Annotated in this window: 47 protein-coding genes and 4 tRNA genes; 25 read left to right on the top strand and 26 right to left on the bottom strand. The window is 67.5% G+C overall.

The window, feature by feature from the left end; genetic code table 11:
* The first annotated feature begins 997 nt into the window (after positions 1–997).
* Both NF4_RS37015 and NF4_RS28515 read left to right on the top strand, forming a co-directional pair.
* The gene (locus tag NF4_RS37015) at positions 998–1,171 is read left to right on the top strand and encodes a CsbD family protein (protein WP_084533553.1); all 174 of its coding nucleotides are present in this window, start codon (positions 998–1,000) and stop codon (positions 1,169–1,171) included.
* A 65-nt stretch (positions 1,172–1,236) separates the two neighbouring features.
* The gene (locus NF4_RS28515; protein WP_063130467.1) at positions 1,237–2,076 is read left to right on the top strand and encodes a DUF1206 domain-containing protein; all 840 of its coding nucleotides are present in this window, start codon (positions 1,237–1,239) and stop codon (positions 2,074–2,076) included.
* An 805-nt stretch (positions 2,077–2,881) separates the two neighbouring features.
* Here the strand turns inward: NF4_RS28515 and NF4_RS39550 are convergent.
* The 13 genes from NF4_RS39550 to NF4_RS28460 all read right to left on the bottom strand — a co-directional run bounded on the left by NF4_RS39550 (position 2,882) and on the right by NF4_RS28460 (position 10,934).
* On the bottom strand, positions 2,882–3,253 hold the full coding sequence (locus NF4_RS39550; protein WP_063130466.1) for a hypothetical protein: 372 nt from the start codon (positions 3,251–3,253) through the stop codon (positions 2,882–2,884).
* A gap of 61 nt (positions 3,254–3,314) precedes the next feature.
* On the bottom strand, positions 3,315–3,536 hold the full coding sequence (locus tag NF4_RS38850; RefSeq protein WP_198165511.1) for a hypothetical protein: 222 nt from the start codon (positions 3,534–3,536) through the stop codon (positions 3,315–3,317).
* Positions 3,537–3,614: 78 nt separating this feature from the next.
* Complete coding sequence (locus tag NF4_RS38165; protein ID WP_157120654.1) at positions 3,615–3,788, bottom strand: hypothetical protein; 174 nt, start codon at positions 3,786–3,788, stop codon at positions 3,615–3,617.
* The gene (locus NF4_RS38160) at positions 3,785–3,946 is read right to left on the bottom strand and encodes a hypothetical protein (protein WP_157120653.1); all 162 of its coding nucleotides are present in this window, start codon (positions 3,944–3,946) and stop codon (positions 3,785–3,787) included. The genes NF4_RS38165 and NF4_RS38160 overlap by 4 nt, the downstream gene beginning before the upstream one ends.
* Before the next feature lie 496 nt (positions 3,947–4,442).
* On the bottom strand, positions 4,443–4,805 hold the full coding sequence (locus NF4_RS28500; protein WP_157120652.1) for a hypothetical protein: 363 nt from the start codon (positions 4,803–4,805) through the stop codon (positions 4,443–4,445).
* A gap of 82 nt (positions 4,806–4,887) precedes the next feature.
* A complete protein-coding gene (locus NF4_RS28495; protein ID WP_063130463.1) occupies positions 4,888–5,148 on the bottom strand; it encodes a hypothetical protein in 261 nt (86 codons plus the stop codon).
* Positions 5,149–5,535: 387 nt separating this feature from the next.
* Positions 5,536–7,317 carry a hypothetical protein gene (locus NF4_RS28490; RefSeq protein WP_063130462.1) on the bottom strand — a complete coding sequence of 594 codons (1,782 nt, stop codon included), beginning with the start codon at positions 7,315–7,317 and terminating at the stop codon, positions 5,536–5,538.
* Positions 7,314–7,625, bottom strand: a complete 312-nt coding sequence (locus NF4_RS28485; protein WP_063130461.1) for a hypothetical protein — start codon at positions 7,623–7,625, stop codon at positions 7,314–7,316. Before NF4_RS28485 ends, NF4_RS28490 begins: the two co-directional genes overlap by 4 nt.
* Before the next feature lie 265 nt (positions 7,626–7,890).
* Complete coding sequence (locus NF4_RS28480; RefSeq protein WP_232330687.1) at positions 7,891–8,133, bottom strand: helix-turn-helix domain-containing protein; 243 nt, start codon at positions 8,131–8,133, stop codon at positions 7,891–7,893.
* A gap of 329 nt (positions 8,134–8,462) precedes the next feature.
* Positions 8,463–9,323 (bottom strand): acyl-[acyl-carrier-protein] thioesterase, encoded by an 861-nt coding sequence (locus NF4_RS28475; RefSeq protein ID WP_439956777.1) that lies wholly within the window; start codon positions 9,321–9,323, stop codon positions 8,463–8,465.
* 97 nt (positions 9,324–9,420) lie between these two features.
* Positions 9,421–9,654, bottom strand: a complete 234-nt coding sequence (locus NF4_RS28470) for a hypothetical protein (RefSeq protein WP_063130458.1) — start codon at positions 9,652–9,654, stop codon at positions 9,421–9,423.
* Between the two features lie 605 nt (positions 9,655–10,259).
* Complete coding sequence (locus NF4_RS39540) at positions 10,260–10,529, bottom strand: hypothetical protein (RefSeq protein WP_157120650.1); 270 nt, start codon at positions 10,527–10,529, stop codon at positions 10,260–10,262.
* A gap of 323 nt (positions 10,530–10,852) precedes the next feature.
* Positions 10,853–10,934: transfer RNA gene (locus NF4_RS28460), tRNA-Leu, on the bottom strand.
* 388 nt (positions 10,935–11,322) lie between these two features.
* On the opposite strand from NF4_RS28460, the gene NF4_RS28455 reads away from it, so the two are divergent.
* Together NF4_RS28455 and acpS are read left to right on the top strand one after the other, a co-directional pair.
* Positions 11,323–20,682: a type I polyketide synthase gene (locus NF4_RS28455; RefSeq protein WP_063130456.1), complete on the top strand. Its 9,360-nt coding sequence runs from the start codon at positions 11,323–11,325 to the stop codon at positions 20,680–20,682.
* Positions 20,683–20,693: 11 nt separating this feature from the next.
* Positions 20,694–21,131, top strand: a complete 438-nt coding sequence (gene acpS, locus NF4_RS28450) for a holo-ACP synthase AcpS (protein ID WP_030525523.1) — start codon at positions 20,694–20,696, stop codon at positions 21,129–21,131.
* A gap of 64 nt (positions 21,132–21,195) precedes the next feature.
* Here the strand turns inward: acpS and NF4_RS28445 are convergent, their stop codons facing one another.
* The 3 genes from NF4_RS28445 to NF4_RS28435 form a co-directional block, all read right to left on the bottom strand.
* Entirely contained in the window at positions 21,196–21,816 is a 621-nt protein-coding gene (locus tag NF4_RS28445) for a TetR/AcrR family transcriptional regulator (RefSeq protein WP_051715520.1), read from the bottom strand.
* 223 nt (positions 21,817–22,039) lie between these two features.
* The gene (locus tag NF4_RS28440) at positions 22,040–22,771 is read right to left on the bottom strand and encodes an ABC transporter permease (RefSeq protein WP_063130517.1); all 732 of its coding nucleotides are present in this window, start codon (positions 22,769–22,771) and stop codon (positions 22,040–22,042) included.
* Positions 22,772–22,841: 70 nt separating this feature from the next.
* Complete coding sequence (locus tag NF4_RS28435; protein ID WP_063130455.1) at positions 22,842–23,792, bottom strand: ATP-binding cassette domain-containing protein; 951 nt, start codon at positions 23,790–23,792, stop codon at positions 22,842–22,844.
* Between the two features lie 188 nt (positions 23,793–23,980).
* On the opposite strand from NF4_RS28435, the gene NF4_RS28430 reads away from it, so the two are divergent.
* Complete coding sequence (locus tag NF4_RS28430) at positions 23,981–24,784, top strand: TetR/AcrR family transcriptional regulator (protein WP_232330686.1); 804 nt, start codon at positions 23,981–23,983, stop codon at positions 24,782–24,784.
* 30 nt (positions 24,785–24,814) lie between these two features.
* Here the strand turns inward: NF4_RS28430 and bcp are convergent, their stop codons facing one another.
* Positions 24,815–25,288: a thioredoxin-dependent thiol peroxidase gene (gene bcp, locus NF4_RS28425; protein WP_063130454.1), complete on the bottom strand. Its 474-nt coding sequence runs from the start codon at positions 25,286–25,288 to the stop codon at positions 24,815–24,817.
* A gap of 270 nt (positions 25,289–25,558) precedes the next feature.
* Here bcp and NF4_RS28420 point away from each other — a divergent pair, with 270 nt between their 5' ends.
* Complete coding sequence (locus NF4_RS28420; RefSeq protein ID WP_063130515.1) at positions 25,559–25,780, top strand: DUF3618 domain-containing protein; 222 nt, start codon at positions 25,559–25,561, stop codon at positions 25,778–25,780.
* 79 nt (positions 25,781–25,859) lie between these two features.
* On the opposite strand, the gene NF4_RS28415 is transcribed toward NF4_RS28420, so the two are convergent.
* Positions 25,860–26,165: an excalibur calcium-binding domain-containing protein gene (locus NF4_RS28415; RefSeq protein WP_039823171.1), complete on the bottom strand. Its 306-nt coding sequence runs from the start codon at positions 26,163–26,165 to the stop codon at positions 25,860–25,862.
* Between the two features lie 315 nt (positions 26,166–26,480).
* On the opposite strand from NF4_RS28415, the gene NF4_RS28410 reads away from it, so the two are divergent.
* The gene (locus NF4_RS28410; protein WP_232330685.1) at positions 26,481–28,601 is read left to right on the top strand and encodes an acyltransferase family protein; all 2,121 of its coding nucleotides are present in this window, start codon (positions 26,481–26,483) and stop codon (positions 28,599–28,601) included.
* 104 nt (positions 28,602–28,705) lie between these two features.
* Here the strand turns inward: NF4_RS28410 and NF4_RS28405 are convergent, their stop codons facing one another.
* Positions 28,706–29,017: a hypothetical protein gene (locus NF4_RS28405; RefSeq protein ID WP_063130453.1), complete on the bottom strand. Its 312-nt coding sequence runs from the start codon at positions 29,015–29,017 to the stop codon at positions 28,706–28,708.
* Between the two features lie 436 nt (positions 29,018–29,453).
* Positions 29,454–30,092, bottom strand: coding sequence for a transglycosylase SLT domain-containing protein (locus tag NF4_RS28400; protein WP_063130513.1), 639 nt, complete (start codon positions 30,090–30,092; stop codon positions 29,454–29,456).
* A gap of 736 nt (positions 30,093–30,828) precedes the next feature.
* Here NF4_RS28400 and NF4_RS28395 point away from each other — a divergent pair.
* The 4 genes from NF4_RS28395 to NF4_RS28380 all read left to right on the top strand — a co-directional run bounded on the left by NF4_RS28395 (position 30,829) and on the right by NF4_RS28380 (position 35,608).
* The gene (locus tag NF4_RS28395; protein WP_063130452.1) at positions 30,829–32,868 is read left to right on the top strand and encodes an NADPH-dependent 2,4-dienoyl-CoA reductase; all 2,040 of its coding nucleotides are present in this window, start codon (positions 30,829–30,831) and stop codon (positions 32,866–32,868) included.
* A gap of 83 nt (positions 32,869–32,951) precedes the next feature.
* Positions 32,952–33,779 carry an ABC transporter permease gene (locus NF4_RS28390; protein WP_063130512.1) on the top strand — a complete coding sequence of 276 codons (828 nt, stop codon included), beginning with the start codon at positions 32,952–32,954 and terminating at the stop codon, positions 33,777–33,779.
* Complete coding sequence (locus NF4_RS28385; protein ID WP_232330684.1) at positions 33,772–34,620, top strand: ABC transporter permease; 849 nt, start codon at positions 33,772–33,774, stop codon at positions 34,618–34,620. The genes NF4_RS28390 and NF4_RS28385 overlap by 8 nt, the downstream gene beginning before the upstream one ends.
* Before the next feature lies 1 nt (position 34,621).
* Complete coding sequence (locus NF4_RS28380; protein WP_063130451.1) at positions 34,622–35,608, top strand: ABC transporter ATP-binding protein; 987 nt, start codon at positions 34,622–34,624, stop codon at positions 35,606–35,608.
* 55 nt (positions 35,609–35,663) lie between these two features.
* Here NF4_RS28380 and NF4_RS28375 read toward each other — a convergent pair whose 3' ends face one another.
* Positions 35,664–36,869, bottom strand: coding sequence for a L,D-transpeptidase (locus NF4_RS28375; RefSeq protein WP_063130450.1), 1,206 nt, complete (start codon positions 36,867–36,869; stop codon positions 35,664–35,666).
* A gap of 304 nt (positions 36,870–37,173) precedes the next feature.
* On the opposite strand from NF4_RS28375, the gene NF4_RS28370 reads away from it, so the two are divergent.
* Both NF4_RS28370 and NF4_RS28365 read left to right on the top strand, forming a co-directional pair.
* A tRNA-Lys gene (locus NF4_RS28370) sits at positions 37,174–37,246 on the top strand.
* A gap of 177 nt (positions 37,247–37,423) precedes the next feature.
* The gene (locus tag NF4_RS28365; protein ID WP_063130449.1) at positions 37,424–38,761 is read left to right on the top strand and encodes an MFS transporter; all 1,338 of its coding nucleotides are present in this window, start codon (positions 37,424–37,426) and stop codon (positions 38,759–38,761) included.
* A gap of 21 nt (positions 38,762–38,782) precedes the next feature.
* Here the strand turns inward: NF4_RS28365 and NF4_RS28360 are convergent, their stop codons facing one another.
* Positions 38,783–39,391, bottom strand: a complete 609-nt coding sequence (locus NF4_RS28360) for a TetR family transcriptional regulator (protein ID WP_063130510.1) — start codon at positions 39,389–39,391, stop codon at positions 38,783–38,785.
* A gap of 176 nt (positions 39,392–39,567) precedes the next feature.
* Between NF4_RS28360 and NF4_RS28355 the strand changes: the two genes are divergently transcribed.
* The 6 genes from NF4_RS28355 (at position 39,568) to NF4_RS28330 (ending at position 44,589) form a co-directional block, all read left to right on the top strand.
* Positions 39,568–40,626: a ferredoxin reductase gene (locus NF4_RS28355; RefSeq protein WP_084533547.1), complete on the top strand. Its 1,059-nt coding sequence runs from the start codon at positions 39,568–39,570 to the stop codon at positions 40,624–40,626.
* Positions 40,627–40,651: 25 nt separating this feature from the next.
* A complete protein-coding gene (locus NF4_RS28350; RefSeq protein WP_063130447.1) occupies positions 40,652–41,836 on the top strand; it encodes a fatty acid desaturase family protein in 1,185 nt (394 codons plus the stop codon).
* The gene (locus tag NF4_RS39535) at positions 41,836–42,171 is read left to right on the top strand and encodes a hypothetical protein (protein ID WP_063130446.1); all 336 of its coding nucleotides are present in this window, start codon (positions 41,836–41,838) and stop codon (positions 42,169–42,171) included. The genes NF4_RS28350 and NF4_RS39535 overlap by 1 nt, the downstream gene beginning before the upstream one ends.
* Positions 42,172–42,238: 67 nt before the next feature.
* Positions 42,239–42,556 carry a hypothetical protein gene (locus NF4_RS28340; RefSeq protein ID WP_063130445.1) on the top strand — a complete coding sequence of 106 codons (318 nt, stop codon included), beginning with the start codon at positions 42,239–42,241 and terminating at the stop codon, positions 42,554–42,556.
* Positions 42,557–42,665: 109 nt separating this feature from the next.
* A complete protein-coding gene (locus NF4_RS28335) occupies positions 42,666–43,715 on the top strand; it encodes a mechanosensitive ion channel family protein (protein ID WP_063130444.1) in 1,050 nt (349 codons plus the stop codon).
* A 166-nt stretch (positions 43,716–43,881) separates the two neighbouring features.
* Positions 43,882–44,589, top strand: coding sequence for a DUF4389 domain-containing protein (locus NF4_RS28330; protein ID WP_063130443.1), 708 nt, complete (start codon positions 43,882–43,884; stop codon positions 44,587–44,589).
* Between the two features lie 58 nt (positions 44,590–44,647).
* Here NF4_RS28330 and NF4_RS28325 read toward each other — a convergent pair.
* The 4 genes from NF4_RS28325 to NF4_RS28310 all read right to left on the bottom strand — a co-directional run bounded on the left by NF4_RS28325 (position 44,648) and on the right by NF4_RS28310 (position 46,599).
* Positions 44,648–44,720, bottom strand: a tRNA-His gene (locus NF4_RS28325).
* Positions 44,721–44,807: 87 nt separating this feature from the next.
* The gene (gene orn / locus NF4_RS28320; RefSeq protein WP_063130509.1) at positions 44,808–45,449 is read right to left on the bottom strand and encodes an oligoribonuclease; all 642 of its coding nucleotides are present in this window, start codon (positions 45,447–45,449) and stop codon (positions 44,808–44,810) included.
* Positions 45,450–45,531: 82 nt separating this feature from the next.
* Positions 45,532–46,335 (bottom strand): mycolate reductase, encoded by an 804-nt coding sequence (gene cmrA / locus NF4_RS28315; RefSeq protein WP_063130442.1) that lies wholly within the window; start codon positions 46,333–46,335, stop codon positions 45,532–45,534.
* Positions 46,336–46,525: 190 nt separating this feature from the next.
* Positions 46,526–46,599, bottom strand: a tRNA-Arg gene (locus tag NF4_RS28310).
* A 135-nt stretch (positions 46,600–46,734) separates the two neighbouring features.
* Here NF4_RS28310 and NF4_RS28305 point away from each other — a divergent pair.
* From NF4_RS28305 to NF4_RS28280, 6 genes are all read left to right on the top strand, one after another.
* Positions 46,735–48,774 (top strand): bifunctional copper resistance protein CopD/cytochrome c oxidase assembly protein, encoded by a 2,040-nt coding sequence (locus NF4_RS28305; protein ID WP_063130441.1) that lies wholly within the window; start codon positions 46,735–46,737, stop codon positions 48,772–48,774.
* Complete coding sequence (locus tag NF4_RS28300; protein WP_063130440.1) at positions 48,775–49,743, top strand: threonine/serine dehydratase; 969 nt, start codon at positions 48,775–48,777, stop codon at positions 49,741–49,743.
* 297 nt (positions 49,744–50,040) lie between these two features.
* Positions 50,041–52,821 (top strand): helix-turn-helix transcriptional regulator, encoded by a 2,781-nt coding sequence (locus tag NF4_RS28295; protein WP_198165507.1) that lies wholly within the window; start codon positions 50,041–50,043, stop codon positions 52,819–52,821.
* A 138-nt stretch (positions 52,822–52,959) separates the two neighbouring features.
* Positions 52,960–53,460 carry a single-stranded DNA-binding protein gene (locus NF4_RS28290; RefSeq protein ID WP_063130438.1) on the top strand — a complete coding sequence of 167 codons (501 nt, stop codon included), beginning with the start codon at positions 52,960–52,962 and terminating at the stop codon, positions 53,458–53,460.
* A gap of 35 nt (positions 53,461–53,495) precedes the next feature.
* Positions 53,496–55,172, top strand: coding sequence for an energy-dependent translational throttle protein EttA (gene ettA, locus NF4_RS28285; protein ID WP_063130437.1), 1,677 nt, complete (start codon positions 53,496–53,498; stop codon positions 55,170–55,172).
* A 95-nt stretch (positions 55,173–55,267) separates the two neighbouring features.
* A partial coding sequence (locus tag NF4_RS28280) for an NAD-glutamate dehydrogenase domain-containing protein (protein WP_198165506.1) occupies positions 55,268–57,671 on the top strand: 2,404 nt, incomplete at its 3' end.

Raw genomic sequence — 57,671 nt, 5'->3', positions numbered from 1 at the left:
ACGGTGTAAGGCTCTGGTTGCTTTCGGCCCCATGGATCGGGACGATGCCGCTGAGCAGCGTTGCGGGCATCACCGCGGAACTCCGGTGACGATGGCCAGCCCGGCCAGATCCCGGACCTGTCTGCCTGCGCGCGCCGCAAGGAGGTGAAGACCGCCGTACCGAACATGACGAGCGGCACCAGTGCTGCCGACCGCATGCAGCGCAGGCTGCGGCGAGGATCAGTGCGATCACACCCAGCTGCACGACCGCTCGAAACGCCACCTTGGCACTCAACAGTCGCTTACTACAGTGATTGTTCCGATCGGAGCAGTGCTGGAAGGCACGCGCGCCTTTCCGAATCGGAACATTTCCGGCCAGGTGCAAGGGCTGAGAGCTCTGCGCGGCCGGGGCATGGGGATCCAGCTGACCGCCACGTTGAAGCAGGTGCCCGCCGAGGACGGGGATCGATGGTCGTATCTACCTCGACAGACTTCTCATCGGGAGTCCGCGCGACTTGCAGGACCCTCTCGACCTCGAGTCGATAGCGGCAATGTTCGGGTTGCACCGCTGGCTGTCGAGGCTGCGCGGCAGGGCGTCAGCTTGCCGAGTTCGAGCGGTACGGCGACACACTGTTCGTTGTGCTGCGCCCGGCCGGGTACGGCGATGACGATGAAAGGGGTCGAGTTCGGCGAGGCGAACATGGGTAGCCCATTCGAAGCTCGATGAGTGTCGCATTTCCTCTGCCGCAGTCGAATTGGTCTGGCCCGAGGACGCCCCGCAGATATCGAACGCGACGATTCCGGCTGCCTCGAACTGCTGTTCGTCGGGGAGAGCGGCAAACGGGAAGGGCTGTGGTGGTGCACAGCTCTATGTCGTAGACATACACCGTTGACACCGGCGGGTTCGGGGCGTTGACTTGGTGTCACACAGTGGCCGTCGGCGGCTGTCATGGCCATGATTTCGGACGCGTTGCCTGGTCGTCGGCGGCTGAAGGCTCGAGGAAGAAGTGTCAGTGTCATGAGTATCAGCAAGAAGATCGCTCATTCCGCCGGGGCCACCAAGGGCAGAATGAAGAAGGTGTTCGGTCGAGTCACCCGTAACCGAACCCTCGAGACGGAAGGCCGCGCCGGTCAAGCCAAAGGAAACCTGAAACAGTCCGGCGCCAAGATCAAAGACGCCTTCAAGCGCTAGCTTCCGGGTGTAACCAACCGTCGCGGACCATCACAACGGGTTCCACCACAAGCAGGGCGATCACCATGCCGGACGACACCGAGTTCTCGGCGTCCTACGACAACTCGGCCACTGCCGTGGCTCGGGTGGCTCAGAACAGTATCTTCGAGCGTTTCGCGCGCGCAGGGTTCGTCATGAGCGGCATCGTGCATCTGCTCATCGGCTACATCGCTGTCCGGATCGCTCTCGGTGGCGCCGGGGGCACCGCCGACCAGTCCGGGGCTATGACGGAGCTGGCTGCCAAGCCCGGCGGTGTCGTCGCACTGGGGGTGGGAGTTGTCGCGTTCTCGCTGATGGCACTGTGGCGGCTGGCCGAAGCGGCACTGGGCAGCTCGTCCGGACCCGACGCCGACAGCACGAAGTCCGAGGTTGTGAATCGCGTCAAGGCATTCTCCTTGGCGGCGGTGTATCTCGCCTTCGCGTTCACTGCGTTCGGATTCGCCCGCGGTGGTGGCGGGTCCAGTAGTGAGCAGAGCACGGGGATCACTGCTCGCATGATGCACACGACCGCGGGCACAGTCGCTCTGGTCGCCACCGGGCTGATCATCATCGCGATCGGTGGCTATCACGTCTTCAAAGGCGCGACCCAGAGCTTTCTGCCGGATCTGAAGGGCACCACCAGCACTCTGGTGCGGCGGCTGGGCACGGTCGGATACGTGGCGAAAGGGCTGGCCATCGCCGCCATCGGAGCGTTGGTGATCCTCGCGGTCGTCCGGTCCGAACCCGATGAAGCCAGCGGTCTCGACGGAGCATTCAAAACACTCGGGGCGCAACCGTTCGGAGCGGTCTTGCTGGTAGCTGCGGGCTCGGGGATCATCACCTACGGCTTCTACAGTTTCGCCATGGCGCGATACACCAAGATGTAGGCGCCCGATGTCATCAGTTCGCCTTCCGTCTCGACCACACACTGGTTCCGTTACCGGCCGGACGAGAAACAGATCGGTCCGGCACATCATGTCGCTACCGGACGCGGTGGGCCGTGCTCGGCACATGTGTGCGGGACTGACGTGGACTCTGGTGTCAGCCTATTTGCTCGCCGAGCTCGTCACTGCTACCGCATGGAAGACGGCCTATGGTTTCCGCCACGACACCATCAGCGATCTCGGTGTCACTACCTGCACCCCGAACGCGTGTTCACCCCTGCATCTGGTCATGAACGCGACGTTCGTCGTGCTCGGATCGCTGACCGTCGTCGGAGCGGTCGGACTCCTCGACTGCATTCCCCACGGACCCCGCCAATGGTCGATCGTGGTCTTAGCTGTCGTCATCGGTGCGAGCACCGCGGCAACCGGGGTGTTTCCCTCCGATGACGGCATCGTCGTGCACGCACTGGCGGTGACGCCGGCCCTCGTATCCCGCCACATCGTGCTGATCTTGCTGACCATCTGGCTGTGGAGAAACTGGCGTATGGCCGCGATCTGGTCGGGGCTCTGCGCTGCTGCTGGGCTGACCGGGACGGTGTTGCTGATGATCGGGCTTCCAGGTCGGCGTGACCGAACGACTCGGGTTCTACCCGCTCCCGGCGTGGATGGCTGTTACCGGGGCCGCCATCGTGCTCACGACTGTTCGCACCGCGATGCCATGGCGACGAACCTTGCGGTGGACCGGTCGTCCTCGATATGTGACTGTTGGCGAAGGCCGATAGGGCGGCCTCGGGCCGGTCGGTCCGGATTACTCGGGTGCGTGACCCGACTTCGTGTCCGGATCGACCTTGTCCGCGCGTTCCCATTCCTTGTCCAGGTCGGCTCGCGAATCCGCGGCATCGCTGCGATGCACGTGTGCCTGCTGGGCAAGCTGCTCGGACTGCGCGGTCTTGGCCTCGGCTTCGGCCTTGGCGGCGCGGCTGCGGGCGGCGATCTCGTCGGTCCGCGCCTCTCGCTGACCGACCTCGAACTCCTGTTCCGTCGCGCGGGCGCGGATACCCTCGGCCTCGACCCGCTGGTGTGCACGCTGTTTGCGCATCAACACCAAGGCGCCGGCCACGAGCGCGATGACGACAACAACCGCGACGACGATGATCACAATCACACTGGTGGTGCTCATCCTGCTACTCCTCGCACCCCCCTTGATTCTAACGCCACCAACAGCCCCGACCACCGACAGTTCACGTTGGCGCGGGGATGCGGTCGTGTGACGTTCGAGCGTTGTGTTTCGCGGTGAGCGACGCGGCAGCAAGAGTTACGTCGGTCAGGGTTTCGAGGGCGAGTCGGTTCTGGTCGAATGGCTCGATGAGCCAGGACCGTAACCCGTCGTCCGGGCCGGGGAGGGCGATCACGCAACCGGGTACGGTCCGTTTGGCCTGATAGGCGAAAAGGGGGTCGAACAAGGGGACATCGTGGTCGGCGGTGGTTGTCGCGAGGAAAGTCCACGATCTGCTGTAGCTGCTGACGATGGTTGGGGGTGTTCAGGCCACGACGCCGGAGCTCGGCGTGGACGCGTTCACGAGTGCCGGTGGGGTGCGAACGGCACCTACCCGTCCGGCCCGGATCCAGATTCGCCTGTTGTTGATCGTGGGATCGAGCCCGCAGGTGCGGTAGCGATGGGCAAATTCGAGAATGCTCAGGTCTGTGTCGATCATTGTGGCCGGGTTCCTTTGCCGGTGTTCGCGGTTGCTTGCTGAGGAGTGGCTGTGGCGGTGGTCAGGCCGGGCCAGCCGATGCCCGGCCACGACGCGGGGAGGATGATCAACCCGTCAAGGACCAGCCGGATGCCATGCTCGGTGCCGTTGAAGCTCATCGTGGCCGTGGTGCAGGGGTCCAATACGCGCACGCCCATGCCTCTGCGACCCGGGCAATAACGCCGCCATACGAGTCGGTGCCGCGGGGTACACCGCCTGCGGGCAGTCCGCCCACTGACCAGGCGTCACCACGAGCGCCAACGGCCGCCTGCGCTGGTCAGCGGCCAGATGCAGTTTCTTGGTGAATCCACCGCGGGAACGTCCGAGGCCGTGATCAGCGGGTTCATCGTCGAAACCACCCGCCGGTTCGACCTGCCGGCCCGGGTCACGGCGGGCCCCGGCAGCGTGCTGATGGGCTCGGGCGATCGTGGAATCCACACTCACTGTCCACTCGATGCCGCCGATCGCGGACGCGCAGTTCGGCTGATGCGGTGGGTGTTCAGAAATCGTGTTGCCGCGACAGCAGGGGCCGGCAGGAGGACCCTGGAAAATGACATGCACCCCATCTCGGTGGGTTGCGCGACCGAGAGGGGGTGCGGGGGCAGGTCGGTTGGGTTATGCGGGGTTGCCGTAGCTCTTGATTTTTTCCAGGGGGTAGGCGGCCATGACCGCGACCGCTAGGCCGTAGACCGTCAGGAGGAGGAGAGCTGGTGTGGGCAGTTGCCGTTCGGGGTCGGCGAGGATGTAGGTGAGGTAGCCGATGGGCGGCAGGCAGAGCACGGCTGCTGCGCTGGCCCACAGGGCTACCATCTTGTTGACCTTCTTGCGGCGGTCGGGGTCGGTGAGCATGTGGTCGGGGAGGTCTTCTCCGTAGCCTTCGGATCTGCTCGTGGCCAGCCCGCGGTAGCCTTTCGCGGCTACGTAGCAGCAGGCAAGGAAGATTATTGCGAATATGAGCGCCATTATCAGTGGACGCACATCTGCCCCCGTTCTTTTCGATTGCTGAATAATTGTGCGGGGAGGTTGGGTAACCTCCCCGCACAATTCATTTGATCTTATCTCACTCGAGCGGGGTGTACTTGATGACCGCTGCGACGACCATGGCGATTGCCTGCTTCTTCAGCGGGCCCGGCAGTGCTTTCCAGACCAGTCCTACACCGGCGCCGCCGAAGCAGCCGACGACGGCGTTGACGACGTAGTCGGGTTGGTCGCCGCCGTTGGCGATGTCCCGCAGGACATCGACGCCGACGCTGGCCAGTGCTCCCTGCGCGCAGGAGACGACGGCGGCACTGAGCAGGGCAGCGGGGACGTTGGTGTGCATAGGCCGGTTCGCTGCCTGGAACTGGGTGGCAGCTTGTGGGGCCGCGACGGCGACTCCTGTGCTCGCGGCTGCACCGGCGGCTGCGGCCAGTACAATGCATACTGCAGCGATCGGCTTATGGATTGCCTTCATGGTTTTCCTTTTCCCTTTGGTTGTGAACTGCATAAAGAAGCTGGTGACACAGCTTCCCCGGCGGGTGAGGAGTTGGCGCTCTTCGCCCGCTTTCTCATTTTCTTGCGGATATCGACCTTTCTTTTCGGAGTGTCCGGTCGCATGAGTAATCAGATCGCTGATCCACTGTGGCGGACCGGTGGGAGGTTCAAGGCGCGACGAACCTACGATTTTTCAGGTCCGTCGTTTTCCGGATTCGAGGTGGAGGGCGGGGGCTTAAGGATGGTTTCCCGTGCTGTGCGCTGCGGCCGGAGTCGGCTGCGGGGGGTGGTCATCTTTCGCGGGCCGGGTGGCCGGGGTGGTGATAAGCCCCCGCAGGCTTCCATAGGAGGTGGTATCCGTGGCGGTGGGGGTGGCCGCCACGGTGGGGTGTGTCGGATCCGGGACCGGTGTGCCGGTGTTCGGGGCAACGGTGGCCGTGGTGTCGGTGTCCGTTGATTCCTCGGAAGCGTTTTCGGGGCCGATGGAGTTGCTGGCCTGGGAGTTCAGGTATTCCTCCAGCGTCGTATCGTCGTCATCCTTGCCGGTGTCCACGCTGTCGGAGGGGTCGTCGCCGGTGTCGGGGGCCGGCGAGTCCGGAGTGGTGTCGTTTTCCTCTTCGAGCAGGTCGGTGTCGTCGGTGCCGAGGTCAGGAGCGCTGGGCTGGTTGTCGGCAGCATCGATGATGGCCGCGGTCGCTTCGCCGGTCGCGGTGATGATCTCGTCGAGGTTGCCGGCGAGACTGCCTACCGCGGTGATCATGTCGGGGATCGAGCCGGTGATGGTGCCGATCGCGGTCACCATGCCGGTGATATCGGCGGGTGTCCACACGCCCGGAGTGCCGGTCGCCGCTGGTGGAGTGGCCGCCGAGTCATCCAAGCCCAGGTCCGCGCCATCCAGGCCCGGATACGAGTCGTCTCCGATCTCCGAGCCTGCCAGGCCCACGCCGTCCTCGTCTCCAGCAGTCCGGGGAGAGTCGGTGTTCGTCGGGTCCTCGGTCACGGCGGGGACGCCGGTATTCGTAGCGGCGCCGAGGCCCGCGGTGTCACTGATCTCGGCCGCCGCCGGGGTGGTGGTGAGAGCGAGGCTGGACGGTGTACCCGGATCTTCGGTGTTTTCCGAGGATGTCCGGGCGGGATTCTGTCCGGCAGCCGGGTCTTCGTTGTCGTCGGCGGTGACCGCTTGGGGCAAACCTGCCGCGGTCACGTAGGCGGGCTGGCCGGCGGTGAGAGCCGTGTCGGCCGACGGTGCACCGCCAGGTGACACGAACGCGGTGGGCTCGATGGCTTCGATCGCGGTGAGCAGCTGGTCGTAGGCGCTGGTCACTGTGGTGTGGGTATCGGAGCACAAGGTCGTGAACCGGGCGGTCTTGGCGTCGATCTCGCTGACGAAGACCTCGTCAAGCCAGCTGCGGCACGTCGCTTCCGGATCCGCGCCCTCCATGTGGTAGCCGGGGAGCTCGGTACGCAGCCGGTCCTGCACTGTGTCGCTGGTATCGCCCTGGCCGCGAGCGATGTCGATGATCCAGTCGACTTGCTGCGGGGTCTTGCCTGCTGCGGTCTCGGCGTTGAACTCGGTCTTCGCCGTGTCGGCTTTGTGGCGTACCGCGTTTTCGATCTGGGTGACCGCGGTGCCGGCGGCAGTGTTCACCGCATGCAGGGTGTCGACGTTGGTGCCGATCCTGAGTCCGGCGTCGGCGAGGAACTGGCGGGCGTTGTCAGCGGCAGGGGAGCCGCTCCAGTGGTTGGGCAGGTCCCCGAATCGTGCGGACTGGGTGGCGGCCTGGTCACCGAGCCGGCCTTCCAGTTCTTCGGCCAGGATCGTAGCGATGCCACGCAGGGATTCCAGGTCTGTGCCGCGCTGCTGGTCGTACTGCGCGGCCAAGGCGAAGTGGTCACCACCTGCGGGGTCGTGACCGGTCCATTCGCGATAGCGCGGAAGGAAGACCTCGAAGTACTGCAGACCCACGGCACCGGTGTCCAGGATGGCATCGACGCTGTCGGGGACTGTGGTTCTCATTCGAACGCCCCCGCCACCGCACCGAGGTTGACCGCGGTCGACTGATCGACTCCGGTGCAGCTGCCCGCACTGGCCTGCAGGGCCGACCCGCAGTCGTGAACGCAATTGGCCCAGCAGAACAAGACACGACGCAGCCCTTCCAACCCGGTGGTCAGGCGTTCGCCGGCCGACTGATAGGTGCGGCCCGCGGCGGTTGTCTCGAATCCGCGCACCGCGTCCGCAATACGCAGAGCGGCGTCGTTGACTGTTCCCGCGGAACCGTGCAGGTCTCCGGCGATGCCCTGCACCGCCGCAACATCCATCAACATCTGAGCCTCCCGTGGTAGCGGCCGTGCGCCGCCGTTTCGCCGACCCGGCGAACCCCCAGTCCTCGAGCGTCTACGCCTCGACTCCTGCTTTGTTACTGGCTTTGACGGCACCTCGACGGGATCGGTTCCCGCGCTTCGGAAAAGTTTTCTGGGAGAGCTGAAACCACTGGATAACGGCTTCTACCGGCAACTCGTCGACCGGTCTCGGAAGCGCCTCGGAAGGTGGATCAACGGTGCCACCGCAGGGCCACGTTCCAGCGAGAGGTCACCGCGCCGCGGGAGCGCGCAGGTAGTTGTAGATGGTCTGGCGGGTGACGCCGAATTCGGCGGCCAGCACCGATTTCGATTCCCCGGCCGCGGCCCGCTCGCACAGCTGGGCGATCTGTTCCGTGCTCAGGGTAGGTGCACGGCCGGTGTAGGCGCCGCGGGCTTTGGCGGCGGCGGTGCCTTCGAGCCAGAGAACCGCCGGCACAGACCGGGCGCCGTGGAACCCGAAAGAAAGGAACACCTCACGATGACACCCGAGATCACCAGCCAACAAAAGGATTCAGCCTGTCTGCTTAGCGTGACTTTTCTCCCGGATGCTCCTCAACCCCCGACTCCCTCCACACCGGTCGCTGTCTCGGGTAGGGAACCGGCCACCGACCGATATCGTCGCATCGGACACCGACAGCCCGTCATCACCGCTGGTCCAGGCAACTTCGTTGTTTTCCGCGCGATTACTGTCGGGACCCCGACACGCCCTGATCCCTTCCAAGCCAAGGGAGTCAAGGTCATCCCTCTCCACCGCACCGCCCCACACGGAACCGACACGCGGCGACTTTCAGGGGCAAGTAGCTAGCGCGGGGTGACGCGGGCGACCACGCGGGACTCCGTACCGACGGCGAACCAGAGATCGAGCGACAAGCCCGTCCGGCGGGAGACGAGCCAGAGGTCGTCACCGGAGCGCACCGGCTTCGTGTACTCGATGACAGTACGGTACGAGCCGGATTGCAATTCGGCGTGACCGGCGAGAACCTCCTCGACAGCACTCAGATACACCGCATTGTTCACATGGTGGAGCAGGTCTATGTCAGCGACCCGGAGAGGGAACGGACGACTCTGGACGCCGGGCTCGTCAGCGGGCGGCATCGGGTCGGTGAGCGCGGCCTTCCAGCGCAGACGGTGCTCGGTCGTCATGGCCAGCATCGGGGCCATGAAACGTTCGCTCATTCGGGCCGGAACGCCGGATTCGGTACCGAAATGGATCAGGAAGGCCTCGGTCTCTATCAATCCGCCTCGGCTTCCACACACCTGGACGCGCATGTTGCACCAGCGGTTGGACAAGGCCGAACACCAGCGGCGCAGGGTGAGCTGTTCACCGATTTCGATGGGTTTGAGCACGTCGATCACCGTCCGGCGAACCACCCACCCGAGATGGGCTTCGCCGTCCTCGACGGCAGCAAGATGCTCGAACCCGATGTCCTGCAGGTAGCGGGCGACACCATCGAGCCGCAGGCGCTGGTCAGGAGCAGTGTCGGCAACACGGACCGGCCACCCGGTCTCGAACAGAGTTCCCTCGCTCGGAGGCTCCGGCAACACACTGGGAATGACCATGAATGAATGATGCCAAATATTTGCTACTGAGAGCGTTGGGGCGCGCCGATTCAAATATCGGCAGTCATAAATAAGATGATTCGATAGCCGGAAATACGCCACAACATCAGAGGAAGCGGCACCGCCGTCGGAGACCGATGCAGTGCTCCTCAATCCCACCGCGGCGCGACGACGAAGCCTCGGGGACCGGGACGTACGGTCAGGTCCGCAGCGCCGCTTCGGTATCCAGCAGCGCGGCGACCTCCGACCAGCCGTCCTCGGAAACGATCCCGAAATGGGAGTAGGGCAATCGGCGCGAGGTGATCCGCGCACCGGCGGCGCGCCAGCCCGACAGCTGGGCGGCGACCCGCTCGGCATCGTCCTCGCCACCGGGATCGGCCGCGTACAGCGCCATCGGCCCGGCATAACTCGGTGCCTCGGAGACGGTGACCATACGCAGCAGTTCACCGGCCGCGCCCCGGATGAGCGCCGCGAGATCCGGGGCGTCGTCGGCATATCAACGCGCACCGGGCGCTATTGGAACTGCTGCGAGGCAACGGGAAAATAGAACCAGGGTTCCCTCGGCTCGCAGCCCGATCCCGGGTGAGATCCGGGCGGGTGCTCGGGTCGAGCCGGAACCGGCCGTCGGGGTGGACATCGGACCAGAACAACGGCAACCCCCGGGTTCCGGTAGCAACCAGGGCGTAGGACTGATGAGGTCACGTATTCAACTGTCGACCCACGCATGCCGTGTCCATAAATCAATCGGATACCGAACATTTCGCCAAAGCGGCATCCGGCGCGACCGGCCCAAAATTCAGCTGGCCGGCCCGGCCGGCGTGGCGGAACGCAGGCTGTCAGGAGGCGGGCTGGACGGTCTATGCTCCGAATGTATGTTCGATGATTGGCCTGATGGGGATCACCCATCTCGGCGAACGTCGGCACGGATATGGCGGGAGTCACTAGGTCTGCAGGTGAAAGGCCCATCTGAGTGAGCAGCAGGCGCGCGGCGGCAATTGTGTCGCTCGTAGCGGCAACCGTATTCGGAACAACCATGGGTCACCGGTCCAGCAGGGCAAGTTGGGCGGCCAGGACCCTGCCCGTCGTGGATGGCGGATGAATCAGGAGTTGTTCGCGACTGCGGCGTCCGGCCGGCGGGACACGCTGGCCGATGAGGAGGCCGACTCGGCGTCGTTGCCGGAACGGGATGCGGAAATAGCGGTCAGCGGTGACTTGGACCGGCCCGTCGGCGGCCTTGCCTACGACCAGGAGGTCATCCAGTGGCTGTATCTCCAGGCGTGTTCCCGGCAGCCAGTCGAGTGCGGTCATCACGTATCGGTCCAGGACTCTGCCGGCCTCGCCGAGCGTTGATATGCCGTACAGGACGTCGTTGGGGATCGGGCTGGTCCCGGCGCCTTCGGTAGTGGGCCGCGAATCAGCTGTTCCAGTGGCGCCTGCGGGGGAATCAGTGGGGGGATCACCGTCGACCCCAATCGTGCCCCGTGCAGGGCCCGGCAGGGTTGGGGATGGTCGATCCTGGCAGATCTGCCAGGAGTTCTTGCAGGTGGGTGTGCATTTCCCAGGTCACCTCCGTGTGTTCGAGTGCGCTCGAACACACGGCACGCAAATGCGGCAAATCTGACGTGAATCTGTGCGCGAGGGGGGACTTGAACCCCCACGTCCGTGGACACCAGAACCTAAATCTGGCGCGTCTGCCAATTTCGCCACTCGCGCTTGGTGGTACGACCGTCCAAACTCTACCGGTCCGTCGGCGGATCGCGAAGACGTGGGTGGGTGTTTTGTACTCGCCGGTAACCCCACCAGGGATTATAACGATTCGGTAACCGGCAATATGAGGAGTGCTCACGTTTCGCGGGGGTAAGGACCGGCCCTCACCAGCGGGTTCAAACATGAGGGAGGTTCATGTTTGCGTCGATTCTGGTACATGGGTGCACGAATACTCCTCGGTAGCCGACGCACGGGCAGGTAAACGTGAGGATTCCCTCATGATTTTGTGCCATTCTCGCTGAGAGCAGGCCGATGGGCGTGGACCGCCCGCGTGCGGACTGGGAGCCGGGGAAGTCTCCGAAGACATGTCGCCACGAGAGAAAGTCGAAGCGTCTTGACGATCAACGAGAGCACTGCGTCCGGGGCCGGACACCGGGTGGACGCCGCCGCAGGCAGGACCGTGACCGAGACGAATCGCACGCCGTTGCTGGACCGGTTGCGTGAAGGAACCCCGTACGCGCTCGCCTTCGGTGGGCAGGGCGCCAGCTGGCTGGGCGAACTGGCCGAGATCGGCCGTGACGCCGCCCTGGAACCCGAACTCACCGCACTGGTCAACGAGGCGGCCGCGCTGCTGGGTCCGGTCGCGGACCAGTTGCTGGTGGTGCGTCCGGTGGGATTCGACCCCGTCGCCTGGATGCTGGAGGACGACCTCGCCGACGATGACACCGACACCTCGGACGCGCCGCCGGAGCGGGTGCTGCGTTCGGCCGCGGTATCGATGCCGGGTGTACTGCTGACCCAGCTCGCCGCGCTGCGGGCACTGCGGCTGCAGGGACTGGACCCGGCCGAGATCACACCGGTCGCGGTGGTCGGCCACTCGCAGGGCCTGCTGGCGGCCGCCGCGGTGCGGGCCGCCGGGGAGCAGGACGCGGAGATCCTCGCCATCGCCCAGCTGGTCGGCGCGGCGGCCGGACTGGTCGCGCGGCGGCGCGGCCTGATGCCGGTGGGGGAGCGGTCCTCGATGGTCGCCGTCTCCAATGTCGACCCCGACGAACTGCGGGCAGTGCTCGCCGAGGTCTCCGCGGGTGTGGACCCGATGGCGGCCGCGGTGCTGTCGATCCGCAACGGCCGGCGCCGCGTGGTGCTGTCCGGTACTCCCGATGAGCTGCGCCGGGTGCAGCAGCGCTGCGCGCAACTGCACGCCGAACAGGACCGTGAGCGGTCGGCCAAACAGCGTGGCGGTGCGGTCTTCGCGCCGGTCTTCGAGGACCTCGACGTCGACGTCGCATTCCACCATCCGGCCCTCGCCGACACCGTCGAACTGGTCGCCGGCTGGGCCGGGCAGTGCGGACTCGATACCGAACTCGCCGGCGAGCTGGCCCGCGACATCCTGGTCGAGCCGGTCGACTGGGTCGCGACCGTGGACGAAGTGGTCGGCACCGGCGCCGAATGGATTCTGGACCTCGGCCCCGGCGACCTGCTCTCCCGTGTCAGCGGTGGTTCGCTGAAGGGCAGCGGTGTCGGCATGATCGCCGCGGCCACCCGGGCCGGTCAGCGCAACCTGCTGACCCCGGGTGCCACGCCGGAGGTCGCGCAGCCGTGGACCGCGTTCGCGCCGCGCCCGGTGCGACTGCCGAACGGGCGCATCGTGGTGGAGACCGCGTTCACCAAGCTCACCGGGCGTTCGCCCATCCTGCTGGCGGGTATGACCCCGACCACGGTGGACGCGAAGATCGTCGCGGCCGCGGCCAACGCCGGGCACTGGGCGGAACTGGCCGGCGGCGGCCAGGTGACCGAGCAGATCTTCGCCGACCGGGTGGCGGAGCTGCAGGAACTGCTGCACCCGGGACGGCAGGTGCAGTTCAACTCGCTGTTTCTGGATCCGTACCTGTGGAAGCTGCAACTGGGCGGTAAACGGCTGGTTCAGCGGTCCCGCGCGGCGGGTGCTCCGTTCGACGGTGTGATTGTGACCGCCGGTATCCCGGAGCTCGAGGAAGCCGTCGCGCTGATCGAGGAACTGACCGAGGCGGGGATCAGTCACGTCGCCTTCAAACCTGGCACGGTTGCGCAGATCCGCGCGGTGCTCCGGATCGCCGATGCCGTGCCGGACTACCCGGTGATCATGCACATCGAGGGCGGTAAGGCCGGTGGGCACCACTCCTGGGAGGACCTGGACGATCTCCTCCTCGAAACCTATGCCGAACTGCGTGCCCACGGAAACGTCGTGGTTTGTGTCGGCGGTGGCATCGGGACCCCGGAGCGGGCCACCGAATACCTGACCGGCGCCTGGTCGGCGCCGCACGGCTACCCGGCCATGCCGCTGGACGGTGTGCTGGTGGGTACCGCGGCGATGGCGACGCTGGAGGCCACCACCGCGCCCGAGGTGAAACAGCTGCTGGTCGATACCCCCGGCACCCCGGATTGGGTGGGCGCGGGCACCGCGAGCGGCGGGATGGCCTCGGGCCGCAGCCAGCTCGGCGCCGATATCCACGAGATCGACAATGCCGCCTCGCGCACCGGTCGCCTGCTCGACGAGGTGGCCGGGGACGCCGAGGCGGTGGCGCAGCGCCGCACCGAGATCATCGAGGCGCTGAACGCGACCGCCAAGCCCTACTTCGGCGATATCGCGGCCATGACCTACCTCGCCTGGCTCGAACGCTACGTGGACCTGGCGATCGGGCAGGAGCGCCGCCAGGACTTCGACTGCGGCACCGATCTCGGTGACGCGATCACCGCGGCGACCCGATCGGTGTGGCTGGACATCAGCTGGCGCGACCGGTTCGCCGAAATGTTGCGCCGCGCCGAGGCCCGGCTCGCCCCGGCCGACCGCGGGGAGATCGACTCCCTGTTCCGCGACGAGGACCTGGAAGACCCCGCCGCCGCGCTCGCCACGCTGCGCGAGCACTACCCGACCGCAGCGCAGAGCCTGCTGCATCCGGCGGATGTGCCGTTCTTCATCACCCTCTGCAAGACGCCGGGTAAACCGGTCAACTTCGTCCCGGTGGTCGATCAGGACGTGCGGCGCTGGTGGCGCTCGGATTCGCTGTGGCAGGCCCATGATCCGCGGTACTCCGCCGATCAGGTCTGCGTGATCCCCGGCACCGTCGCGGTCGCCGGGATCACCCGGGTCGACGAACCCGTGGGTGAACTGCTGGACCGGTTCGAGCAGGATACCGCCTACAAGCTGGTGCGCGACGGCCTGGCGCCGACCGCGGTCGACGCCCGCCGGGTCGCCGCGGTGACCAGCGGACCGATCGATGTGGTGCTGGCCGCGCCGGACGTGAACTGGTCCGGCCGGGCCACCGTCAACCCGGTGCACCGGCTCGGCGACCTGCACGAGTGGACCGTGGACGAGAAAGGCGCGGTGCACCCGCCGACCGGAGCCACCCTGGTCGAGACCGAGGGCCCCGAGGCCGAACACAACTACGTGGAGCTGACCGTCCCGCTGTCCGCCGGACATGTGGTGCGCATCCGCATCACGGTGCCGGTGACCGTGTACAACGGCGGCGCGCCGGTGGTGACCGAAGCCGATGCCGACGCGGCCATGTCCGCGCTGCTCGGAGTGGCCGCCGGACAGGCACTGCCGGAGGTCAAGGGCAATGTCGCGCACCTGAATCTGGCCTGGTCGCCGGATCTGGTCGCCGATCACGCCGGCGTCACCGGCGCCGGGCTGCCGGCGGAGCTGAGCACGCTGGGCCGCACGGTGCCCGATGTGCTGGTGGGTGCCTGCTGGCCGGCCGTGTTCGGGGTGCTGGGCGCGGCGCGGACCGCGGCCGGTACCAGCGTGATCGAGGGCATGCTGGATCTGGTGCATCTCGACCACCGGATCGAGCTGCTGCGCGAGCTTCCCGGCGAGACCAGCATCCTCGTGGTGCGGGCCGAATCCGGGACGGTCGTCGACACCGATCTCGGCCGGGTGGTCGAGGTGGAGGTCACCGTCGGTGAGATGCGGGATCAGGGCCTGGACGTGGTACCGCTGGCCCGTCTGACCGAACGTTTCGCCATCCGCGGCCGCACCGGTGCGGGCGAACTGACCGATCCGCCGCGGGCCGCGGGCACCGTGAGCGCCGACGCCACCGAGACCCCGCGCCGCCGGCGCCGGGACGTCACCATGGTGGCGCCGCGGAGCATGGCCGCCTTCGCCGCGGTCTCCGGTGACCACAACCCCATCCACACCAGCGATGCCGCCGCGAAACTCGCCGGCCTGGGCAGCCCGATCGTGCACGGTATGTGGCTGTCGGCCGCCGCGCAGCACGCGGTATCGGCGGTGGACCCGCAGGCATCGGTGCCGGCGCGCACGCTGACCGCGTGGACCACCCGGTTCCTGGGCATGGTCCGGCCGGGCGCCGATATCGATGTGCGGGTGGAACGGATCGCGGTCGACGGCGGCGACGAGATCGTCGAGGTCTCCTGCCGCGCCGCCGGCGATCTGGTGATGACCGCGACCGGACGCACCGCCGCGCCGAAGACCGTCTACGCGTTCCCGGGCCAGGGCATCCAGCGCAAGGGAATGGGCCTGGACGCGCGGTCGCGGTCCAAGGCCGCCAAGGCCATCTGGGACCGGGCCGACAAGCACACCCGGGAGGCGCTGGGCTTCTCGATCCTGGCCGTGGTGCGGGACAACCCGACCTATCTGAAGGCGCGCGGAGTCGAGCACCGGCACCCGGACGGTGTCCTGCACCTGACCCAGTTCACCCAGGTCGCCATGGCGACCCTCGGTGTCGCCCAGGTCGCGGAACTCCGCGAGGCCGGTGCGTTCGTGGAGGGCGCGCTGCTGGCCGGGCATTCGGTCGGTGAGTACAACGCCCTGGCCGCCGTGGCCGGTGTGCTGCCGCTCGAGGCCGTCCTCGAGGTGGTGTTCCAGCGTGGTTCGGCCATGCACGAGCTGGTGCCGCGGGATGCGCAGGGGCGCAGCGATTACCGGATGGCCGCCATCCGTCCCTCGCAGATCGGACTGCCCGACGACGAGGTGATCGGCTTCGTCTCCGGTGTCGGCGAGCAGGTCGGGGAATTCCTCGAAGTGGTGAACCTGAACCTGCGCGGTTCGCAGTACGCCATCGCGGGTACCGTGGCCGGTCTCGACGCCCTGGAGGCCGAGATCGAGCGCCGCCGGGCGGAATTCGGCGGTAAGCGCGCCTTCATCCTGGTGCCCGGTATCGATGTGCCGTTCCATTCCACGGTGCTGCGCAAGGGTGTGCCGGAATTCCGGGGCAAGCTCGAGCAGCTGCTGCCCGAGGAACTGCAGCCGGAGGTGCTGGTCGGGCGTTATATCCCGAACCTCGTGCCGAAGCCGTTCTCGTTGGAGCGGGAATTCGTCGCCGAGATCGCCGACCTGGTGCCCTCGGAGCCGCTCGCCGCCGTCCTCGCCGATTTCGACTCCTGGTCGCAGCGCCCGAGCGAACTGTGCCGCGTGGTGCTCATCGAACTGCTGGCCTGGCAGTTCGCCAGCCCGGTGCGCTGGATCGAGACCCAGGACCTGCTGTTCGGTCAGCTGGGCGTGGAACGCTTCGTGGAGGTCGGCCTGGGCGCCACCCCGACCGTGGCGAACCTGGCGAGCCAGACCCTGAAGCTGCCCGATTTCGCCACCACCACGGTGGAGGTGCTCAATATCGAGCGCGAGGCGGCGGTGGTGTACTCCACCGATACCGACCCGGCTCCGGTGGACGAGCCCGTGGAGGAGGCCGCCGCGGCGCCCGCCGCCGCGGCCGCTCCGGCCGCCGCTCCGGCCGCCGCTCCTGCCGCCCCCGCGGCTCCGGCCGCGACCGGCGGTCCGCGGCCCGACGACATCGCTTTCACCGCCGCCGACGCCACCCGCGTGCTGATCGCGCTGTGGACCAAGCTCCGGATCGACCAGATCGGCCCGGTCGATACGATCGAGGGCCTCTGCGACGGGGTGTCCTCGCGCCGTAACCAGCTGCTGGTCGACCTCGGGTCGGAACTGTCGCTGGGCGCGATCGACGGTGCCGCCGATGCCGATATGGGCGCGCTGTCGGCGACTGTGGAACGCCTCGCCCGCACCTACAAGCCGTTCGGCTCGGTGCTCGGCGACGCGATCAACGATCATCTGCGCAAGGTGTTCGGGCCGTCCGGTAAGCGGCCGGCCGCGATCGCCGAACGCGTGAAGAAGGTCTGGGAACTGGGTGAGGGCTGGGTCAGCCACATCACCGCCGAGGTCTCCCTCGGTACCCGCGAGGGCACCAGCGTGCGCGGCGGTGACCTGGGCGGCCTGGTCTCCGGGGCGCTCTCCGACGGCGCGTCCGTGGACGCCGCGATCGATGCCGCCGTCCAGGCGGTGGCGGCGCGGCGCGGTGTGGCCGTCGCGCTGCCCGCGGCCGGCGGCTCCGGCGGCGGCACCGTGGATGCGGCGGCCCTGGGCGAGTTCACCGAGCAGATCACCGGCAAGGACGGTGTGCTGGCCTCGGCGGCCCGGCTGGTGCTCGAGCAGCTCGGGCTGAGTGAGCAGACCTCCGCGGCGGAGGCCACCGACGACGGACTCGTCGATCTGGTGTCGGCGGAACTGGGTTCGGACTGGCCGCGGCTGGTCGCCCCGGCGTTCGACGCCCGCAAGGCGGTGCTCATCGACGACCGGTGGGCCACCGCGCGTGAGGATCTGGCCCGGCTGTGGCTGGGCGAGGACTCCGTGACCGCGCAGCTGCCGGTCGCCGGGTTCACCGGTGCCGGTGAAGCGGTTGCCGCGCAGGCCGATTGGTGGCGACAGCGGGCCGTAGGCGAGGCGCGTTCGGTGCTGGCCGGTCACTACGAGCGGATCGCCGAGGCGGCGCGCAACACCACCGAAGCCGGCGTGTGGTCCGACGAGGTCGCGGTGGTCACCGGCGCGAGCAAGGGCTCCATCGCCGCCGCGCTCGCCGGGCGGCTGCTCGGTGGCGGGGCGACCGTGGTGGTCACCACCTCGCGTCTGGACGGCAACCGGCTCGGCTTCTACCGTGACCTCTACCGCGCCAACGCCCGCCACGGTGCGGCGCTGTGGGTGGTCCCGGCGAATATGGCCTCCTACACCGATATCGACGCCCTCATCGAGTGGGTCGGTACCGAGCAGGTCGACAATGCCGGTGGCGCCAAGATCAAGACCAAGGACGCGCTGACCCCCACCCTGTTGCTGCCGTTCGCGGCGCCGCGGGTCTCCGGCTACCTCTCGGACGCGGGTGCCCGCGCCGAAATGGAGATGCGGGTGCTGCTGTGGTCGGTCGAGCGGCTCATCGGCGGGCTGTCCACGCTGGGCGCCGACCACGATGTCGACGCGAAACTGCATGTGGTGCTGCCGGGTTCGCCCAACCGCGGCCTCTTCGGTGGTGACGGCGCCTACGGCGAGGCCAAGGCCGCGCTCGACGCCGTGGTCGCCAGGTGGCGGGCCGAGAAGACGTGGGCGGCCCGGGTCACCCTGGTGCACGCGCTGATCGGCTGGGTCCGGGGCACCGGACTCATGGGCCACAACGACCCGATGGTGGACGCCGTCGAACAGGCCGGGGTGCAGACCTGGTCGACCGACGAGATCGCCGACGAACTGCTGAAGTGGGCGACCGAGCAGGCCCGCGCGGCCGCCGCGGCCGATCCGCAGCAGATCGACCTGACCGGTGGACTGGCCGATGCCGATCTGGACCTGGCGGCGCTGGCCAAGCAGGCGCAGGAAGCCGCGGACGCCGAGGAGGCCGACGAGGAGCAGGCCTCGGACGCGCCGCGGATCTCCGCGTTGCCCGCACCGCCGGCGCTGACCTCCGCGCTGCCCGTCCCCGAATGGGGTGCGGTGACCGCCGATCTCACCGATATGGTCGTCATCGTCGGCGCCGGTGAGCTCGGCCCGTACGGTTCGGCGCGGACCCGGTTCGAGATGGAGGTCTCCGACGAGCTGTCGGCCGGCGGTGTGCTGGAACTGGCCTGGACCACCGGCATGGTGACCTGGGAGAACGATCCCAAACCGGGCTGGTACGACACCGAATCCGGGGACTACGTGCCGGAACACGAACTGGCCGAGCGGTATCACGACGCGGTGGTGCAGCGATGCGGTATCCGCCGCTATGCCGACGACGGTGCCATGGTCGACAACAGCAGCCCGCTGATGACCTCGGTGTTCCTGGACCAGGATCTGTCGTTCACGGTCGGCGGCGAAGCCGAGGCGCGTGCCTTCTACGCGGCCGCTCCCGAGCACACGGTCATCACCCCGGTCGCCGATTCCGGCGACTGGACCGTGACCCGCAAGGCCGGCACCGAGATCCGGGTGCCGCGCCGGGCGAACCTGTCGCGGACCGTGGGCGGCCAGATCCCGACCGGCTGGGACCCCACCGTCTGGGGTATCTCCGCGGATATGGCGTCCTCGATCGACCGGGTGGCGCTGTGGAACATCGCCTGCACCGTCGACGCGTTCGTCGGTTCCGGGTTCAGCCCGTCGGAGTTGATGAGCTGGGTCCACCCGAGCCTGGTGGCCAACACCCAGGGCACCGGTATGGGCGGTATGTCGTCGATGCGTTCGCTCTACGTCGACAACCTGCTCGGCGAACCGCGGCCCAACGACATCCTGCAGGAGGCGCTGCCCAACGTGGCCCTGGCGCATGTCGTGCAGTCCTACGTCGGCAGCTACGGCGCCATGGTGCATCCGGTCGCCGCCTGCGCCACCGCCGCGGTGTCGGTGGAGGAGGGTGTCGACAAGATCAAGCTCGGTAAGGCCGAGGTGGTCGTGGCCGGTGGCTTCGACGATCTGGGTATCGAGGGCATCGTCGGCTTCGGCGATATGTCGGCCACCGCGGATTCGGCGGCCATGAGCGCCAAGGGCATCAGCGACCGCTACTTCTCCCGGGCCAACGACCGGCGTCGCGGCGGGTTCGTGGAATCGCAGGGTGGCGGTACCGTGCTGCTGGCCCGCGGTGACGTGGCGCTGGAACTGGGCCTGCCGGTCCTCGGTGTGGTCGCCTACGCCCAGTCCTACGCCGACGGTGTGCACACCTCGATCCCGGCGCCCGGCCTGGGCGCCCTCGGTGCGGGCCGGGGCGGCCGGGAATCCCGGTTCGCCGCCGAACTGCGCAAACTCGGTGTCGGCCCGGACGATATCGCGGTGGTCTCCAAGCACGACACCTCCACCGCGGCCAACGATCCCAACGAGTCCGAACTGCACGAGCGGCTGGCGGCGGCCATCGGCCGGTCCGACGGGGCGCCGTTGTTCGTGGTCTCGCAGAAGAGCCTCACCGGGCACGCCAAGGGTGGCGCGGCCGCGTTCCAGCTGATCGGCCTGTGCCAGGTGCTGGAAAACGGTGTGGTGCCGCCGAACCGGAGCCTGGACTGCGTCGACGACAAGATGGCGGAATACCCGCATCTGGTCTGGGTGCGCGAGGCACTGCGCTTCGGTGACCGGTTCCCGCTCAAGGCGGGTCTGGTGACCTCGCTCGGCTTCGGGCATGTGTCCGGTCTGCTGGCGGTCGTACACCCGGAGGCGTTCGTCCAGGCGATCGAACCGGCCCGGCGGGCGGAGTACCAGCGCCGGGCGCAGGAACGCCTACTGGCGGGCCGGCAGCGGATCGTCGAGGCGATGTGCGGTGGGGCGGCGCTCTACGAGCGTCCGGCCGACCGGCGTCTCGGCGGTGACGGCACCCCGGCGGCGAAGATCCGCGGTCTCGAGGCCGAGGTGCTGCTGTCCGAGGACGCGCGGCTCGGTACCGGCGGGGTCTACCAGGTCGATGGAGCCGGTTGCGAGACCGGACGGTTCGTCGGTGGCGGTTCCGGTGCCGACGTCGCCGGTACACCGTAGGCTGCGCCACTGTGACCATCCTCGGAATCGGCTTGGACCTGGTGACCATCTCCGAGTTCGCCGAACAGTTGGACCGTGCCGGAACGACCATGCTCAGGGAGAGTTTCACCGCCGGTGAGCGGCGCTACTGCCAGAGCAAGGCCACCGATCCGGCCCGTAGTTACGCGGCGCGGTGGGCGGCGAAGGAGGCGGTGCTCAAGGCCTGGGCATCGTCGCGCTTCGCCCGCCGCCCGCAGATCGGGGACAACCCGTACCCGTTGATCGAGGTCGTCAACGACGCCTGGGGCCGGCCGAGCATCAAACTGCACGGCCTGGCCGCGGAATTCCTGCCGCGGGTGCGGGTGCACCTGTCGCTCACCCACGACGGTGACACGGCGGCCGCGATGGTGGTGCTGGAGGACCCGGGTGAGCTGGCCGACCTGATCGAGGGTCGGTCACCGGAGAACTGAACGGATCGGCAACGGCCCGGAGCGAATCGCTCCGGGCCGTTGCCGATCCGTAGTGGCGGCGGGCTCAGCGCTGGCTGGCGGTGCGGGACTCCTTCTCCGCGACCAGGAGATAGGCGACCATGAGCCGTTTGAGTTCGGCGACCGCGTCGGCGTGGCTCTGCTCGTCCTGCACCGAGAAGTTCATCATCGAATAGACCACATGCACCAGTACCTCGGCCATCATGGTGCGCCGGGCCCGCGGCGTACGCGGGGTGAGCGGGCGCAGCATCTGCGAGACGACCTCGGCGAATTCCTTCTCGTGGATGGCGCCGGTGGCCCGGGTGGACGGCGTGGACTGCATGGCCAGCCACACTTCGCGCCGGGACGGGTCGGTCATCCACAGGTTGGCGAGATGGTCGACGAACTGGTTCATATGCCGCAGCCAGTCCAGCGACGGGATCTCGCCGTGGAAGTCGGCCAGCTCCTGCGATACCGCCACCAGGTCCTGCCGGTTCAGCTCGCAGACGATCACATATTTATTGGCGAAGAACTGGTAGAGCGTGCCGATGGGGACTTCGGCCCGGGCCGCGACTTCTTCGCAGGTGAACGATTCGAAACCCACTTCCACCAGCAGTTCGCGTGAGGCCTGCAGTAGTGCGTCGAATTTCCGCTTGCTGCGTTCCTGGGTCGGACGCCGGCGTGGCATCAGCTCTTGCGGGTCGTCCTGGAGCTCCAGCGCAGGGTCCGGACGCCGTTTGGCCCTGGCCTCCGTCCGTACGTTCACCTGTCCCAGGCTAGCGGTAGCGGGAACACCATGGTGCAGAGTATGGAACTGTGACGGCCGGTCTGTCATGTCTCACACTCGCAACACCGCCGATCCGGGCCGCGCAACACTTGCCTTGCGCCGCGCGGATCGGCGGGAAGAACGATCAACTCCGGGTGCGCCTGCGGTATAGGACCAGGGCCGCGATATAGGACACCGCCGCGATCGCGCCCCACCAGACGAGCGCGAGTACCGCGCTGTTGCCGATCGGGGTACCGACGAGGAGCCCCCGCAGGGTTTCGATGACCGGTGTGACGGGCTGGTGTTCGGCGAACCCGCGCAGCCCGCTCGGCATGGTCTCCGGCGGCACGAACGCACTGCTGATGTAGGGGATGAACATCGCGAAGATGGTGAATCCGTTGGCGGCCTCCGGGCTACTGGCGATCAACCCGAAGCAGGCCGAGCACCAGGACAGCGCCAGCACCACGAGGGCGAGCACCCCGGCGGCGGCGAGCCAGCGCAGTGGGTCGGTGGTGGGCCGGAAACCGATGGCCAGTGCGACGCCCACCACGACCGTGGTGGCGGCCATATTGCGCAGCAGGCTCTCGGCGATGTGGCCGGTGAGGAACGCGGAGCGGCTGATGGCCATGGTGGAGAACCGGTCCACGATGCCCTCGGTGATATCGACCGAAACACTGACCGCGGTGGTGGACGCGCCGAAACTGGCGCACAACAGGATGATTCCGGGGACCACGTAGTCGACGAAGGTGCTGTCGCCGACGTTCATGGCGCCGCCGAACACATAGACGAACATCAGCAGGATCATGATCGGTAGCGCCAGTGTGCTGATCAGTGAGTCCGGACTGCGCAGCGTATGGCGCATATTGCGGGCGGTCATGGTGGCCGCGTCCTGCGCGGAGTGGGCGAGAGTGGTCACGAGCGTGGCTTTCTGTGCGGTATCGGGAAGGTCAGGAGGCGGCCGGGAGCGGTGCGGCGGGCCGGCTGGTGAGTGCGAAGAACACATCGTCGAGGTCGGGCGTGTGCACGCCGAGCTCTTCGACGGTGAGGTCGAGTTCGGTGAACCGGTCGAGCAGATGTTTGAGGTGGGCGACCGAGCCGTCCGAGGGGATCTGCAGGGTCAGTTCGGCGAGGTCGATTTCGGCATGGCCGGTGGCCCGGGCGGCGGCCGTCAGGTCCGCCGGGCCGGCGAAGCGGAAGAGGATATGCCCGCCGGGGGTGAGCCGTTTGAGTTCGGCCGGGGTGCCGTCCGCGACGATGCGGCCGTCGTGCAGGACCGCGATCCGGTCGGCGAGCCGGTCGGCCTCCTCGAGGTACTGGGTGGTGAGGAAAACGGTGACGCCGTCGTCCACCAGTTCCCGGATCACCGTCCACAGCTCGCGGCGACTGCGGGGGTCGAGGCCGGTGGTGGGCTCGTCCAGGAAGACCACCTCCGGGCGTCCCATCAGGCTCATGGCCAGGTCGAGGCGCCGGCCCATACCGCCGGAGTAGGTGTTCGCGGGACGGTTCGCGGCGTCGGTGAGGTCGAAGCGCTCGAGTAGTTCGGCGGTGCGCTGCCGGGTGGCGGATCTGCCCAGGTGCAGCAGGTGGCCGACCATATGCAGGTTCTCGGCGCCGGTGAGCACCTTGTCGAGCGCGGCGTACTGGCCGGTGACTCCGATGGCCGCGCGGACGCGGTCGGGTTCGCGGACCACATCGTGGCCGGCCACCCGGATCGTTCCGGTGTCCGGGGCGGACAGGGTGGCGAGGATGCGCACCATCGTGGTCTTCCCGGCACCGTTGGGGCCGAGCAGGGAGAACACCGATCCGGGAGGGATATCGAGGTCGATACCGGCGAGGACGTGATGGTCGCCGAAGGTTTTGGTGAGGCCGGCGAGGGAGATGGCGGGTGGGGCGGTCATTGGCGGACTCCGTTCCAAAACTGTATGCCAGCTAAACTGTATATGGCATATATTCTGTTTAAAGAGTACACAGTTCAGGGCGGAGCGCAAGATGCGTACTCCGGGTGGTGTAGTAGGTGCTCGAGGCCGCCGCCACCGGCCCACGGGTGACGGTGCCCGCTGCCGCGGACCGCAACGGAAGGAAGTCGATGGCGAGAGCCGGCGCTGGCGAGGACGGGCCGCACCCGGAATCGGAGACACCACGCGAGAAGAACACCGGGCCGTGGGCCGCGGGCCCGGACAGCCCGCCGCTGTCCAGGGCCGTCGAACTGATGTGGGGGCTCGCGCCGGTCGGCACCCGCGGTCCCAGGCGCGGACTGAGCCTGGAACAGATCGTCGACACCGCCATCGAACTCGCCGACGAAGAAGGGTTCGAAGCCCTCTCGATGAACAAGCTGGCCGAGCGGCTCGGCTTCACGGCGATGTCGCTGTACCGCTATGTGGACAGCAAGGCGACACTGCTGGAGGTCGCATTGGACCGGGTGGTCGGCATGCCGCCGGAGATTCCGTCGGGTACGCCATGGCGCGAGGCGCTGGAGCTGTGGGCGCGGGCGGAGTACCGCGTCATCAGCCGGCATACCGGCTGGCTGAACGTGCGGATGAGTGCGCCGCCGCTGGGACCCAACAATATGGCTTGGCTGGAGACAGGCCTGGCCGCGCTGGGCGGGACCCGGATCCCCGAGGCGCTGAAACTACAGCTGGTGATGAATCTGTCGCTGTACATCATCGGCCGGGCCCGGCTGGCCGAAGAGATCAAGGCGGAAGAAGAAGGCTCCGAGGGTGATTGGGGGATCATCGACCGGCTGGACCCGGGCCGGTTCCCCGCCCTCACCGCGGCCGTACGGGCCCAGGCATTCGAGCAGGACGATCAGCAGTGGGCGACACTGTTCTTCGATACCGGACTGGGACTCCTGCTCGACGGCTACGAGCGGCTGATCGCCTCCTACGAATGACCACCCGGGCCGGGCCCGGGTGGTCGCGGATCAGACCGAGAGATCGCGGCGGAGTTTGGCGACGTGCCCGGTCGCGCGCACGTTGTACTGCGCCACCTCGATCTTCCCCTCGGCGTCGACGAGGAAGGTCGAGCGGATGACGCCGGTCACCTTCTTGCCATACATGGTTTTCTCGCCGAAGGCGCCCCATGCGGTGAGCACCGTGCGGTCGGGGTCGGACAGCAGCGGGAAGTTCAGCTTCTCGGCGTCCCGGAACTTGGCGAGCTTGGCCGGTTTGTCGGGGGAGATACCGATCACCTCGAGACCGGCGGAGTTCAGTTCGCCGAGACTGTCCCGGAAGTCGCAGGCCTGTTTCGTGCAGCCGGGGGTGCTCGCGGCGGGGTAGAAGTACACCACGACCTTGCGGCCGCGGTAATCGGCGAGCGATACCTCGTTGCCGTCGGCATCGGGAAGGGTGAATTCCGGTGCCGGGTCGCCGGGGGAGAGTCGCTGGTTGTCGGTCACCCTCGCTACCGTAATCGACCCGCCGGGTTCCCGGCCGCGTACTCGCAGCGGCGATCCGACGGGTAATCCGCCGCCCCGCGGTGTGCCGCCCGGCCGTGCCCGGAAACCGCGCACCGGGCGGATCGCGGGCGGGGATGAACAACCGGCGAGTGTTGTGCCCGCGGATACACTCGAGCGCGGGCCCCGGCCGATCCGTGGACGGACAAGCGGCCCAGGGGTGGAACATCGGCCGCCTACGAGCGCGGCAGACCAGTTACAGGAGGCGTGAAGGTGGCAAAGGATACCGAGCGGATCGAGCAGGAGATCGAGGCCGCGCGGGAGCGGTTGGCCAGCACTCTCGACGAGATCGCCGTGCGGGCCGATCCGCAGCGGATCGCGGAGGGGACCAAGCAGCTGGCGTTGGCGAAGGTGAACGAGCCGAAGGTGAAATACACCCTGATCGGTGTCGGCGCGCTGCTGGCCGGTGCGCTGCTGTTCAAGATCCTGCGCTGATCCGGGTATCGGCCCGGAATACAGAACACCCGGTGACAGAAGCTTCTGTCACCGGGTGTTCGTGCGCAGTACCCGTGGATCAGACGGTGGGGCAAGCGAACCCGTCGCCGTCGGGATCCAGGTGGGGGGCGAAACCGGGCTCACCGCGGAAGATCGGCGCCCGGCCCGCGGCGCGTGCTTCGTCACAGTTCTTGAAGGCCCCGCCGGCCGAACCGGTCTGCGTCAGCTGGGCCGAACCGGTCGCGCCCAGCACGGCGTCGGCCGCGGAGGAACCGGTGCCTGCCAGGGAGGGCAGTCCGATCGGGCCGGCGGCGCTCGCGGCGGGAGCGGCCAGAAGAGTCAGCCCCGCGGCGGCGGCGCTGACATAGAGCTGGCGTACGTTCATGAATTCCTCTATGTCTGCTGGGGAGTGGATCTGCGTTCTACCAGAACGCGCGGCTTCCACTGTTGTGAGGGGCGGGTCGATTGTCAACTCGTATGGCCTGGATAAGACAGGGGAAAACGGACACCGGGTTGGGTACTCCCCGGATGCTGTGGCGTATCGCACCACAGTGGCGAAGTTCTCCGCGCCGTACGCCGACGTTTCGCCGTAGACAACACATTGTGATAGGGATTCTGCTATGTCCGAGGCTCGTACTCCGCTGCTGTTACTCGACTCCCCCCGGGTCGGCCGGAGAAAGAGATAGGTCGGAGAAAGCAGTTGTTGCGAATCAAGGACAGTGATGTCACCGGTGGCCTGTCCGCGCCACCTTCCGCGGCCACGGCTCGCCCCGCCGATTACCGGCTGGATCTGGACGGCCTGCGCGGGATAGCGATCGCCCTGGTCGTCGCGTTCCATGTGTGGTACGGCAAGGTCTCCGGCGGAGTCGATATCTTCCTGGTCCTCTCGGGCTTCTTCTACACCGGCATGCTGCTGCGCCAGGTGGAACGGACCGGTGCGGTGGGACTTCGGCAGACGGCGGTGCGTACCGCGCGCCGGCTGCTCCCCGCCCTGATGGTGGTGCTGGCCCTGGTGGCGGTCGTGACCGCGCTGTACCGGCCGTACTCGACCTGGGGCAATATGTCCGGTCAAACCATCGCCACCGCCTTCTATTACCAGAACTGGTATCTGGCGCAGTCCGCCGAAAGCTATCTGGCCGCGGACCCCGCGGTCAGCCCGCTGCAGCATATGTGGTCGATGGCGGTACAGGGTCAGTTCTACCTCGCCATCGCGGTGCTGCTCGCGGTGATCGGCTGGGTGTGTGTACGGCTGGGCCGGGCCTCGGCGGTGCGCCCGACGATCGCGGTGCTGGCGCTGGTGCTCGGTACCGGCTCCTTCGTCTATGCCGCCGTATGGATGACGAAGTCGCAGGAATGGACCTACTACGACAGCGGTGCCCGGGCCTGGGAGCTGCTGACCGGGGCGCTGCTGGCCGCCGTGCTGCCCTGGGTGCGGATCGCCGGAGGCCGGGCCGCCCGCGTCCTGCTGACGCTCGTCGCCGCCGCCGGACTCACGGCGGTTCTCGTCTGCGGTGTGCTCTTCGACGGCGCCCGCCAGTTCCCGGGGCCGGCCGCGCTGTTCCCGGTGGGCGCGGCGGTGGCGCTGATCGTCGCCGGTGTCCGTACCGAGAGCGGCTGGCGGTCGGTCGTCTCCCGGCTGCTCGCCTCCCGCCCGATGGTCGAACTGGGTTCGATCGCCTATTCGCTGTACCTGTGGCATTGGCCGCTGCTCATCTACTACCTGGTACAGACCGGAAAACCGCATGCCGGTCTGGGCGGTGGCCTGCTGGTCATCTCGGCGTCGCTGGTGCTGGCGGTGCTGACCAACAAGTTCGTCGAGGAGCCGCTGCGGTTGCGTTCCGGGCGGACCACGGTGACCCCGGTCTGGCAGCGTCGTATCCCGGCCGTGGCGGTGAGCCTGGTGGGCGCGCTCGTCCTCGGCTCCTGCATCTCCTGGCAGGTGGTGATGGCCCGCACACCCTCCGAACCGGTGGAAGCGCTACCGGTGAACGAGTACCCGGGTGCGGAGGCACTGTTCGCCGGGGCGGCGGTTCCGGTGGCGAAACTGCGTCCGTCCATCCTGGAGGCGTCCAACGATCTGCCGGCCCCCACCCGCGACGGCTGTATCTCCGACTGGTTCAACAAAGAGATCGTGACCTGTACCTACGGTGATCCCAACGGGTCGCGCACCATCGCCATGGTCGGTAACTCCCACGCCGAGCACTGGATGCCCGCCATGGACGCGTTGGCCCAAGTACACGACATCAAGGTCGTCGTCTACCTGAAGATGGGTTGTTCGCTGAACATCCGCGACGACGCCCAGTACCGCGGCCTGGACATCTCCGATTGCCGCGATTGGTCCCGTCAGGTGATCGATCTGCTCGCGTCCGACCCGCCGGATTGGGTGTTCACCACCGCCACCGCGCCCATCTGGCCCAGCGGCGGCGATGTGGTCCCGGCCGAGTACCTGGATGTGTGGGCGGCGCTGGCCGAACGCCACCTGAACGTGCTCGCCATCCGTGACACCCCGTGGCTGCGCAGCCCGACCGGTGTCCGCTACAGCGCCGTGGACTGCCTGGCCGCCGGGGGTGACAGCGCCACCTGCGGTATGCAGCGTGCGACCGCGCTGGCACCGGTGAACCCGGCGCTGGTGCATGCCGCGGCGTTCCCGAATATGCGGCTGCTGGATCTCACCGATTCGGTGTGCGGACCCGAGATCTGCCGGGTGGTCGAGGGCAATGTGCTCGTCTACCACGACGAGCACCATCTCAGCGCGAGTTATGCCCGGACCCTGGCTCCGGAGTTGGAGCGGCAGATCGGGACGGCCACCGGCTGGTGGTGAGACCCGGGCGCCGGTGCACTGCTCCCATCGGCTCGCCCGGCACGCGGCCCACGTGACCTGCACGGTCACGTCGGCCGCGGCTCTGCGGGGGAGTGGGCCGGTGGTCACCAGGGGGTGATCGGTGGCTTCACCCAGAGCAGCTTCTCGTCGGTATGGTGCCGCGCGGCCGCCGGATGGCCGGGGTGCCGCGCCGCCCAGGCGGCTTTCTCGTCCAGCAGACGCGCCACCGAACGCCAGGTCTCCTCGGTACCGGGTGGATTGGCGCCCGCCGCCCGGGCGAGCTTGCGCCGTACCGCGGCGGATATGCCGAGCAGTTCGGAACCCGAGATGTCCCGGTCCCACAGATAGCCGGCCAGCTGCCGCGCCTTGGCGGCCCGGCCGGCCTCCGCGGCCGGGGAATGCGCGTAATCGGCCATGAACAAGTGTAGAAGGTTAGCGGAATCCGATACCAGGACAACGGTTTCGCCTCCGCCGCGGGGGTTGTGGGCCGGAGACGGAAATGCGCGATGCCGCCCGGATCGGACGGCATCGCGCACCCACTTCGTTGTGGTTCCCCGCCGATTCGGCGGGTCGCCGCGACCGTGCGTCGTTGCGCGGCGCGGACGATCTGCGGGGGTAGCGGCCGTGGCCTGGGACAACGTTGTCCCGGGCCGAATGTCCGGGACCCTCACCGTGGTCCCGTCATCCGGGGATCCGCCGCGGCCGGCGCTCCGTTGCGCCACCCCGCCGATCATGGAATTTTCTCCGGGCCCGTACCGGACCCGTTCACCTCACCGCTGCTCCGGAGGGTGTACATCCGTGGCCGGGATCACGCGGGCCCGGCCCGCCCCGCCGGAGACGGGGACAGACAACTCAGTACGCGCTGTTGACGTTGTCCATGGAGCCGTACCGGTGGGCGGCGTAGTTGCAGGCCGCCGCGATGTTGGAGACCGGGTTCCACACGTCGTAAGGGGTGCCGGGCACGTGGTACGCGGCGAAGGTGGGGTCGATCACCTGGAGCAGGCCCTTGGAGGGGATGCCCATGGCGGCATTGGAGTCCCACAGGTTGATGGCGCCCGGATCACCCGAGGATTCCCGCAGGATGTTGCGCTTGATGCCCTCGAAGCTGCCGGGGATGCCGTTCGCGGCCATGATGTCCATGGCTTCGTGGATCCAGCCGTCCAGGTTGTTGGGGTAGACCGGGGCGGGCGCCGGCGCGGGTGCCGCTTCGGGGGCGGGGGCCGGAGCCGGAGCGGCCAGCGCTTCGGGGGCGGGCGCCGGAGCCGGGATGATCTCGGCCTGGGCGGCGGGCGCGGCGATGGCGGTCGCTTCGGTGGTCACGGGGGCGGGCGCCTGCTCGGCGACCATGGCAACCCGGCTGGGGGAGCTGTCGTCGGCCATGGAGACCGCGGAGGAGGCGGTGACGGCGACGATGCCGGCCGTGGCGAGGGCGAAGCCGAAGACTTCGCGCTTGGTACGACGGCGCAGGCTGGGGAAACTGTGGGAAGGCATGATCGGATTCGGTTCCTTGTTCGGTCTCGGGATCCGGCCCGGTTCGGGCAGCACGGATCTTCGGTGCGAGCAGGTGGCCCGCGACCGGAAAAACATGACTGTGCTGTTGTCGGGTTCTTTTGTGTGACACCGAACGCAGGCCGGTCCGGGTCCGGATGGCGCTTGATCGCGGTTACCGGGTGGTTTCCCGGTCCGCCGCGCCCGCAGGAACTCCACACTGTGGTGAAGTCGAGTGGACTCGAGTTCGACTATCGCGATACCGTTTGTGGTTGTCGCGCCGGCGAGTTTTCGCGGTTGTTTCCAACCCTGTGTCCACAACATCGCGGACTAGCCGAACTTCAGGTCGTTTATGACCGGATCTCAGAATGGTCACAGTAGGTGAACAGCAGGTAAACGGAGCCTGAGAAAATCTTAAGTGCGATCTTGAAGTGGGAAATGAACACGTTGCATCTCCGCGACGACCTGGGGAAATGGTACTAAACCTCTTGTGGCGCAGGACACAAAATTTCTGATCGGTAACGATGGATTCAGGTGTTCGTGATGGTTCCGTGATGGGAAAACGGGGTGGTCGCGTGGGTGCTGCCCGGGTGCGCCGGCCCCGGGGATGACCGGCTTTCCCACAGTGGTGCGCTTCCGGGGGTGGAACGGTGCCGCGGCGAAATGGTGTGATGAGGTCATGGAGGCCCGGCGGCCGGGTCGCCGCGGGGCCGGACCGATATCGGAAAGAGGGCCCGCGATGTACTCGACGCCGAGTTATCCGCAGCTGTTCACCCCGCTCGAGGTCGGGCACACCACACTGCGCAACAGGGTGGTCATGGGGTCCATGCACACCGGCCTGGAGGACCGGGCCTGGGATACGAACCGGCTGGCCGCCTATTTCGCCGAACGCGCCCGCGGTGGGGTCGGCCTCATCATCACCGGTGGTTACGCCCCCAATCGCACCGGGTGGTTGCTGCCGTTCGGCGCGAAACTGACCAACCGGACCGAGGCCTACCGCCATCGGGTGATCACGCGCGCGGTGCACGAGGCCGGAGGCAGGATCGCGCTGCAGATCCTGCACGCCGGGCGCTACGCCTATGTCCCCGGCAGCGTGTCCGCCTCCTCGATCAAGGCACCGATCAATCCGTTCCGCCCTCGCGCTCTTTCCGACCGTGGAATTCGGCGGACCATCGACGATTACGCCCGGTGCGCCGAACTCGCACGTTTCGCGGGGTACGACGGGGTCGAAATAATGGGCGGGGAGGGTTATTTCATCAACCAATTCCTCGCGCCACGCACGAATAGACGAACCGATCGCTGGGGTGGTTCCGCCGAGAATCGCCGGCGGCTCGCGGTGGAAATCGTGCGGCGCACCCGGGCGGCGGTCGGTGCCGATTTTCTGATCGTCTTCCGTTTATCGATGGCGGAATTGGTGGAGAACGGGCAGACCTTCGATGAGATCCTTACGCTCGCCCGGGAATTGGAGAGTGCGGGCGTCGATATTCTCAATACGGATATCGGCTGGCACGAGGCGCGAGTGCCCACGATCGTGACCTCGGTACCGCGCGCGGCCTTCGTCGAGTTCACCGCGAAGATCACCGCGGCCGTGGGGATCCCGGTATGCGCCTCGAACCGCATCAATATGCCCGAGATCGCCGAGGAGATCCTGACCCGCGGCGACGCCCAGCTGATCTCCATGGCCAGACCGCTGCTGGCCGACCCGGAATGGGCCGACAAGGCCGCCACCGGCCGCACCGACGAGATCAATACCTGTATCGCCTGCAACCAGGCATGCCTCGATCACGCCTTCCAGCACCGTACGGTGTCGTGCCTGCTGAACCCGCGGGCCGGCCGGGAAACCGAACTCATCCTGCTGCCCACCCGGCGCGTGAAGAGCATCGCGGTGGTCGGGGCCGGGCCGGCCGGGCTCTCGGCGGCGGTGAATCTGGCCGAGCGCGGCCACCGGGTGGACCTGTTCGAGGCACTCGACCGGATCGGCGGGCAGTTCGATATCGCGCGCCGGATTCCGGGCAAAGAGGAGTTCGACGAGTCGATCCGCTACTTCACCCGCAAATTGGATCTCACCGGTGTGCAGGTGCATCTGAACACCCGTGTCACCGCGGCCGAACTGATCGACCGGCGGTACGACGAGGTCGTCCTGGCGACAGGGGTCCGGCCGCGTATCCCCGATATCCCGGGTATCGACCATCCGATGGTGCTCTCATACGCGGAACTGGTACGGGACGGCAGAGCGGTGGGCAAGCGGGTCGCGGTGATCGGCGCCGGTGGAATCGGTTTCGACGTGAGCGAATACCTGGTCGTGGACGGGCATCCGGCGCTGAAACCGGACGAGTGGCGCGAGGAGTGGGGTGTCGATACCGACGACGAACAATTACGCGGCCAGTTGCGCGCCGCCCGCCCGGCGCCCGCGGCCCGCGAGGTCGTGCTGTTACAGCGCAAGGACACGGCCTTCGGAAAAGGGCTCGGGAAAACGAGCGGCTGGGTCCATCGGGCGGCGCTGAACGCCAAAGGGGTCGAGCAGATCGGCGGGGTGAACTACGAGCGGATCGACGACGCGGGGCTGCACATCAGCTTCGGTCCGAAGCGCGAGCGGGCTCGGGTGATCCCGGTCGACAATGTGATCGTCTGCGCCGGACAGGAATCGGTGCGTGACCTCGAATCGGAACTGATCGCCGCAGGGGTGCCGACACACCTGATCGGCGGCGCCGAACTGGCCGCCGAACTCGACGCGAAACGGGCCATCGAGCAGGGCACCCGGCTGGCCGCGCGATTGTGAGGGCCACTCGATAATCGCTTTTCCGGCCTGTAGCGGCGCGGTAGGCTGGCGGCTTTGTGTCCGCGCAAAGCAGGGGGGTGACCGTGTCGGCCACTGCGGTCGATCTCCGGGGTACGGCCGGTGTTTACTGGCGGCTCGTGGTGGCGGGGTTCCGCCGGCAGTGGCGGTACAAGCTGGCCATGTTCGGTGGGCTGTTCACCAACTGTGTGTTCGGCTTCGTCCGCGCGTCGGTGATGGTCGCCGCGATCGAAGCCACCGGCGGGTTCGGCGGATACGATGCGGGCAGTATCGGTGCCTACGTCTGGATCTCCCAGGGGCTGCTCGGCGCGCTGCAGTTCATGGCCGCCGAACTGGAACTGGCCGAACGGGTCCGTAACGGTGATATCGCGATCGATTTCCTGCGGCCGGTCGATGTGCAACTGGGTAATCTCGCCGCCGATCTCGGCCGGGCGTTGTGCACCCTGCTCCCCCGGGGGATACCGAGCCTGCTGGTCGGTGCGCTCACCTTCGGATTGGTGTTCCCCAGCACGCCCGAGTCCTACCTGCTCGGTCTCCTCAGTGTCGTTCTTGCCGCGGCCATCTCGTTCCTGTCCCTGTTCGTGCTCACCACCGCCGGATTCTGGGTGGTGGAGACCCGGGGGCTGCGGACGCTGTATCAGGTCGGCGGACCGTTCCTCGCCGGGCTGTTCGTCCCGGTGCACGTCTTCCCGGACTGGCTACGGCGTATCGCCGAGTGCACGCCGTTCCCGTCGATGCTGCAGGTACCGGTGGATGTGCTGTCCGGCCGGGTCACGGGCTGGGATGCGGCGCAGCTGGTGGGTACGCAGGTCTGCTGGCTGCTGGTCGTCCTCGTGCTGGGCCGCGTCCTGCTGGCCGCGGGGCGGCGGAAACTGGAGGTGCAGGGTGGTTGAGACCGCCGTGCGTCCGCCGGAGAACCGGCGGGTTCCCGCCGGCGACCGATTCACTCCCTATGCTGCGGTTCTGCGGTCCCGGATCCGGGCGCAGCGCACCTATCGGTTGTCCTTCGCCAGCGATATGGCGGGGGCGACCCTGGTCGGGCTGGCCGAATTCGCCGAGGTATGGGTGATATTCCATCAGGCGAAGGTGCTGGGCGGGCTGGACCTGGACGCCGCGCTGCTGCTGTTCGGTCTGAGCAATCTGGCCTTCGCGCTGGCCCAGCTGGTGTTCGGCCACCTGGACAAACTGCCGAAGCTCATCCGCCTCGGGCAGCTCGATATCTACCATCTGCGCCCGCAGCCGGTACTGCTGCAATTGATCACCAGCGATTTCTCCCTGCGCCGCCTGGCCCGGGCCACGGTCGCGCTGGTGGTGCTGACCGTCGGACTGGTACGCAACGAGATCGATTGGGCGGTCGGGTCCGTGGCGCTGATCGCGCTGACGGTGGTGAGCGGCACCGTCCTGTTCGGCGGTCTGTTCGTGGTGGCCGCGGGTTGCCAGTTCTTTCTGATCGACGGGGCGGAGATGACCAACAGCTTCACCTACGGTGGATCTTTCGCGGCGACGCAACCCGCGTCGATCTTCCCCGCACCGTTGAAACTGCTGTTCTGCGTCGCGATACCGGTGGCGTTCACCGCCTACCTCCCGACGCTGGCACTACTGGATCTACCCGGCCCCGCCGGGATGCCGTCCTGGCTCGCCTGGTGCGCGCCGCTCGCGGCGGCGTGGGTGTGGGTGCTGGCGTGGGTGATGTGGCGAATCGGGACGAAGCACTATCAGAGCGGCGGTGGCTGAGATGGGGTACGACGGTACAAATGGCGATACGATCATTGAGGTCGACAGGCTGACCAGGTGTTTCACCCGCCGGACCGGGAAGGGGCTGCGTTCGCGCCGCGAGGTGGTCACGGCGGTCGACGCCATGACCTTCCGGGTCGAGCGCGGCGCGGCGGTCGGCTATATCGGCGCCAACGGCGCCGGGAAGTCGACCACGATCAAAATGCTCACCGGCATCCTGGTGCCGACCTCCGGCTCGGTGCGCACCTGCGGTCTGGAACCCATCCGGCAGCGCCGGGAACTGGCGAGCCGGATCGGCGTCGTATTCGGGCAGCGTTCCCAGCTGTGGTGGGATCTGCCGCTGCGGGAATCGTTCACGATCCTGGCCGCGATCCACCGGCTCGACCCCGCGGCCGGGCGGGCGCGCACCGCGGAACTGGTCGACCAGCTGGAAATGGCCGATACGCTCGACACGCCGGTCCGGCAGTTGTCGCTGGGGCAGCGGATGCGCGCCGAGGTGGCCGCGGCGCTGCTGCACTGCCCGGAGTTGATCATCCTCGACGAGCCCACCATCGGGTTGGATGTGCTCTCCAAACAGCGCCTGCGCGAATTCCTGCGGACCGAACGCGCCGAACGCGGCACCACCCTGGTGCTGACCACCCACGATATGGGCGATATCGAGCGACTCTGCGACCGGGTGCTGGTGGTGGATCACGGGCGATTGGCCTACAACGGCTCGTTGCCCGGACTCGGGGCGACGGTGGGCGCGCAGCGGGTGCTGGTCGTCGACCTCGCCGCACCCGCACCGGCCCTCGACGGCCTCGCGGGTGCCGAACTGATTTCGGTCGAGGCGGAGGGTATGCGGCAGCGGCTGGCCTTCGACGCCGAGACGACCACCGCCGCGCAGCTGCTGGCCGAGGTATCGGCCCGGGCCGAGGTACGCGACCTCTCGATCGAGGAGCCCGATATCGAGGACATCGTGCGGCGGATCTACGAAACCGCGCGCTGAAAAACGAGGTGCCGGGCCCCAGCGGGACCCGGCACCGGCTTATCACCTACGAGCATCACATCGAGGCGTTGCCCGCTTTCCATTCCGGCCACGGAATGTTCCAGTCACCCAGCCCGTCCGTTCCGGACAGGACCGGGCCGACCGTATTCGTCACGATGGCGATATCACCGCGTTTGGCGGTGTTGTAGACCCACTGGGCATCCTCGGGGCTGAGATTGAGGCACCCGTGGCTGGTGTTGGTATTGCCCTGCGCGCCCAGCGACCACGGCGCCGAGTGGAAGAAGATCCCGCTGTAGGACATCCGGGTGGCCCAGTCCACGTCGGTGCGGTACCCGTCGGGTGAGTTCACCGCGACACCGTAGGTGGAGGAGTCCATGACGATGTGTTCGTGCCGGTCCGCCAGGATGTACACCCCGTTGTTGGTGGGTGTGTCGTCCTTACCCATCGAAGTCGGCATGGTGCGGATGATCTGGCCGTTTTTCTCGACGGTGACCATCTTCGTGTTGTCGTCGGCCTTGAAGACCACCGCGTCGCCGATGACGAAGTTCGAGTGGATGTCGTCTTGGCCGTAGAGCCCGTTGCCCAGGTCCTTGCCGTAGACGTTCACATCGATCGTCACCTTGGTGCCCGGGGTCCAGAAATGTTCGGGCCGCCACCGGACCTCACGGTTGTTCACCCAGTAGAAGGCGCCCTCGACCGGCGGATCGGTCTTGATGGTGATGGCGTCCTGCGCGGCCTTGCGATCGGGGATGTTCTCGTCGAACTGGACCGCCACCGGCTGGCCGATGCCGACCACTTCACCCTCGCCGGGCACCAGATACGGCTTGGTGACATTGCCGGGCGCGGTTGTGGTGAAACTCATACCGGCGGTCGACGCGCCACCCAGACCGTTGGCGCGGGCCTGCAGGCGGTAGGTCTTGCTGTACCCGAGGGGTTCGGTGGTGGACCAGCTGCGGCCGTCGGCTGCCAGCTGCCCGGCCACCGGCTGATCGTCGGGGTTGAGCAGGGCGACCTCGGTGAACAGGCCGTCGGTGATCTCGAACTTCATGCCCTCGGCCGGCGAGACGCCGATGTCCCCGTCTTTGACAGGGGCGACGAGCTTGGGCTTGATGAGCTCCGTGAGGGGGTTGCGGTCGATGGCGACGGTTCCGTCCGCCGCCTCCGACGAGGAACAACCGGTCAGCGCCAGTACGACCAGCGCGACGAGCGCCAGCGGTCCGAAAAGCCGACGGACCGGCCTGCGCCGATCACCAATATGCATATCAACCCCGTTTCAAGTCTCGGCGCACCCGCTACACGCCGATGGCTTCGGATCCGACCGATCACCTGCTCACCTCGACCCACGGCAGCGGGATCGGTCGAGACCACGTACATCATTCTGCCAGCCGCGCCGAGGTGATCCCAACCGCCACGATCACTTCCGGCGTCGCCGGCCCACCTACACATAGGGTTCCGGGCGCCGGTCGTTACGGTGTCGGCCGGCTCACACCCGCCCGACGGGATATCGATTTCACTTCTGCGGCCCGAGCCTGTTAATGTCTGTCCCGCACCGCACAGCGGAGCACGCGCCATTAGCTCAATTGGCAGAGCAGCTGACTCTTAATCAGCGGGTTCGGGGTTCGAGTCCCTGATGGCGCACTTCGAGTCGAAAGACATTCTCCGACTATAGGGTTTGCGCTCCACGCCCGTACATTCGACGGACCCAGACGTGATCAACCCGCTATCTCGCCGTATTTCGACCGTGGCTCCGGACCGGTCAACGGACCGTCCGCGGTAGTCCCGCCGGTGCGCCGTGGATCCATTAGGGTGCGCGGTATGAGCGAGGTGGACGCGCGGGCGGGGCGCGGGCAGATGGTCGCATGGGGGCTGTGGGACTGGGGATCGGCCGCGTTCCACGCCGTGATCACCACCTTCGTCTTCGCGGTGTACCTCACCGACAGTGTCGGCGAGGATCTGCCGGGTGATGTCTCCGCCAGTGCCTGGCTGGGGTGGGCGCTGGGGCTGGCCGGACTTCTCGTCGCGCTGACCGCGCCGGTCACCGGTCAGCGTTTCGACGCGACCGCGAACCGCAAACGTTCGCTCGGGATCATGACCGCCGTCGTCGTGGTGCTGACGGCGGCGATGTTCTTCGTCCGGGACCAGTACTCCTACCTGTGGCTCGGGCTGGTGCTGCTCGCGCTGGGGTCGGTGTTCCTCGAGCTCGCGACCGTGCCCTACAACGCGATGCTGCGTCAGGTTTCCACCCCCGCGACGCTGGGCCGGGTGTCCGGATTCGGTTGGGCCATGGGTTACTTCGGGGGCATCTTCCTACTGCTGATCTGCTATTTCGGGTTCATTGTCGGCGACGGTCCGGAACGGGGGCTGCTCGGGGTGAGCACCGAGGACGGGCTGAACATCCGGCTGGTCGTCCTGCTCGCCGCCGTCTGGTTCGGCGTGTTCGCGCTGCCGGTGCTGTTCGCGGTGCCGGAGGTGCCGCGAACCCGGGCCGATCCCGGAGCGGCGAGCGCGGGATTGCTCGGCTCCTACCGGGTGCTGTGGCGCGACCTGAAAGAACTGTGGGCGCTCGATCGCACCGTCATCTGGTTCCTGCTGGCCAGCGCGATCTTCCGGGACGGCCTGGCCGGTGTCTTCGCATTCGGCGCGGTGCTGGCCGTGCAGGTCTACGGGATCAGCGAGTCCGATGTGCTGCTCTTCGGTATCGCGGCCAATGTCGTCGCGGCGCTCGGAGCGGTCGTGGCCGGCCGGTTCGACGATACGGTCGGGCCGAAACGGGTGATCGCGGTATCTCTGCTGTCCGCGGTGGTGTGCGGTGCGGTGCTGCTGCTGGTGTCGGGCGCCGTGATGTTCTGGATCTTCGGCCTGGCACTGACCCTGTTCGTCGGCCCGGCGCAGGCATCGGCGCGATCGTTCCTCACCCGGCTGACACCGCCCGGGCGGGAGGGGCAGCTGTTCGGTCTTTACACTACGACCGGGCGGGCCGCCTCGTTCCTGGCACCCACCCTGTTCGGCCTGTTCGTCTGGGGTTTCGGGGCGGACCGGGCCGGTATCGGCGGTCTGCTGGTGGTGCTGGCCGCCGGGCTCGCCGCCCTGCTGTTCGTACCGGCTCCGGAGGCTCCGGGAAGCAAAGAGCCGGCGCAGGCACCTGTCGTCTGACGCACGGCCCGGCGGGTGTGCTCAGGGTTTCCAGGCGCCCATACCGAGGGCGATGAGCCTGACCTGCTGGATGGTGCGGTCGATCACCGGTTGTTCCGCGCGCGCGGTGGCGCCCACATAGTCGGCGATCCCGTCGATCACAGTGGACACCAGCAGGTCGGCGGCGACCTCCAGATCACCCGGGGACCAGTCGTCCAGGGCCGGGACGCGGGACAGGTCCGCCACCAGCTCGCGCACGATCAGTTGTAGTTCGAGCGCGATGGCCGACCGCAGCGCCGGGCTGCCGCCGCGTTGCTCCCGGATCAGGAAGCCGTACAGCTCCCGCTTGTGGGCGACTTCACCGAAGACGAACCGCACCGTTTGCGAGAGTCGGGCATCGGGGGTGCGGCGTAGCTGCCGCAGCGCCAGTCGCAGCGCCTGGACGCCCTCGTCCACCAGGGTGGCGCCGAGGTCGTCCACGGAGTCGAAATGCCGATAGAAGGCGGTGGGGACGATACCGGCCGAGCGGGCGATCTCGCGCAGGCTCAGCGCCCCGAAACCGCGTTCCGCGGCCAATGCCAGCGTGCCGACGAGCAGGGCCTGCCGGGTGCGCTCTTTGCGCTCGACGCGGCTCGCTCCCTGATCGGTCATTTCAGTGAGCATACAGCCGTTCACCATTCACCCATCTCCCTCTTGTCGTCCGCGTCACACCGATTACTGGTTGACAGTTCCGGCGGGGTATCCGGCACACTGGTTGAGTGTACAGGCGTACACCGAAATAAGTTCAACCTCGTGACATGACCGACAGACAGGGACGGAGAACTCCCATGGTGGCCCTCCTCGATCTGGTGCAGACCCTGACCACTCCGCATCCGGTGGACCGGTACCTGGAACTGGTACGCCCGATGCTGACCGTCCGCGATATGCGCGCCCGCATCGTCGACGTGGACCGCTCGGTTCCGGGAACGATCTCGCTGGGTCTGCGCCCGACCCGGCAGTGGGACGGGCTGCGCGCGGGACAGTTCCTGCAGCTGGGCGTGGTGATCGACGGAGTCCGTCACCTGCGCTGCTATTCGCCGGTGAACTCCCAGCACGATCGCCGCCGCCGCCTCGACCTGACCCTCCGGGTGCATCCGCACGGGCTGGTGTCGCGGTATCTGCACGAACACGCGCGCCCCGGGATGATCGTGGATCTGGAACCGGCTTCCGGGGTCTTCCATCTCCCGGACCGGCGGCCCGAGCGGGTACTGCTGATCAGCGGTGGCAGCGGGATCACGCCGGTGCTGTCCATGCTGCGCACCCTCGTGGACGAGAAATACTCCGGTGAGGTGGTCTTCCTGCACTACGCGCGCTCGGCGGAACTGGTACCCCATCGCGCGGAACTCGCCGAAATCGCTGCCGCCCATCCGAATATCGCGGTCGAGCTGCACTACCCGGAACGGGATGGCCGGGGTTTCGATCACGACGAACTCGTGCGGGTGGCGCCGTGGTTCGCCGACGCGCAGACCTATCTGTGCGGGCCTCCGCCGCTCATGGACTCGGTGCGGGCGGTCTACGCGGCCGAGAACCTGAGTGAACGCCTGCACACCGAAGAGTTCGTCGCCACCACCGCGCCGGTGGACAGCGCGGACGTGACAGGGGCAACGACCTTCTCCGCCAGCGGCATCACCGCGGAGAACACCGGGTCGTCCCTGCTGGAGCAGGCCGAGGGCGCCGGCCTCAGCCCGGAATTCGGCTGCCGGATGGGCATCTGCTTCTCCTGCACCTCGGTCCGGCGCAGCGGCTGCACCCGCAACCTGCGCACCGGGGAGCTGGAATCCGATCCCGACCAGCCGATCCAACTCTGCGTCCAGGCCGCCGTCGGCGACGTGGACATCGAAATATGACATCTGAGACGAAGGGGAGAAACAGATGACCATCCTCACCGAGACCAAGGACGGACCGCTGGTCCTCTCGCCCGATCAGGTCGAGGAGATCGGCCGCACCCTCGACGCGCTGCGCGACCGGATCGTCGCCGATCTGGGCGAACGCGACCGCCAGTACATCTACGACATCATCAAGGCGCAGCGCGGATTCGAGATCGCCGGGCGCGGCCTGATGTACCTGGGCTTCCTGCCCCCGTTCTGGCTGGCCGGCGTGGCCGCGCTCAGCGTGTCGAAGATCCTCGACAATATGGAGATCGGCCACAACGTCATGCACGGCCAGTACGACTGGATGCGTGAGCCGGGCCTGAACTCGCGGGTCTTCGAATGGGATACCGTCTGCCCGGCGGATCAGTGGAAGCATTCGCACAACTACATGCACCACACCTACACCAACATCCACGGTCGTGACCGTGATATCGGCTACGGCGTGCTGCGGATCGACGAGGAGCAGGACTGGAACCCGTACTACCTGGGCAATCCGCTCTACGCGTTCCTGCTGATGGTCTTCTTCGAATGGGGCGTGATGCTGCACGACCTCGAGGCGGACAACATCATCAAGGGCAAGCGCAGCTGGTCCGACCTCAAACCGCTGATCAAGGGGCAGCTGCGTAAATCGGGCCGGCAGGTCCTCAAGGACTACGTGGCCTTCCCGTTGCTGACCGGTCCGCTGTTCCTGTCCACGCTCGCCGGGAACGCGACGGCGAACCTGGTGCGCAACCTGTGGGCGTACTCGATCATCTTCTGCGGCCACTTCCCGTCCGGTGTGCAGACGTTCTCCGAGGAGGAGACCGCCGAGGAGACGCGCGGCGAATGGTATGTCCGGCAGATGCTCGGCTCGGCCAATATCTCCGGCAGCCCGCTGTTCCACATCATGTCCGGCAATCTGTCGCACCAGATCGAGCACCACCTGTTCCCGGATCTGCCGGCCAACCGGTATCCGGAGATCGCGCCGGAGGTGCGGGCGCTGTGCGAGAAGTTCGGGCTTCCCTACAACACCGGGCCGCTGGGAAAGCAGATCGGTTCGGTGTGGGCCAAGATCTTCCAGCTGGCGCTGCCGCCGCGGTTGACGGAGTCCCGGATCGCCCGCTTCCTGCCCGCTGTGCTGCGGAAACAGCCCAGTTCCGGTGTTATCGTGATGCGTCAGCAGAGTCCTACCGAAGCGGGCGTGTGATGATCGGCAAATTCGAGGCCAACAAGGATCTCATCCAGGAGCTCACCACGTCGGGGGCGCGCCGGGTCGGCAATATCGCGAGCATCATCACCGGCACGGTCTCGGAGGTGACCCGGGAGATCGGGGAATGGATCACCGACGCCATCGAGATGAACGAGGCCGCCGCCGCGGCCCGGCGTGATGCCGCGGCCGGTGAGCGCGGGGACGACGACCTGCGTGAGCCGGGGGAGAGCCGGGATGTGGCCGGTACTGCGCCGGCGCGGGAGGAGACCGGCGTCGTACTGGACGCCGATATCGTCGATGCCGAGACCGATCCCTCCGGCACACGCCACTGATCGAATCCGCGAACCGCTCGGTGGGACAAGTCACACCGAGCGGTTATCCATGGGCTAACCTCGGCTCGTGCCCGCCTATATCTCCTCCCCGGAGCTGACCTTCGGTTTCCTTTTCGCGCTGGAGGATCCCGAGCGGATCGCGGAGATGGTGCGCGACCTGATGGAACGCAAAACCGTCTCGGTCTTCCGGCTGGCACGGTTGTCCGACGACGCCGGGCCGCCGGAACGCTATGTCGTGAACTGGGCGGCCATCCCGCAGATCTCCATCACCACCACCGCGCCCGACCCGGCCGAACTCCGGGCCGATCAGGTGATGCTGGTCAACGCGTTCCTCGGCGACGCCGGCGAGATCCGGCTTTACTCGCAGGGGAATACACCGCAATAGATGTCGGCCCCTCCGTGAGATCCCCGTGACTGGTGGTGATCCGCCGTTATCGAACTGTAGCCTTGTTCGGGGGATCTGAACGAGCGATGGGTAACAAGGAGTGGGCGCAGTGGAGAACGTGATACGGCTGTTGATCGTATTCGGGGGCACGCTTGCCGTGACGATCGCCCTCGGCTGGGCGATCGACCGTGGCCTCCGATACTGGTCGGCCCGGCATCCGAAGACCGCCATTCCGGGTTTGCTGCGGCGCATCCAATTACCGCTGCAGTTGTTCCTCGGCTTCGCCGCACTGCGGATCACCTATCCGCTGGCCGACCTGAATCTGCGCCAGGACACGGTGATCCTCAGCGTCCTGGCCTCCATGGTCACCATGTCGGCGGTCTGGCTGGTGGTCCGGATAGTCGACGCGGTGGCCGACGGGCTGCTGAACAGCTACTCTCGCCGGGCCCGCGACCCTCGCCGGGTACGCCAGCTGAACACCCAGTTCACGCTGATCCGCCGGATCACAACCGCGCTGCTCGCGGTCGCGACGGCGGCGATCGCCATGCTGGTCATGTTCCCCGGGCTGCGCGTGCTGGGCACCTCGCTGCTCGCCTCCGCCGGCATCATCGGCATCATCGCGGGTGTGGCGGCTCAATCCACGCTCAGCAACCTCATGGCGGGCCTGCAGATCGCGTTCGGTGATTCGGTGAAGATCGGCGACACGGTCGTGGTCGAGGGCGAGATGGGCACCGTCGAGGAGATCACCCTGTCCTTCCTCACCGTCCGGATCTGGGACGACCGCCGGCTCACCATGCCGGTCTCGTACTTCAACAGCAAGCCATACGAGAACTGGTCGCGTGGCGGCCCGCAGATGACCGGCACCGTATTCCTCTACCTGGACCACAGCACCCCGGTGGCAGAGCTTCGGGAACATCTCTACGAATACCTGAGCGAGCATCCCGATTGGGACGGCCGCAGCTGGAACCTCCTGGTCACCGACAGCACACCCACCGGTATCGAGGTCCGGGCGTCGATGACCGGGCGTGATTCGGACGCGGTGTGGTCGCTGCGCTGCGCCGTCCGCGAGGAACTGATCAGCTGGCTGAACGACCAGCATCCAGGCGCGCTGCCGCGCCTGGCCGCGCTGGACGGATTCGACAAGACGCCGGTCAGGTAGGCCGCGCCGGGCACCGAAGAGCAGGCCGGTCGAGCGGCCGGTTGATCTCGATGCCGTGTCGGTACGGCGGGATGAATACGAAAACGTGTGTGATAGCTCACAATTGAGGGGCGGCCGAGCCGGTTGGGTCGGCCGGGCCAGCACCCTTGAAGGAGCGTTGATCACAATGCCTGCTCCCGCCGGTTACCCGGTCCGAGTTCGCGGCGATCTGGACCCCGCGCTGTCGCGCTGGATGTGGATCGTCAAATGGCTTCTCGCCATTCCGCACTACATAGTCCTGTTCTTCCTGCACATCGGTTATGCCGTGGTCACCGTGATCGCGTTCTTCGCGATCCTGTTCACCGGCAGATACCCTCGGGCCCTGTTCGACTACAGCGTCGGGGTCATGCGGTGGTCGTGGCGTGTCAGTTTCTACGCCTGGACACCGGCCGGCACCGACAGATATCCGCCGTTCTCCCTGGCCCGCGACGACGACTACGCGGCGGATCTGGACATCGACTATCCACCGACGCTGCATCGCGGGCTGGTCCTGGTGAAATGGTGGCTGCTCGCCATTCCGCACTATCTGATCATCGGCGGTATGACCGGTGCCGCCTGGCTGGTCGACTTCGACGACGCCGACACCACGGCCAGTGCCGCGGGAATCCCGCTGATCGGCGTGCTGACCTTCGTCGCGCTGGTCGGGCTGCTGTTCGCGGCACGCTATTCCCAGGGGCTGTTCGATTTCGTGATGGGGATCAACCGGTGGATCCTGCGGGTGCAGGTCTACGGCTCGCTGCTACGCGACGAATACCCGCCCTTCCGCTTGGATCAGGGCGCCCGCGACGAGGTGGCGGACCCACCCGCGGTCGATACGAGCAAGCCCGAGGTCTGAGACCGCTGCCTGCCGAATGAAAAAGCCCGAGGACCCAGTGGGCCCTCGGGCTTTCCAGGGTGAGTGACGGGACTCGAACCCGCGACAGCCAGGATCACAACCTGGTGCTCTACCAACTGAACTACACTCACCATCGCCGGTTTGCACCGGCGGCCTAGATAGTAGCGCGTCCACCCCTCCGCAAGCCAATCGGTTATCGGTGTGCCGGTCGCCGGGCGCTATGCCGGGCCGGGCGTGCCGCCACCGGTTCCACCCGCGGGACCGGCGCTGACCTCGGCGGCGATCGCGGAGATCTCTGCCGTGGAAGGGCCCGGCGCGGGGACGAAGGCGGTGCGCCGGTAGTACTCGAGTTCCCGGATGGATTCCTGGATATCGGCGAGCGCGCGGTGGGCCAGACCCTTCTCGGGCTGGCCGAAATAGATCCGCGGGTACCAGCGACGGCACAGTTCCTTGATCGAGCTGACGTCGATCATCCGATAGTGCAGGTGCGCGTCCAGCTCGGGCATGTCCCGGGCGATGAAACCACGATCGGTGGCGATGGAGTTACCGGCCAGGGGCACCATCCGGGCGGTGGGCGCGTACTGCTTCACATAGTCGAGTACCTGCCGCTCTGCCTCGGCGAGGGTGACCGTGGAGCGCCTTACCTCTTCGGTGAGACCGGACCGGGCGTGCATCTCGGCGACCACCTCGGGCATCGACGCGAGTGCCTCGTCGTCGGCGTGGATGACGATATCCACCCCGTCACCGAGAACGTTCAGATCGCTGTCGGTCACCAGGGCGGCCACCTCGATCAGTTTGTCGGTGACCAGGTCGAGCCCGGTCATCTCGCAATCCATCCACACCACTAATTTGTCCGACACCCGCACCACCCTAATCAGCGCCGCCACCCGCCGAGCGCAATCGCCACCCGCTCCGTATGGGAAGTCTCCGAACGGGCCGCGGTCAGCCGCCGAGCTTCTTGTAGAACGCGCCCGCGATCGGGGCGGTGACCGCTCTGGGCCCGTAGTTGCCGGCGGCGCTCATACCCTTCCCGATCAGGCCGGGTACCACCCGCATCTTGTTGCGGGCCAGCGCGTCGATCGAGATCCGGGCCGTGTACTCCGAGGACACCCACAGGAAATCCGGGACCATCCGGTCGACCAGGGAGGCGTCGGCGGGATCGGGGGTCTCGGTACGCACCGGGCCCGGGGCGAGCAGGGTGATGTGCACCCCGGAACCTTTCAGCTCCCCCCGCAGGGATTCGGCGAAGGTGTTGGCGAAGGCTTTGCTCGCCGCATAGGTGGCGTTGTTGGGGATGGGCATGTTCCCGGCCGCCGAACCGCTCACCAGGATCCCCCCGGCCCGACGTGCCAGCATCGTGGGGAGTACCGCCAGGGTCAGGTCGTGCACGGCGACGGCGTTCAACTCCAGCTGGTCGCGTTCGTAGGCGGGATCGAGGGTGGACAGGGGTCCGAACGTCGCGATACCCGCGTTGTTGCACAAGATCGAGATGTCGCGGCCCGCGAGTTCCTCGGCGAGCGGAGCCCGCTGCGTCCGATCGGCGAGATCGACGGCGCGGACTTCGGCGGTGATGCCGTGCTCCCGGGTCAGCCGGTCGGCCAGGGCGTCGAGGATCTCACCGCGGCGCGCGACCAGGATGAGCGAATGACCCCGGCGGGCCAGTTCGGCGGCCAGTGCGGTTCCGATTCCGGACGAAGCGCCGGTGACTACGGCGCGGCTCTCGGCGGTAGGCGAAGGCAAACCCATTCCCGACACCCTAGAGGGCGCTGCCGAGCGTAGCCCGCCCGCAGCCCGCGGCAGGGCCGTGGCGAAGGCGGAGCCACGCCTGGAGCACTGCCGGCGGAGGTTTCGCCATACCGGGATTGTGTGTTTGGCGCTCGTCGGAGGGGGTACACCCACTCCGACTGGCTCGAACAGCTCAGTCGGGTGGGTGGAGCGCCCCCGGCAGGAATCGAACCTGCGACCTAGGGATTAGAAGGCCCTTGCTCTATCCAACTGAGCTACGGAGGCAGTGGTTCCACCATGGCGGACAACGGCCGCGCTGTCCAGCTGAAAAGTGTAGCGATCGACCGGATCGTCTGATTTGGGCTGCCCGGAAACAGCCCCGGCGGGCTGAACGGTGCCCGTCGAACTACTCTCGAACCTATGTCGTCAGCCCAGGCTCCCGCCGCCGAACCCGCTACGAAGGCCGGTCGGCCCAGTGGCTCGGCGGTCGTGCCGGCGGTGCTGACCGTGTTCGCCGCGGCGCTCGCCGCGTTGGTATCGATGCTGGTGGTGGGGTTGTCGGCCGCCCAGGCGCTGAGTCTGCTGGGTATTCCCGATCCCGGTCCGCTGACGACCTACGGTTTGCCCGCGCTCCGGGCGTTGGCCGATCTCTTCGCAGCCTTCACGGTGGGGTCGCTGCTCTTCGCGGCCTTCCTGGTGCCGCCGCAGCGTGGCGGTCTGCTCGACACGGGGGGTTACCGCGCGGTGCGGCGGGCCTCGGGCCTGGCGGTGGCCTGGGCGGTGAGCGCCGCGCTGCTGGTACCGCTGACCGTCTCCGACAGCACCGGCCGGCCGGTTACCGAGATCCTGGCACCCCAGGATCTGTGGGGGGTCGCCGATGAGATCGAACTCGCCGGTACCTGGCGGCTCACCGCGATCGGTGCTCTGCTGCTGGCGATCGGCTGCCGGCTGGCCCTGCGCTGGGGCTGGATGCCGGTGTTGTTCGGCGCGTCGGTCGCGGTGATGATGCCGCTGGCGCTGACCGGGCATTCCGCGTCCGGTGGCGCCCACGATGTGGCCACCAACAGTTTGATCCTGCATCTGATCGCCGCGGCGGTCTGGGTCGGCGGCCTCGGCGCGCTGCTGGTCCACGCGCTGCGGGACGGCACCCATACGGCCCTGGCCGCCCGGCGTTTCTCCGCGGTGGCACTGGTGTCCTTCGTGGTGCTGGCCGGCAGCGGCCTGGCCAACTCGTGGGTGCGGGTGCCCTGGGACGAGCTGTTCACCAGCACCTACGGCCGGTTGGTGCTGGCCAAGGCCGCCGCACTGGTGATTCTCGGCGTCTTCGGCTGGTTCCAGCGGCGCGCGGCGCTTCCGGCGCTGGCCGCCGACCAGGACGACCGGCGCGCACTCGCCCGTTTCGCGAGTGTGGAACTGCTCGTCTTCGCCGCGACCATGGGCCTGGCGGTGGGGCTGGGCCGGACTCCGCCGCCGGCGCCGACGAGCGTGCCCACCCCGATGGAGGTCGAACTCGGCTACAACCTGGACGGCCCGCCCACGGTGGCGCGGCTGCTCTTCGACTGGCGGTTCGACCTGATCTTCGGCACGCTCGCCATCGTGCTGGCGGTGCTCTATCTGCTGGGCGTCCGGCGGTTGCGGGCGCGCGGTGACGTCTGGCCGGTCGGCCGGACCGCCGCCTGGCTGCTCGGCTGCGCGGTGTTGCTGTTCACGACCTCATCGGGGGTCGGCCGGTACGCGCCCGCCATGTTCAGCGTGCACATGGGCGCACATATGGCGCTGTCGATGCTGACCCCGATCCTGCTGGCCCTCGGTGGCGTGGTGACGCTCGCGTTGCGCGCCCTGCCGCCGGCGGGTCGGGACGGCGCCCCGGGCCCCCGGGAATGGATTCTGGCGGCCGTACACAACCCGGTCTCCCGATTCCTCACCCGGCCGATCGTGGCCTCGGTGCTGTTCGTGGCCGGTTTCTACGCGCTGTACCTGGGCGGGATCTTCGATGCCTACGCCGATTCCCATACCGCGCATCTGCTGATGAACCTGCATTTCCTGCTCAGTGGCTATCTCTTCTACTGGGTCGTGATCGGGATAGACCCGAAACCACGCCGGGTGGAGCCCCTGACCAGATTGGCCATGGTGTTCGGTTCGCTGCCCTTCCACGCCTTCTTCGGGGTCGTGTTGATGGGAATGAGCACGGTGCTGGCCGGCTGGTTCTATCGGAGCCTCGACCTCGGCTGGCCTATCGACCTGCTGGGTGATCAGCGCACCGGGGGCAGTCTGGCGTGGGCCACCGGTGAGGTACCGCTGGTCGTGGTCATGCTGGCGCTGCTGATCCAGTGGTCGCGCAGTGACGCGCGGCTGGCCCGGCGCACCGACCGCGCCGCGGAACGCGACGACGACGCGGAACTCGCCGCGCACAATGCCATGTTCGCCCAATTGGCCAAGCGAGATCGGGCAAGTAGGTAGATGACCGAGCAGAGAATCCCGCTGACACCTGTGCCACCGCTCCGGCGTATCTACCGGTCGGATGTGCGGGCGGCGCGTCGGCGACTGACCGGGCGCATTCGCAAGACCCCGGTCTTCCACACCGCCGTACCAGGGCCCGGCGGTCCCGTCCCGGTCACCCTGAAGCTCGAGTATCTGCAGCACGGTGGCACCTTCAAGGTGCGCGGCAGTTACAACGCGCTGCTGTCGGAACGAGTGTGTCCCGAACATGTGGTGATCGCCTCGGGCGGCAACGCGGGGATCGCCGCGGCGCTGGCGGCGGCCGGGATGGGCAAGACCTGCACGGTGGTGGTCCCGGAATCGGCGCCGCACACCAAGGTCGCCGCCATGTGGTCGCACGGCGCCGAGGTGCGCTGGCACGGAACCACCTATGCCGAGGCCTACGAGCACGCCTGCGAGATCACCGCCGAACGCGGGGCGTTGCAGTTGCACGCCTACGATCTGCCCGCGGTGGTCGCCGGGGCCGGCGTGATCGAACTGGAGATCGAGGAGCAGGTCCGTGGGCGGCCGCCGATCCTGGTCGCGGTCGGCGGCGGTGGGTTGATCGGCGGAATCGCCGCCGCCGGCGGGCGCCGCCGCGAGATCGTGGGCGTGGAACCGGAGGGGATCCCGACGCTGAATTCCGCGCTGGCCGCCGGCAAGCCGGTCGACGTGGAGGTGTCCAGTATCACCGCCGATGCCCTGGGCGCCTCGCGGATCGGCGAGATCGCTCTCGATGTGACCCGGCGCTACGGTGTGCGGTCCGCGCTGGTGACCGACGACGCGATCACCGACGCCCGGGACTATCTGTGGCGGGAGTTCCGGATCGTCGTCGAACTCTCCGGCGCGGTGGCCCTGGCGGCGATACTCAGTGGTGTCTATGTACCGCGGGAGGGCGAGCGGCCGGTGGTGGTGCTGTGCGGTGCCAACACCGAACTCCCGGTGCTCTGACACGCTGATCGGCGTCGGTTCGCCGCTCGACCACCTCGCGGGCGCAGCGCCTAGCCATCTTTCGGCGGACGGTTGTCATCATGGGCGGGGACGAGACGCCGGGAGTGCCGAGTCCGGCGGCGCCCGAACGTTTTCGACGCCCGGATCTGCTGTTGTCGCGCGGCCGTACGCGAATGTACGGCGGCGGCCACCTATCTCCGAGTTGTCCGCTCTCCGCCGGTCCTGTGGAGGGATATCACAGTCTCCGCCGGTAGTAGGTCCATGCATGCCGTGGTCCGGGTGCTTAGACTGATGCGAGTGCAGCAATCTCTCGCGACAGTGTTCGTCGGTCGCGACGCCGAGGTCGCGGCTCTGGTCTCGTGCGGGCGTACCGCGCTCGCGGGGCGCGGTGCCGTGGTCCTGGTGGAAGGCGAAGCCGGTATCGGCAAAACCACGCTGCTCGGTGCCGCCGCCCGGCAGTTCGCCGAGCTGGGGTTGCAGGTGCGGACGAGTCGCGCGAGAGAGCTCCAGCAGGATGTCCCGTTCGCGGCGTTGGCCGGCTGGCTCGTCACCGGGGATCCACCCGCCGATGCCGATCCGATCCGGACCCTGCTCGACGGTGCGGACCAGGCCGGAGACGCCGCGGCCACGCACGAATTCGCCCTCGCCGAACTCCTGCTCGAACAGATCCGCGGCTGGTGCGCGGAGCAACCCGTGGCCTTGCTGCTCGACGACGTCCACTGGGCCGACCGCTCCAGTCTGGCCGTGCTGCACCGGCTGTGCACGCTCGCCGATCGGTTGCCGCTGGTACTGGTGCTGTCGGCCCGCCCCTTCACCTCTGACCCGGCCTTCGCGGTGCTGACCGCCACATTGACCACCTGCGCCGCCTCCACCATCCGGCTGGGCGCGCTGCCCGACGCGGCGACGACAACCATGGTCCGGGAAATGGTCGGTGCGGTGCCGCCGCCGGCGCTGCTGCGGCAGGTCGCCGGAGCGTACGGGCATCCGCTGCACATCACGGAGCTGGTGGCCGCCTCACTGCTGGACGCCGGCGACGCGAAGCCCACGACCGGCTTTGCTCCGCAGCCGGTCGGCTCCCTGGCCGAGGCGATCTGGCGCCGGGCCGAATCGCTGTCGCGGCCGACCCGCGACCTGTTGCCCATGGCCGCGGCACTGGGCCCGAAGGTCGATGTCGTGGAACTCGCCGCGGTGCTGGACGGCCACATCATGGAAGTGTGGAGCGCGGTGACCGAGGCAACGGACGCCGGACTGCTCACCATGGTCGATTCCGAGCTCGTCTTCCGCCACGATCTGATCCGGCACGTGCTGGCGGAGCGATTACCCGCCTCCCTACGCTCGGATCTGCTGCGCCGGGCCGGGCGCGTGCTGCAGACCACGGGTGCACCGATAGAACGGGTCGCCTACTACCTGTCGATCGGCGGCCGGGAACTCGAGCCGGCGAGTCTGCAATGGCTGCTCTCGGTAGCCGACGCGCTGATCGTGCGCGCCCCGGAACTGGCGATGCGCCTGCTGACCCGCATAGTCGATACGGCCGGCCTCGACACGGCGACCCGCGCCGCTCTGATCCGGATGCGGACCCGCGCGCTGCTGTGGAACGGCCGGACCGACCAGGCCGAGGCCACGTTGCGAGTGGCGTTGCGGCATCGGCCCGAGCATGCCGACGACCCGGGTCTGCGCTGGTTGCTGGCCCATGTATGTCATGCCCAGGGACGGTTGGCCGAGGCCGTCGAAGTGGCCGAGACCGCGCTGAACACGCTGGATCTCGGCGACGCCGACGCGGCGCGTTTCCTGGGCCTGTGCGCGCTGGACAATTTCTTCCTCGAACGGTTCGCCGAGGCCGAGCAGGCCGCGTGGCAGGCGGTCGCGCTGGGACGGCAGTCGGGCAACTCCCTGGCCACGGGGTACGGGCTGATGGCCCTCGGCGCCGTGCGCTACACCCAGGGATATCTCGACGAAGCGCTGGAGATCAGTACCGAGTCGCTCACGGTGTTGCAGGACGGCGCCGGATCCGACCAGATCGATCCGTACGTGTTGTACGCGCACTGCCTGATCGAGCTCGACCGCCCGGCCGCGGCCGTGGAGGCCCTGCAGACCGCCATCGGCCACAACCGCCGGATGCACGGGGTCTACCTGGCCCCGAACCTGATGGCCAAAGCGCGATTGTTCCTGCTGAACGGGCGCTGGGACGAGGCGATCGCGGAGTGCCGGGCGTGCCTGGAGACGGCCGATGTGCTCGGTTACGCGCCGGTCGCCCACAGCGTGATGGCGCTGATCGGGATACACCGGGGCGCGCTGCCACCCGGAGAGGCGCTCGTCGCGGACGACCGCTTGGGTACCGCCGGATACGGGTACATGCAACCGTGGGTCACCGCCTTGGTACACGAAACCCGGGGCAACCCGGAACCGGCCCTGCGGTTGCTCGTCGAGACCCACGCGAAGCTCGACGGGGGTATGAGCGCCTCGACCCTGCACTACATCCTTCCCGATATAGCCCGCCTGGCCTTCGACGCCGGCGATACGGAGGCGCTGCACGGCGCGCGGACGGCGGCCGACGAACTCGTGGCCAAGCAGTGGACCGCCGCCCGCTCGGGTATCGCGCAGCTGTGCCGCGGGCTGGCCGATCGCGACCCCGACACGCTCTTCGCCGCCGCGCGGGAGTTCGCGCACTGCGATTGGCCGCTCTACGAAGCCCAGGCCTACGAGGATGCGGCGATCGTGCTGGCCGCGGGCGGTCGCGGGGCCGAGGCGCGGGAGGCGCTCGAATCCGCCGTCCGGCTGTACACCCGGCTGGGCGCTTCGTGGGATACCGCCCGTGCGGTGGCCCGGATCCGGCGTTACGGAATCCGCCGGGGCGTGCGGGGCCCACGCAATCGCCCGAAAACGGGCTGGGCGTCGCTGACCGAGACCGAACGATCCGTGGCCGTCCAGGTGGCCGACGGCTCCTCGAACGCCGATATCGCGGCGCAGATGTTCCTGTCGCGACGCACTGTCCAATCGCATGTGTCGAGCATTCTGGCCAAGCTCGGCGTACGTTCGCGGCGGGATATCGCCGCCGCCATGACGGCCGCGGGCCGCTGAATCCGGCGGCCCGCTCTTTCCACAAGTGCGCGGTCGCGCGAAAGTTGTGCACAGATTCGATTCGCGCCCCCCATGGCCCCGTCGGGCCGGTGACCATGAGTACGTCCCCGGAAGCACCGGGCGAACGGAGGGGTGGAAATGTACGAAGCAGTGGCGACCGTGGTCGGTACGGTGGTGACCGAGCCGGTGCGACGAGAACTGCCCAGCGGCGAGCAGATGCTCAGCTTCCGGTTGGCAAGTACCGCGCGGCGGCTGGATCGCGAAACCGGTGAATGGGTGGACAACGGGACGCTTTTTCTCACGGTGAGCTGCTGGCGGCGGTTGGTGGCCGGGGTGGACGCGTCGATCCATCGGGGTGATCCGGTGATCGTGCAGGGGCAGCTGCGATCGAATGAGTACCACACCCGGGAGGGCGCCCAGCGTCGCGATCTGGAGATGCGAGCGCATACCCTGGGGCCGGACCTCACCCGCTGCACCGCCCGGGTGGAGCGCCGACGGACCGGACATCCGGCCACGACCGGGAATATATCCGCCGGTCCCGGCGCTGCGACTGCCGAAACCGGGGCGGCGGGGGAACTGAAAGATCCGATGGTGGAGCAGTCGGCGCGCGACGAGGAGCCCGTGAACGCCGACGTGTGAAACCGCACCGATGTTTGACGGATAGGGTGATCGCTATGGCTGAGTTCATCTACCAAATGAAGAAGGTTCGTAAGGCGCACGGCGACAAGGTCGTGCTCGACGATGTCACCTTGAACTTCCTTCCCGGCGCCAAGATCGGCGTTGTCGGTCCGAACGGCGCCGGTAAATCCAGCGTGCTGAAGATCATGGCCGGATTGGACCAGCCGAACAACGGCGAGGCCTTTATCGCGCCGGGCGCCACGGTCGGGATCCTGCAGCAGGAACCGCCGCTGAACGAGGAGAAGACCGTCCGCGGCAATGTCGAGGAGGGGCTCGGCGAGATCAAGGTCAAACTCGACCGGTTCAACGAGATCGCCGAGCTCATGGCCACCGATTACTCCGACGAGCTCATGGACGAAATGGGCAAGCTGCAGGAGGACCTCGACCACGCCGATGCCTGGGACCTGGACTCCCAGCTGGAGCAGGCGATGGACGCGCTGCGCTGCCCGCCGCCGGACGAGCCGGTGACCAACCTCTCCGGTGGTGAGCGCCGCCGGGTGGCCCTGTGCAAACTGCTGCTCAGCAAACCCGACCTGCTGCTGCTCGACGAGCCGACCAACCATCTCGATGCCGAGAGCGTGCTCTGGCTCGAACAGTTCCTCGGGCAGTACCCGGGCGCGGTCCTGGCGGTCACCCACGACCGGTACTTCCTGGACAATGTCGCCGGCTGGATTCTCGAGCTCGACCGTGGCCGGGCCATCGGCTACGAGGGCAACTACTCCACCTATCTGGAGAAGAAGGCCGAGCGGCTCGCGGTCCAGGGCAAGAAGGATCAGAAGCTGCAGAAGCGGCTCAGGGACGAACTCGCCTGGGTCCGGTCGGGCGCCAAGGCGCGCCAGGCGAAGAACAAGGCGCGTCTGGGCCGCTACGAGGAGATGGCCGCCGAGGCGGAGAAGATGCGGAAGCTGGACTTCGAGGAGCTCCAGATTCCGGCAGGTCCGCGACTGGGCAGTGTGGTGGTCGAGGTGGAGCACCTGGACAAGGGCTTCGGCGATCGGCAGCTGATCAAGGATCTGTCGTTCACCCTGCCGCGTAACGGCATCGTGGGCGTCATCGGGCCCAACGGTGTCGGTAAGACCACGCTCTTCAAGACCATCGTGGGTCTGGAGCAGCCGGATAGCGGCACGGTGAAGGTCGGCGATACCGTCAAGCTGAGCTATGTCGACCAGTCCCGCGCCGGTATCGACCCCAACAAGACCGTATGGCAGGTGGTTTCGGACGGGCTCGACTACATCGAGGTGGGCCAGCAGGAGATGCCCTCGCGGGCCTATGTCAGTGCCTTCGGGTTCAAGGGCCCGGACCAGCAGAAGCCGGCCGGGGTGCTCTCCGGTGGTGAACGCAACCGGTTGAATCTGGCGCTCACCCTGAAGCAGGGTGGCAACCTGATCCTGCTCGACGAGCCCACCAACGACCTCGACGTCGAGACCCTGGGGTCCCTGGAGAACGCATTGGAGCAGTTCCCGGGCTGTGCCGTGGTCATTTCCCACGACAGGTGGTTCCTGGACCGCACCTGTACGCATATCCTCGCTTGGGAAGGTGATGCCGACAACGAGGCCAAATGGTTCTGGTTCGAGGGCAACTTCGAAGCCTACGAGGCCAACAAGATCGAGCGCCTCGGCCCGGAAGCCGCACGGCCGCATCGAGTGACACATCGCAAGCTGACCCGCGGGTAACGCCGCGAGACTTTTCCCGCTGCCCGGCTTCGGGTCTACCCTCGGGGTCGGTGTCGGTGTGTCCGAGAAAAATACCGGATTCAAGGGAGTGGGAAATGACGGTCTCGTCCGAATTGTCCAGCGAGGCATGGGCTGCCGAGCTGCCGGACACACTACGCGCCGATCTCGGCACCTTGGAGGACGGCTATTTCCGGCATGTCGAGACCGACGACGCCGATTGTGAGATCACCGCACCGACCCTGACCTTCCGTGCTCATCTGACACTGGCCCTGACCCGGCAACCGGGTCAGGGCCTGGTCCGGGTCCACCATCCCGACGACGGGTCCGGGCTGGGCGCCGCGGTACAGATCGTCACCGACGATATGCCCATGCTGGTCGATTCGGTGACGGCACTATTCGGCCGGATGGGCGGCACCATCAGCGAAGTCATCCACCCCATCTTCACGGTGGAACGCGATTCCGGCGGCACCCTCACCGCGGCTCGCCTGCACGAGGCCGCCCTCCGGCGCAACGGCACCGGGGACGGTCGCGAATCCTGGATCCACCTGCAACTCCACCCGGCGACGAGCGCCCAGCTGCTCGACGAGATCGCCGCCGCAGTACCGGACGTCATCAACGATGTGCGGCAGGTGAGCAGCGATACCGAGGCGATCCACGCCATCGTCGACGAATTGGCGACCCGGCTGGAACAGGCCGGTGATTCCGCGGCCGATGCCGATATCGAACCCGCCGACTGCGCGCGCCTGCTGCGGTGGCTGGCCGACGACAACTTCACCATGCTCGGATACGCGCGCTACCGGCTCGAGCCGGGTGCGGAACTGCCGGCCCCGGTCGCCGATTCCGAACTGGGCGTGCTGCACCCGGGCACCGCGACGGGTTTCCAGGTCCCGATCACCGCGGGTGCCCGGCCGCTGCTGCGGATGACCCAGGGACTGATCCCGGTGACCATGCAGCGCGCGGTGTACCCGTACTACATCGGCGTCGCCGATCTGGACAGCGCGGGCGAGGTCCGGGGTGAGCACCTGTTCGTCGGTGTCTTCACGGTCACCGCTTTGCACGAGAACGTCCTGGACATACCGGTGGTGGGGCAGCGGGTGCGCGCCGCCATCAAGGACAGCGGGTTCGACCTCGACTCCTTCTCCGGCCAGGCCATGCTCGAAGTGATGCAGGGCTTCCCGCGCACCGAACTGTTCTCCTCCGACGCCGCGACCCTGCGCCGGACGGCCACCGCGGTACTCAATGTCGGTTTGCGGCGGCAGGTGCGGTTGTTCCTGCGGGTCGATCCCTACGGCCGGTTCGTCGCCGCCATGGTGTACCTGCCCCGTGACCGCTACACCACCGCTGTCCGCCTGGAAATGCAGGACATCCTGGTCCGGGAGCTCGGCGGCGCATCCATCGACTACTCCGCCCGGGTGAGCGAAAGCGAACTCGCCAGCGTCTACTTCACCATCAGGATGCCGGGCGCCGACACCACGGAACCGGTGGGCGCTGCCGAGGAGATCTCCGAGGACGAACGGCGGCGGATCCAGAACCTGCTCGCCGAGGCGAGCCGCACCTGGGACGACCATCTCAACGACGCCGTGAACGCGTCGACGGTACTCGATCCGCAGATCGTGCGTCGCTACTGCGAAGCGTTCCCCGAAGGCTACAAACAGGATTTCAGCGCCCGGCGCGCGCTGGCCGATATCGATCGCCTGGAGCGGTTGCGTCCGGGAAGTATCGATCAGCACCTGTACCGGGTGGCCGGCGCCCCCGCCGGCTCCTGGCGCTTCACCCTGTACATCGGCGGCTCCGGAATCTCGCTCAGCCAGGTACTTCCGGTGCTGCAAAGCCTCGGGGTCGAGGTGCTCGACGAACGCCCGTACCGGATCAGGCGGGAACGCGACGGCCACGACGCCGAGGAACGCTGGATCTACGATTTCGGCCTGCTGGCGAGCCACGAACTGCTGGACGGCGCACTCGACCAGGACCTCGACGCCGAACTGCTGGAGGTGGCGCCCGATACGCTCGCGGCGCCCAAGGGCAAGGTCGCCGCCGACCGGGTGCGCGACCGGTTCACCGACGCTTTCGACGCGCTCTGGTACGGCCGGGCCGAAGCCGACGGCCTGAACGAACTGGTGCTGCGGGCCGGACTGTCCTGGCGGGCGGTCGCCGTGCTGCGGACCTATGCGAAGTACCTGCAGCAGGCCGGTTTCCCGTACAGCCAGGTCAATATCGCCCGGGTTCTGCACACCTACCCCGATGCGGCGAAACTGTTCGCGCAGTTGTTCACCGCCCGGTTCGATCCGGACAGCCACTCCACCGAACAGGCCGCCGAGCTCGAAGAGCGCCTGCACGAACGGATCGATCAGGTCGTGAGCCTGGACGCGGATCGCATTCTGCGGGCCATCCTCGGCCTGATCCGCGCCACCCTGCGCACCAACTACTACGTCACCGATCCCGACGGTGCCCCCCGGGATTTCATCTCGGTGAAGGTGGAACCGCAGGAGATCGCCGAAC

It is taken from the genome of Nocardia fusca NBRC 14340 (genome assembly GCF_001618425.1).
GTDB lineage: Bacteria > Actinomycetota > Actinomycetes > Mycobacteriales > Mycobacteriaceae > Nocardia > Nocardia fusca.
This window is presented reverse-complemented; position numbering and strand designations above follow the sequence as displayed.

Coding starts and splice junctions, on each gene's coding strand:
- NF4_RS37015 (WP_084533553.1), top strand. CDS start 998: ATGAGTATCAGCAAGAAGATCGCTCATTCCGCCGGGGCCACCAAGGGC.
- NF4_RS28515 (WP_063130467.1), top strand. CDS start 1,237: ATGCCGGACGACACCGAGTTCTCGGCGTCCTACGACAACTCGGCCACT.
- NF4_RS39550 (WP_063130466.1), bottom strand. CDS start 3,253: ATGAGCACCACCAGTGTGATTGTGATCATCGTCGTCGCGGTTGTTGTC.
- NF4_RS38165 (WP_157120654.1), bottom strand. CDS start 3,788: ATGATCGACACAGACCTGAGCATTCTCGAATTTGCCCATCGCTACCGC.
- NF4_RS38160 (WP_157120653.1), bottom strand. CDS start 3,946: ATGAGCTTCAACGGCACCGAGCATGGCATCCGGCTGGTCCTTGACGGG.
- NF4_RS28495 (WP_063130463.1), bottom strand. CDS start 5,148: ATGCACACCAACGTCCCCGCTGCCCTGCTCAGTGCCGCCGTCGTCTCC.
- NF4_RS28490 (WP_063130462.1), bottom strand. CDS start 7,317: ATGAGAACCACAGTCCCCGACAGCGTCGATGCCATCCTGGACACCGGT.
- NF4_RS28485 (WP_063130461.1), bottom strand. CDS start 7,625: ATGTTGATGGATGTTGCGGCGGTGCAGGGCATCGCCGGAGACCTGCAC.
- NF4_RS28470 (WP_063130458.1), bottom strand. CDS start 9,654: ATGGTCACCGTCTCCGAGGCACCGAGTTATGCCGGGCCGATGGCGCTG.
- NF4_RS39540 (WP_157120650.1), bottom strand. CDS start 10,529: ATGACCGCACTCGACTGGCTGCCGGGAACACGCCTGGAGATACAGCCA.
- NF4_RS28445 (WP_051715520.1), bottom strand. CDS start 21,816: ATGCCACGCCGGCGTCCGACCCAGGAACGCAGCAAGCGGAAATTCGAC.
- NF4_RS28440 (WP_063130517.1), bottom strand. CDS start 22,771: ATGACCGCCCGCAATATGCGCCATACGCTGCGCAGTCCGGACTCACTG.
- NF4_RS28435 (WP_063130455.1), bottom strand. CDS start 23,792: ATGACCGCCCCACCCGCCATCTCCCTCGCCGGCCTCACCAAAACCTTC.
- NF4_RS28430 (WP_232330686.1), top strand. CDS start 23,981: ATGGCGAGAGCCGGCGCTGGCGAGGACGGGCCGCACCCGGAATCGGAG.
- NF4_RS28415 (WP_039823171.1), bottom strand. CDS start 26,165: ATGAACGTACGCCAGCTCTATGTCAGCGCCGCCGCCGCGGGGCTGACT.
- NF4_RS28405 (WP_063130453.1), bottom strand. CDS start 29,017: ATGGCCGATTACGCGCATTCCCCGGCCGCGGAGGCCGGCCGGGCCGCC.
- NF4_RS28400 (WP_063130513.1), bottom strand. CDS start 30,092: ATGCCTTCCCACAGTTTCCCCAGCCTGCGCCGTCGTACCAAGCGCGAA.
- NF4_RS28395 (WP_063130452.1), top strand. CDS start 30,829: ATGTACTCGACGCCGAGTTATCCGCAGCTGTTCACCCCGCTCGAGGTC.
- NF4_RS28380 (WP_063130451.1), top strand. CDS start 34,622: ATGGGGTACGACGGTACAAATGGCGATACGATCATTGAGGTCGACAGG.
- NF4_RS28375 (WP_063130450.1), bottom strand. CDS start 36,869: ATGCATATTGGTGATCGGCGCAGGCCGGTCCGTCGGCTTTTCGGACCG.
- NF4_RS28365 (WP_063130449.1), top strand. CDS start 37,424: ATGAGCGAGGTGGACGCGCGGGCGGGGCGCGGGCAGATGGTCGCATGG.
- NF4_RS28360 (WP_063130510.1), bottom strand. CDS start 39,391: ATGACCGATCAGGGAGCGAGCCGCGTCGAGCGCAAAGAGCGCACCCGG.
- NF4_RS28355 (WP_084533547.1), top strand. CDS start 39,568: ATGGTGGCCCTCCTCGATCTGGTGCAGACCCTGACCACTCCGCATCCG.
- NF4_RS28350 (WP_063130447.1), top strand. CDS start 40,652: ATGACCATCCTCACCGAGACCAAGGACGGACCGCTGGTCCTCTCGCCC.
- NF4_RS39535 (WP_063130446.1), top strand. CDS start 41,836: ATGATCGGCAAATTCGAGGCCAACAAGGATCTCATCCAGGAGCTCACC.
- NF4_RS28330 (WP_063130443.1), top strand. CDS start 43,882: ATGCCTGCTCCCGCCGGTTACCCGGTCCGAGTTCGCGGCGATCTGGAC.
- cmrA (WP_063130442.1), bottom strand. CDS start 46,335: ATGGGTTTGCCTTCGCCTACCGCCGAGAGCCGCGCCGTAGTCACCGGC.
- NF4_RS28305 (WP_063130441.1), top strand. CDS start 46,735: ATGTCGTCAGCCCAGGCTCCCGCCGCCGAACCCGCTACGAAGGCCGGT.
- NF4_RS28300 (WP_063130440.1), top strand. CDS start 48,775: ATGACCGAGCAGAGAATCCCGCTGACACCTGTGCCACCGCTCCGGCGT.
- NF4_RS28290 (WP_063130438.1), top strand. CDS start 52,960: ATGTACGAAGCAGTGGCGACCGTGGTCGGTACGGTGGTGACCGAGCCG.
- ettA (WP_063130437.1), top strand. CDS start 53,496: ATGGCTGAGTTCATCTACCAAATGAAGAAGGTTCGTAAGGCGCACGGC.